Here is a 54,869-nt window from a genome sequence, read left to right as displayed (position 1 = left end):
CTGGGACCCTTCGCGCGTGCGGTGGGAAAGCAGATACATCAATGGTTTGCCTCTCAACTACAAAGGGATCGAGGTTGGCCTTGGAACCGATCCCGGAATGCAAATCAGTTTTCCTGTGGAATGGTTGTTTTTGCATCATGTCTCTGAGGGCTCTGCCAAACCCATAGCCTCGCCTCGCCAAGATCAAGAGGTATCCGTGGTGGCAGCTTTGCGCTCTGTCTTGCGCGGCAAACTGGATGAATCCGATTTGGGGCCGGAGATGGTGGCCGGGTTTCTGGGAATACAGCGGGAACGGTTCCTGAAAGCGCTTCAAAAACAAGGCACAACGTTACCGCGCGAAATCAAACGGCTGCGTATCGATGTCGCCAAGGAGCACCTCAAAGAAGACCAGATGACAATTGCGGAGATTGGTCTGATGCTAGGCTATTCTGACAAGTCCCATTTCACTCGCTTTTTCCGAAGTCAAACCGGAATGACACCGACCAAGTTCCGAAGCAAGTAAATGTGGTCGAGCCAAATGAACGCTTCGAAGATTAGGTCCTCGTGGGATCAGTTCGGAGAAGTTGTAGTGCCACGTTGAACAGGTTAGTCGACGACATGAATGGTTGGTTGCCACCGCCGATACAACCTCTGCAACTGGCCGTTTCGTTGTGTATTTCGGAGTTAGCAAAGCTTGGTTGCGAAGGTCCGCTTCGGGGCTGACTGCGGTCCTTTGGATTAAAAATGCGGAAGGCCGCAAAGTCCCGCGTCTTGTTTGCCGGTTCCAGCCGCGGCGAAAGTGCGTTTCGGAATCCGCTCAAATTTGTGCCGCTCAATGACCGCTCTCACGGCGCCTGCTGCTTCACAGAGAAAATCCCTCCGCGCCCGCGAGTGCTTTCTGCGTCAGCAAAAGCAGCATCGGCAAAAGGCGGGTTTGTCCGCGTTGCGGTCACTGATCGTTCGCATATCAACCCAATCCGCTCGCGTTGTGCGCGGCGAGTTGAAGGCCAAGACTGCGATGTTGACCGGTCTGCGTAAGCCTTTTCTTATTCGTGCCTGTCAGGATGCAGTATCACCGAGCGCCGCTTTCGGTACGCTCCGCATTCAAACAGTATGCCACACAAGCGCTTCCGTCGTAGCTATGTTGAAACCCTCTGAGATGGGGAACCTTCAACACCGCAGAACTCAATCACAACGTGGAACAGCACTGTTACTCACCCCAGAGCGCAAGATGCAACTTTACGCTGGATCAACCCGTTTACTTGATCCGTATCAATGTGAGTTCTGACGATTTCCGAACTAATCAGTTCAAGAGAAACCAAGGAGTTGCCACCATGCTGAACAAATCTCTTGCCGCGTTGATGATGATATCAGCCATGCTGCTGAGTGCCTGCGAAAACAAGGGCGAGACTTATCCTGTAACCGGCGAACAATGCGGACCGAACGATCCGGTCAAGACCCTGGATGCCGAAGATTGCTATATCCCACCCGCGGGTGTCTGACGCGGAACTGCATTTCCGTTGGTTTAGGGGGCCAACCGGCATCTAAACCTTTCTGGCAAAACATGTTACTCTGGCCTGACCCCAGCTGAATGGATGAATGAGGCGGCCATGCGTCTGATCTTGATCGCGCTGCTTTTGCCAGCCACCGCAACCGCCGACCCGGCGTTGGAATGTTCCGACGCCGGATCACAAGTCGAAATCGGATCCTGCGTCGGAGAGATGGAAGCACGGGTCTCGCGCGCGCTGCAGGTGAGTTTTGATTTGGCGGTACAATCTGCCAAGGAGCTGGACGAGGTCACCGGGCGGATAGTGGCTGAACCTGCCCTCATAGCGGCGCAACAGGCCTGGGAAACCTATCGCGATACGCATTGCACCGCCGTCGGCGCGTCGTTTGGTGGCGGATCGGGTACAGGTATCGCAATCACATCATGCCGGGTGAATTTGGGGCGGGCACGCGTTGAAGAACTGTTGAGTTTTGCAGACTGACTGAAACGATTCCTTTTGATCTTTGCACAGGTTCCTATATAGAGGCGCATCCCAAGCCAGAATCCTTGAAGATACGCCTCAGCAGGTACCACAATGTCGCCCAAAGCGCCGATCACTCAAGACGTCATGACCCTCCCTCGCAAATTGCCCGAGGGGAAGGTGAACCTTGTCGGTCTCACCCGCGACCGTTTGCGCGAGGTCCTGATCGAACATGGTACGCCCGATAAGCAGGCAAAGATGCGTACCGGTCAGATCTGGCAGTGGATCTATCAATGGGGCGTGCGCGATTTTTCCCAGATGACGAATCTCGCCAAAGCCTACCGTGCGCAACTGGCCGAAAACTTTGTGGTCGAGATACCCGAGGTCGTGACCCGACAGGTATCCGAGGACGGCACCCGCAAATATCTGTGCCGGATCGCGGGCGGGCACGAGGTCGAGGTGGTCTACATCCCCGAAGAAGATCGCGGTACGCTGTGCATATCGTCTCAGGTCGGATGTACGTTGACATGTTCGTTTTGTCATACCGGCACCCAGAAGCTTGTACGTAATTTAACATCTGCCGAAATTGTCGGGCAGATCATGATGGCGCGCGACGATCTTGACGAATGGCCGACCCCCGGTGCGCCAAAGGATGAAACGCGCCTTCTGTCGAACATCGTTCTGATGGGAATGGGTGAGCCGCTATACAATTTCGAAAACGTCCGCGATGCGATGAAGATCGCGATGGACCCCGAGGGGATTTCCCTGTCGCGCCGCCGCATTACGCTGTCAACCAGCGGGGTGGTACCCGAAATTGCGCGCACGGCTGAGGAAATCGGCTGTTTGCTGGCGATCTCGTTCCATGCAACCACGGATGAAACCCGCGACGTTCTGGTTCCGATCAATAAACGCTGGAATATCGAGGAGTTGTTGCAGGCGCTGGCCAGCTATCCCAATGTCTCGAACTCCGAGCGGATCACGTTCGAATACGTGATGCTGGACGGTGTGAATGACAGCGACGCGGATGCCCATCGTTTGATCGACCACATCAAGCGTCACAAAATTCCGGCCAAGATCAACCTGATCCCGTTTAACGAATGGCCCGGCGCGCCGTACAAGCGCAGCTCGAACAACCGCATCCGCGCTTTTGCCAACATCATCTATCAGGCAGGCTACGCCTCTCCCATTCGCAAGACACGGGGCGAGGATATCATGGCGGCGTGCGGTCAGTTGAAATCGGCAACCGAACGTGCCCGCAAATCACGCAAACAGATTGAGTCCGAAGCCGGTTTAACCCGGTAGTTTTCCTGTCCGGTTCATCATGGATCGGGTGGTCGTGCTTTGATTGTCCAAGATGACCGCCTGCACGCATGAAGTGTGCCTGTAAACTTAATGTTTCAGATGCTGATTCAATATGCATAATTTGCTATATTTTAATGATTCAATGCCGCAGGATGCAGGTTCAAATCGATGCACAAGGCGGTGAGATTCCGGGACCTGAGCTGGTAAGAGTTCTCGGAGCCGCTAGAATAAGAACACTGTCGTCACGTGGCGCTTAGGCGAACTGATTTTCAGGTGGGTCGTAATAATGGACTCGTATCTTCGAATTATTCTCCAGCACAAGGCCATTGCGTGCGCGATACTTCTGGTTTCAGCAGGGCTGGCAACGGCGGATGGCCACAACGCTCATATCGCGATCGAAAATCCGGCAGAGCTGAGCAAGGATGAAGCCGCGGCTCACTACCATTCACTGCGCCGCCGCATGGCACGGGGGTATGCTGCGGCGCAACTGGATCTGGTTCTAAACTATCAAAGCTGGCCGCTTTTCAACGACGCGCCATATATTTCCGCGACACACGGTCAGCGTTACGTAAACACGTATGCCAACCGAATGGCCCATAACTACGGGACATTGCAGCAAGGCGAAGAACTTCCCATGGGATCGGTGCTTGCCAAGGACAGCATGACGGTGACCGATGAAGGTCACATACATCCCGGCGCCATGTTCATAATGGAAAAACTGCCAGAGGGTACCAGCCCGAACACCGCTGACTGGCGTTATATCATGGTGCTGCCAGACGGGTCCTTGTATGGCGATACCATGGGCGCCCGTGCCAGCGAAGTTGCATATTGCCATGTCTGTCACGAACAAGTGGCGGATCGTGACTATACGTTCTTTGTTCCCGAAGAATATCGGGCGGGAAACTAAGCCGGTTCTCCCGGCAGCTTGAGTTCTGTCGCCTCGCGGCGGCTGAGTTGCTCGCCTTGCTTCCGTTTGGACAGTACCTCGCGGGCCAAAGCGTATTTGTCATCCTGCCAGAAGATCAGGCATCCGTTGCAGCCCTTGCCGCAGCATCCTTCCGTACCGATGCGGTTTGTCTTGAACCGGCGTTCGTTACCGTCTGCGCCGATCTTTTCAACCAGATCATCGCGACGGCGTGCATAAGCTGTTGGATTGTCTCGACCGGAGGTTTCCAATCCCTGCACGAGCTTGTCAAAGCGAATGCGGCTCCAGTGTTCGTCGGTCAGGGCGCGTTCCTTGCGCAGCACCGAGTAGACCGGAAAACGGGCGCGCAGATCGTCGATATCCTCGTGATCAAACAGGGTGAAAGGCATCCGAATGATGGTTTTTGTGCTGCCATGCACGACGTCCAGCCGTGCGCCATCATGGGCGCGTTCGAAATCATAAACCCGCAGCAGAACCGTGTCGCGCGCAACTGGCGAGACGAAATCCAGCACATCACCCGGTTCCAGCTTGTTCTTCACCTCGACCAGAAAGGCATCCTCGGTCACTTCGGTGACGATCCCGGCATATTCCCATTGCGCGATGGATGCGGTGTGTTCGTAATCATGGGCGTAATTGGTCAGCCGCCCTTCGTGGAAGGCCAGCGTATAGCCGCGATTCCCGACGGTTTCGAGCTCACGCATGTAAGGCTTGGGGTCCCAGTTTTCGGGGTCCGCGAAATAGTCATCTATCGCCATACGATAGGCCCGTGCGACGATCGCGGCGTAGTATTCCGATTTGCCGCGCCCTTCGACCTTGAGGCTGTCGACACCGATTTTCAGGTACTCATCCAGCTTCGGCATGATGCAGAGGTCGCGTGAGTTGAGGATGTACGAGCCGCGATCATCCTCTTCGATGGGCATCAGGTCACCGGGGCGGCAGCCTTCTTCCAGCAGGAATTCGAACAGGTCGGCGTTTTCCTCGGTGATACGCAGCTCCTGATGTGTGCCATCCTTGAGGCGCACTTTCAGACCATAGTTCCAGCGACAGGAATTGGCGCAGTTGCCCTGGTTGGCCCCGCGTTCGGCCATGAAATTCGACAGCAGACAACGGCCCGAATAGGTCATGCACATAGCACCGTGCACGAAGGATTCTAGCTTGATATCAGGGCACTTCTCACGGATCTCGACCAGTTCGGGATAGGAAACCTCACGCGCCAGAACCACCAGCTCGGCTCCCTGATCCTGCCAGAACTTCACCGACAGCCACGAACAGATATTGGCCTGGGTCGAGATATGCAGCGGCAGTTCGGGCGCGCGCTCGCGGACGTATTGGAACACGCCTGGATCGGCGATGATCAACCCGTCGGGCTGCACCTTGCGCACCGTGTCGATGTATTCGTCCAGCTTCGGGATGTCTTTGTTATGCGAGAACAAGTTCAGTGTCAGGTAGGCGCGCCGACCATGGCTGTGACAGAACTCGACCCCTTCAATCACCTCGTCCAGCGAAAACTCGGACTTGGTGCGCAGCGACATATCCGGCGTACCCAGATACACGGCGTCTGCCCCATAGAGGATGGCGAGCTTAAGTTTGCGCAGATTGCCCGCAGGCATCAGCAATTCGGATCTGGGCTGGGTCATGGAAGCTACCTGACAAAGGATCAAGGCGGCCTTCTACGCCAAAATCATTGCGCCCAAAACCCTGTTATCTGCGACGGAACCGCGCTGTGCCAATGACCTCGATCAGTTGTTGGCGCACCGGCTCGGGTTGCGCCTCGACTGCGTTCAGAACCTCACGCAGTTCAGCGCGCAGCCCATGCATCTGATCAATCAATGAGATCATCATCGACAGCGCATCGGCCTCCATGTCGTATTGCTCGTGCAACTCGCAAGCCAGTTCCAGCCGGGCAACGTCGATACTGTGATAGACCAGCCCCTGCTCCGATTGTTCAGGGATCACGATTTCGGCCGCAAGATACTCGGTTAGGCGGTCCGAGGTCAGGCGCGAGACGGTTTCGATCAGTTCCTTTTCGGTCAGGGTCATGACGGCATTCCTTTCCGCGGATCGTAGCGGTGCGTTTCGCGCCATGTCTCCATGAACTGCCTGAGATCATCATCGATCTTGTCGGGCATCGAGACAGTCAATTCGATCAGTTGGTCTCCGCGCAGGGACGAGCCGCGTTTCTTCACCCCCTTGCCGCGCAGGCGAAGGGTTTTGCCGCTGCTTGTGCCCGCCGGAACATTGACGTTCACACCGCCATCGATGGTGGGGGCGGCGACTTTCCCGCCCAGAATGGCCTCATCGATGCTGATCGGCAGCGTGATATGGATGTCGTCGCCCTGACGGTCAAACACCGGATGTTTGGCGACCGTGACGGTCACCAACGCATCCCCCGGAGGGCCTTCGCCATAACCCGGAGCACCCTTGCCGCGCAGACGGATGGTCTGACCTTCTGTTATGCCGGCGGGGATCTTGACCTCGATCCGGTTGCCGTCTGGTAGCGTCAGTTTCTGGCTGGCGCCAAACACGGCATCCAGAAAGCTGATCTGAAGGGAATAGTTCAGGTTATGCCCCGGCGCATGAAACTCATGCCTTTGCTGGCCGCCAAATCCACCGCGGCCGCGCATGAATTCAGCAAAGATGTCCGACATGTCGTCCGGGTCCGCCTGACGCCCGCGATAGGGGTTTCCAGCGGCCTCGGCATAGTCCCGGTAATAGTGTTGTTGCGGGCGTTCCTGACCCGATGCGTCGATTTCGCCATTGTCGTAACGGGCGCGGGTTTCAGGATCTTTCAGCATGTCATACGCTGCAGCTGCGGCCTTGAATTTGGCCTCGGCCTTGGCATCGCCGGGTTTCAGGTCCGGGTGGCACTCCTTGGCAATACGCCTGTAGGCTTTCTTGATTTCGTCGGCACTGGCGTCTTTCGATACGCCAAGGACGGAATAGGGATCGTCGCTCATCTCACACTCACGGGTCAGGGACAGGTCTGATCTTGATGAATGTGTTCTACCACGTGTTTTCAACGGGTCAAAAGGAAGAGGCGATTGAATTGTCTCGAAAAAACTCAGAAGCCTGCTAATATCTTCATATTTCTGATTGTAGATTGACGGAGGCCATCCCATGTCGCGCAGAATCAAATCCGCTTTGGCCCTGCTGGCCGGCAATGCCATCGGGCTGTTGCTGGCTTCGCTGATACTGTCCGGTTTCGCGATCAAACCGATCTCATTTATCGTGGTTGTGATCGTTTTCACCGTCGTTCAGGTGATCGCCGAGCCCTTGATACTGAAGCTTGGCGAAAAGAAAGCGCCCGCATTGAAAGGCGGGATTGCCCTGGTCGTGACATTTGTGGGCCTGCTGGTGACCGACCTCATCGCGTCGGGGCTGACCGTTGGTGGTATCTCGAACCTGCTGGCGGCGACGCTGCTTGTCTGGCTGGGGGCGCTGATCGCCAGCGTGGTGCTGCCGATCTACGTTTTCAAGGACCTGCGTGCCGCGAAGAAGTAATCACAGCGCGTTCAGGCTGGCCTCGATCGCCTGCCACAGTTCGTCCACCGGTTCGCATCCAACGGACAGGCGGATGAAGGCCGGGTCGACCATATCACCCCATCGCGCGCGGCGTTCGGCCGAGCTGTGAACACCTCCGAAGGATGTGGCGGGGCGCAAAAGCGGGCAGGTGTTGATGAAGGCTTCGGCCTTGTCTTCGCTCTCCAAAGTCAAGGATAGCAGAAATCCGAACCGTGCCGTTTGTGCCTGCGCCAGTGCGTGCGATGGATCATTGGCCAGCCCGGGATAGCGGACCTGTTTGACCGCTGGGTGAACTGCCAACCGTTCTGCTATTACCTGAGCCGAATTGCACATCCGGTCGAACCGGACATCCAGCGTTTCCAACCCGCGATGCAGCAACCATGCCTCATGCGGTCCGGGGATCGAGCCGGAGACCTTCCGCCATTCCTCGACCCGTTCCATGATGTCACTGTTGCGGCTGGCCACATGGCCCATCAGCATGTCGGAATGCCCGCCCATCGCTTTGGTGTCGGACGACACGACCACGTCGATGTCCAAATCCAACGGACGCTGACCCAACGGCGTCATCGTCGTATTGTCGGCAATCGTCACCCCGCCAGCAGACCGCACCTGTTCGGCTGTGGCTTTCAGGTCAATCATGTCCAGACCGGGGTTCGAAGGGCTTTCGACGAACACAACGTCAAACCCGTCAAAACCACCTGCGGCAAACGCAGTGGTCGGGCGTTCTTCAACTGTCACGCCAAGACGCGAAAGGAACCGGTCGGCCAGCAGACGGGTGACATAGTACCCGTCCGAAGGAATCAGAAGGCGCGACCCGGCTTGCACCGTTGCAAAAAGAGCCGCAGAAATTGCGGCCATCCCTGAAGGAAAACTGAGGCAAGGCGCGTCTTCCAGATGGGACAAAACATGCTCAAGATGTACCCAGGTGGGGTTATCGACACGGCCATAGGTCGGGTGACCGTCCGGCATGCCCGGCAGATGGAACATGCTGCTTTGCGTCAGTGGAAGGGCGACGGGTTCGCCTTTTGACAACGCGTTGCCACGTAGGTGGAGCATTTCGCCTGTCTTTGGGGGTTTCATCGCTCAGCGCCCCGGAATTTCGTCGCGGGGCGGGGCGGGTTCCCAGTTCTCGATGATCTCGGCCGCCTCCTGCGCGGTATCGACAAAGCGGAACAGGTCCAAATCCTCCTCCGAGATCGTACCGGCATCCGCCAGTGCGTCCCAGTTGATAACCTTCTCCCAGAACGCGCGGCCAAACAGCAGGAATGGCACGCGATCCATTCTGCCGGTCTGGATCAGGGTCAGGGATTCGAACAGTTCATCCAGCGTCCCAAACCCACCGGGAAAGATGGTGATGGCGCGGGCGCGCATCAGGAAGTGCATTTTGCGGATCGCAAAATAGTGGAAATTAAAGCTGAGCTCTGGCGTCACGAAACTGTTTGGCGCCTGTTCGTGCGGAAGCACGATGTTCAGCCCGATCGAGCACCCGCCCGCTTCGTGTGCACCGCGATTGCCAGCTTCCATCACACCGGGGCCGCCGCCAGTGACGATCACATTCTCGCGGCAGCCGGTTTCTTTTGATTTTACGGTCATCAGCCGGGCAAACTCGCGCGCCTCATCATAATATTTCGACAGGCTGGCCAGAGTCTCTGTCCGCGCGGTGTGCTTTTGCGAGGGTTCGGGAATGCGGGCGCCGCCGAACATTACGATGGTCGACGCGATCTCACGCTCGGTCATGATCATTTCGGGTTTCAGCAACTCAAGCTGCAAGCGTACAGGGCGCAGCTCGTCCCGGCACAGAAACTCGTCATCCGCGAAAGCCAGACGGTAGGCCGGAGAGCGTGTTTGCGGTGTGTCCGGAACCTCTTTCGCGGTCGAGCGGTCGGTCTGCGCATCGCGAAACGGACTGTGACGGTCTTCTCTCATCGGTGATTGATCCCTGCTTGCGTGTTTGACAAACAGCTATAGGGTTCGCGGGCAGAGTGCCAGTCACGGAAAGACGAGAATGAATTGGAAAAGTGAAATATCGGCGGCACGGGACCGCATCGCGGGATATGCGCAAGTGACCCCGGTTATGGAAAGCAACATTCCCGGCTATCCGGTTGAGCTGAAACTCGAGCACATGCAGCATACTGGCAGTTTCAAGGCGCGGGGTGCGTTCAATACGCTGCTCAGCTCGGATGTGCCGCCCGCAGGCTTGGTCGCCGCATCCGGTGGCAATCATGGTGCGGCGGCGGCTTATGCAGCGCAGACGCTGGGTTATCCTGCAAAGATATTTGTGCCGGAACTGGCAGGCCCGTCCAAGATCGCACTGATCCGGCAAACCGGCGCCGACCTGAGCGTTGTTTCCGGTGAATACGCGAACGCGCTGACCGCAGCGCAGGAGCATGAGGCAACAAGGGGGGCAATGCAGATCCATGCTTACGACGCCCCGGCCACGGTGGCTGGGCAAGGAACCTGTTTTGCCGAATGGGACGCCCAAGGCTTGCAGGCGGATACGGTACTGGTCGCTGTTGGCGGCGGCGGGCTGATCGCCGGGGCGCTGGCCTGGTTCGGTGGCGCGCGCAAGGTTGTGGCGGTCGAGCCGGAAACGTCCTGTGCGTTGAATGCAGCATTGTGCGCTGGTGAGCCGGTTGATGTTTCCGTGTCGGGCATCGCCGCAAACGCGCTGGGCGCGCGGCGGATCGGCGAAATCTGTTTTGAACTGGCGCAGGGTATGAGTTCGGTTCTGGTGTCAGACGATGCCATCGCGGCGGCACAACAGGCGCTTTGGCGCACGCATCGCATTCTGGTAGAACCTGCCGGTGCGACCGCATTGGCCGCCTTGACCTCGGGTGCGTATCGACCCGAACAGGGTGAACGCGTGGGTGTTCTGGTGTGCGGTGCAAATATCGCGCCGGACCCGTTCGCTGGGTGAATTATCGGGTTGTGGATGTGGATGGTGGATTTTATCTATAATCCATGACTGCAATGATTTCCGACACGATTTACCAAAGCCTCAGCCAACGGATCATCACCGGAGAGCTGGCAGCCGGTGAAAAGCTGCGGCAAGACCATATTGCCCGTAACTTCGACACCAGCCATGTTCCGGTGCGCGAAGCCTTGTTGCGGCTTGAGGCGCATGGGTTGGCCCGGCATGAACCGCGCAAGGGAATGCGGGTTACGGCGCTGGACCCGGCAGAAGTTCGGGAGGTGATCGAAATGCGTGTGGCCTTGGAAACGCTGGCGTTGCAGCAATCGATGCAAAACATGTCTCCGGTCGCGTTGGAAAAGATCGAAAACGCACGCATCGCCTGTGACGAGGCGCAGTCGATGCCGCAATGGGAGGCTCTGAACAGAACGTTCCATCGCGCCATCCTGACGCCTTGCGGGCTGCCTCGGCTTTTGCATGCAATCGACGATCTGCATATCGCAAGCGCGCGCCATCTGTTCGCGCAATGGCGGTTTAAATGGGTGCAACGGGCTGACACGGATCATGCGGCCATTGTGCGGGCTTTGAAGCGCAAGGAAATGGCCGCAGCAACGGCGATCCTGACCCGCCATATTCGGCGCGCGAGCTGATGACCCTCTGCCTCAGACGCAATTGGGCCCGTCTACGTCGCATTGCGCCATGGGTCCGGCTTGCGTATAGGCCAAATCAACGTGAACAGATTCTGTAGGGAGACACCCCATGTCCAACGCGCAACTGGAAGCCGCCATCGAAGCCGCCTGGGAGGCACGCGAGACAATCACGCCCGCCACCGCAGGCGAGCAGCGCGAGGCGATCGAGGATACGCTGAATGCGCTGGACAGTGGCTCGTTACGCGTGGCGGAAAAGCTGGAAACCGGTGACTGGCACGTAAATCAATGGGCCAAAAAGGCGGTTCTGCTGGGCTTCCGTATCAAGGACATGGAAATCCAGCCGGGCGGTCCGCAGGACGGCGGCTGGTGGGACAAGGTAGACAGCAAGTTCGCCGGTTGGGGTGAAAACCAGTGGCGGTCTGCCGGGTTCCGCGCGGTTCCAAACTGCGTTGTCCGCAAGTCGGCATATATTGCACCGGGCGTGGTGCTGATGCCGTCTTTCGTGAATCTTGGGGCCTATGTTGACGAAGGCACGATGGTTGATACCTGGGCCACCGTCGGATCCTGCGCGCAGATTGGCAAGAATGTGCACCTGTCGGGCGGCGTTGGCATCGGTGGAGTGCTTGAGCCGATGCAGGCTGGCCCAACAATCATTGAAGACAATTGCTTTATCGGCGCGCGCTCGGAAGTGGTCGAGGGATGTATCGTCCGCGAAGGCTCGGTTCTGGGGATGGGCGTGTTCATTGGTAAGTCTACCAAGATCGTGGACCGAGAAACCGGAGAAGTCATGTATGGCGAGGTTCCGCCCTATTCGGTTGTGGTCGCGGGTTCCATGCCGTCAAAGAACAATGTCAGTCTCTATTGCGCGGTGATCGTGAAGCGGGTTGACGAAAAGACCCGCTCGAAAACGGGCATCAACGAATTGCTGCGGGACTGATCGTTCTGGGAATGTCATAAGGCCGGAGCAGTTACGCTCCGGCCTTATTTGTTCTTTGGGTCAGGTCGGCTAAGGCAGATACCAAGCTTGTGGCCCTAGCCTGCCTTGAAGTGCTGCTTAGCGGCTCTCACCCTGCATGGCTTCCACTTCTGTGCTTCCTGCATTGGTTTCCGCACCATCGGCCTCACCACCGCCATCGGCCTCACCACCGCCATCGGCTTCACTGCCACCTTCGGATTCACCATCGCCGCCGGATTCGCCTCCGCTTTCGGCCTCACTACCGCCATCGGAATCGCTACCGCCCTCGGTTTCACTGCCACCTTCGGCCTCACCATCGCTGCCGGATTCACCTCCGCCTTCGGTCTGCGCGCCGCCTTCGGCCTCGCCGCCACCGGTGGTTTCGCCGCCTTCACCGCCCGCTTCTTGGGCATAAGCAGCATCACTTGTTACAAAGGACAGAATTGCAACAGCCGGTATACCGGAAAGTACAATCACGCTTGCTGTTGTTGTCATCAATCTGGACAGAACACTCATCTCAACTCTCCTTTGAAAATGACTTATGCAGTACCCACAGCGTAGGGCCGGCATCGACGCTTAGTTGTGAATTGCTGGCGTCGTGTCCCGGCTAGCGGGAATTGGCCTAAAATGATGAGGAAGACTGGCGCAAAAGTGCCGGATTCAACTCAACAGCTTTTCAGGCCGGAGACCTTCAATCAATGAGGGAGGCCGAGACTCGCGTTCACTGAGTCTCTCACCCAGCTTATCCCTTGATCGGATATCGGTCCGGTTCCTCGAAAACATCTATGACCCGTGTGCCAGCCCTGATTTTGCCGCCATGTTCCACGCCTGATGGGATCGAATAACTGTCGCCCGAGCGGTAGGTCCGGGTCTGCCCGTCGATGGTCAATTCAATCTCACCCTCGACCACTGTGCCCCACTGGGCTTTGTGAGAATGTAAGGGCAATTCGAAATCCTGAAGAAACGTAAAGAACGCTACCAAGCCCGCATCCGACCGGATCACGGCCGTTTGCACCACGTCGTCAGGGAATGGTACGTCGAGGCTGGGAAAACTTGCTATGAAATCTGGGTAGGGCATGAAGGCGTCCTTTGTATCCGGGATCGGTTTATTCTGGGTACTATGGGCGCAAGGCGGGATTCCTGCAATTGTTGGCTGCTTGACCGCGAACCGGCGTGGGGCTATGGCCCGGTGCATGGAGAAGCAAAAGAAACCCTCGCGTCAGCAAGTCTATACCCTTCTGGTCCAGATTGGCCGCAAGGAGGGCGACGGGCTGCCCGATGGGGCGACCGGCGCGGCGCTGATGTGCTATGCCAGCGGCGTGGATGAGGCCGAGGCCGTGCGTGAGACGGTCGCGATCCTGAAGCAGGCCGACACCGCACCGCTGGATGTCACCGGATACGGCACATTGGCCGAGCGTGAAGCGCAAGGTCACGATATCGAGGCGGATGAACGTGCGCTGATGCAAAGAGCATTGGATGAAAACGCAGTGATCGTCGCGCAGATGACACCGTTTTTCGGAGACGAGGCGCAGGCCTAGTTCCGCGATCCGAACCACTTGCGATAGATTTCGTCATAGGTTCCGTCTTCGCGCAAGCCAAGCAATGCCTGGTTTACATCCTCGACCAGAGGTGATCCGGTCGGGAAAGCGATGCCGTAGTTTTCGCGCAGGAAAACACCACCTGTCATCGACGCAATGCGCCGCCCTTCATGGGCCGCAAAATAGGACAGGATCGGCGCGTCGAATACGACGGCATCCAGATCTTCGGCCTTGAAAGCGTCCAGCATCTCATTCAGCCCCGGATAGCTGGTAAACTCGATCTCGCGCCGGTTCAGAAAACTGGCCGCTGTCGACCCTGATATTGTCCCGACAGTCTTGCCGTACAGGTCGTTCACCGAATTCACGCTGCCGGTAATGGCGTCCACGGTCATGACCGAGGTGATACGGGCGGTGAACACCGAAACGATGAACAAGGATGACACCACCAGCACGACACCCAACATTCGACCGAACGGAGTGCGCGGCATTCGCTCTTCGAAGCCGCCATTCACAACCAAGTTCAGCGCCCACCAGAACGATGGGAACCACGCTTCGTTCAAGTCGCGGTCGAAATAGGGTTGGGCGCGGCGTTCAAAGCTCCACATCAACATGCCGCCACCGAGGAGAATGGCAAAGGCCAGCCCTATGGCGATGAACAGTTCTTTCGAGAGCAGGGCCTGCAACAGCGATGGTTTTCGTACCGCGTCCGAGGGTACCATGATCTGAAGACCCGCTTCGAAGATCGGCTGAGAGAAATCCATTTGCGTTTCACGCAGGGCGGTGATCGAGATATTGGCGATGGCAAGGTCTGCAGATCCGCTCTGCACGGCACCCAACATGTCAGAAAACGCCTCGACGCGGTTGACCGTGTAGTCCCAGTTCAGAGCCTTGGCCAAAGCCGCCAGCAAATCCATAGAGAAGCCGGTTTCGTCGCCATCCTCGACATAGGAAAATGGCGGGCGGGTCACGGTTGTGACCGAAAGGGACTGTGCCAGGCTTTGCTGTGCGATGACGGCGAAAGTCAGGCAGATCAGTGCGAAGAAGGCGCGCTTCATATTCAATTCACCTGTTTCGCGGCCCTGTAACGCGAATTTGTGGCGGGCGGCAAGGTGGTCGCAGGGTAAAGTGCCATGTTTTATTGGGGTGTCGCTTTGACATCTAAATATTCGGATGACCGTTTTTTTACGGATTGGGGTTGGAAAACCGGCCAAATCGTTGAATCTGTGCGCGAACCCGCGTCAGACACAGTTCCAGAGGCCCCCGCATGACTGATCCCGTCCAATTGACAGCCGAACTGATCCGTTGCCCTTCGGTCACACCTTCAGAAGGCGGAGCACTTGTTTTGCTTGAGGCGGTGCTGTCGGAGGCAGGTTTCGAATGCACGCGCGTTGATCGCGGCGGCATCAGCAACCTTTTCGCGCGTTGGGGGCAGAAAGGTCATGCGCGCAGTTTCGGATTCAATGGTCACACGGACGTCGTCCCTGTCGGCGACGAAGCTGCCTGGACTGCGCCGCCCTTCGGGGCCGAAGTGCGGGATGGGGTGATGCATGGGCGCGGCACTACCGATATGAAATCCGGAGTTGCGGCTTTTGCGGCTGCGGCAATGGATTTCGTGCGTGACACCCCTCCGGATGGGGCAATTGTCCTGACAATTACCGGTGATGAGGAAGGCGATGCGTTGGACGGCACCACTGCGCTTCTCGATTACATGAAAGGCGCGGGTGAGCGTATGTCGGTCTGTCTGGTAGGAGAGCCAACATGCCCGAACAAAATGGGTGAGATGATCAAGATCGGTCGTCGGGGCTCAATGACTGCGTGGTTTAAGATTACAGGTGTGCAGGGGCATTCGGCTTATCCCCATCGGGCCAAAAACCCGCTGCCCGCCATGGCGCGGCTGATGGATCGGCTTGCCAGCCATGAACTGGATCAGGGCACGGACCATTTCGACGCCTCCACGCTGGCTGTTGTCACCATCGACACTGGAAACGCCGCGACCAACGTGATCCCGGCGCAATGCAGCGGCGCGGTCAACATCCGCTTTAACGATCTGCATTCCGGAGCCAGCCTGAGTGACTGGTTGCAGTCAGAAGCGGATCTGGTGGCAGCTCAGTACGGTGTCGAAATCGGTGTCACGATCAGTATTTCGGGTGAAAGTTTTCTGACCCCGCCGGGGCCTTTGTCGGATCTGGTGGCCAAAGCGGTCGAAGCCGAAACCGGCGTTACGCCTGAGCTGTCGACAACCGGCGGCACCTCGGACGCGCGCTTTGTCAAAGACCATTGCCCGGTGGTGGAGTTCGGCTTGGTCGGGCGCACGATGCATCAGGTGGACGAGTGTGTTGAGGTTGCGCAGATCGAGCAGCTCAAATCGATCTATACCCGTATCCTGACGGATTATTTCGCCTGATCCATGCAACGCACATTGGTGATCATGGTCAAGGAACCCAGACCGGGTCGTGTCAAGACGCGGCTGGGGCGCGATATCGGCATGGTTGGTGCCGCGTGGTGGTTTCGGCATCAGACCCGCGCCTTGATCCGCAGGCTACGTGATCCCCGTTGGCAGATTGTGCTGGCCGTGTCGCCCGATGCGGAGGGCCTTGTAAGCCGCGTCTGGCCCGTTGACCTGCCACGCGCGCCGCAGGGGTCCGGCGACCTGGGTGGCCGGATGAAGCGGATGTTGCGCGGAATGCCCAAGGGGCCGGTTTGCCTGATTGGTGCGGATATTCCGGGTATTTCGCGTGCACATATTGCCCGTGCTTTTGGTGCGCTTGGGCGATCCCAGATGGTGTTCGGCCCCGCGCCGGATGGCGGCTATTGGCTGGTCGGTGCGCAGCGTTATGGCGCGCTGCCCGCAGGTCTGTTCCACGATGTGCGTTGGTCGACAGAACATGCTTTGGGCGACACACTTGCCTCAATCCCAAACTGCCGTGTGACCCTGCTGGACCAGCTGCGCGATGTGGATACGGTTGCTGATCTGAAACCCTGAGGTTTTTTGGTCATGACGCGGTCGCAAACGCGTGCTACGCCGGAAGCATGACTCGCATCCCCACCAAGCAGGAGGTCCTTGACTGGATCTCGGCGAACCCCACCCTGACCTCGAAACGCGACATCGCCAAAGCCTTTGGTATCAAGGGCGCGGATCGCATTGACCTCAAGCGCATCCTCAAAGAGCTTGAGGCCGAAGGACACCTTGAAAAACGCAAGCGCAGCTATCGCGATCCAGACCGTCTTCCACCTGTCAGTGTCTTGCAGGTGAAGGCCCCGAATGCCGATGGTGATCTGTTTGCCCGTCCACTGGAATGGCATGGCGAAGGCGTCGAGCCCATCGTTCTGATCATCGCGCGGGCCAGCGACCCGGCCCTGGGTGAGGGTGACCGCATTCTGGCCCGCCTGACCGTCGTGCACGAAGAAGATCACAATTACGAAGCCCGCCTGATCCGCCGAATCGGGACCAACCCGCGCAAGATCGTGGGCATATTCCGTAAAGGGGCCGAAGGGGGCAGAATCGTTCCTATCGACAAGGCAGGCCAGACTGAATGGCTGGTTGCCGATGGCGCGGTGCATGGTGCCAAAGACGGCGAATTGGTCGAGGCCGAACAGGCCGGGCCGAAAAATCGCATGGGCCTGCCGCGCGCGCGCATTGTAGAACGGTTGGGTGATCCGACCGCGCCCAAGGCTGTTTCGCTGATCGCGATCCACCAGCACGGTATCCCGGATGACTTTCCCGACAAGGTCATTGCAGAAGCGGACAATGCCAAACCCGTTGGCCTGAAGGGCCGCGAGGACCTGCGGGACATGCCGCTGCTGACCATCGACCCTTCGGATGCGCGCGATCGTGATGATGCCTGTTACGCGCACGCGGATGAAGACCCCAAGAACCCTGGTGGACATGTGATCTGGGTCGCTATCGCCGATGTTGCTGCTTATGTGCTGCCCGGCTCGGCCCTGGACCGCGAGGCGCGCAAGCGGGGCAATTCAAGTTATTTCCCTGACCGTGTGGTGCCGATGCTGCCTGATCGGCTGTCGGGTGATCTGTGTTCCCTGCATGAAGGCGTCCCGCGTGCCTGTGTCGCTGTGCGGATGCAGATTGACGCGAACGGTAACAAGATTGGTCATCGTTTCGTGCGGGGGTTGATGCGTTCGGTTGCGTCGCTGAACTATGCCGAAGTGCAAGAGGCCATCGACGGCAACCCGAACGACCGCACCGGGCCATTGGTGGAAACGGTCTTGAAACCGCTTTATGCCGCTTATGCCGCGCTGAAGAAAGCGCGAGCTGTGCGACAGCCCCTGGAACTGGACCTGCCCGAGCGTAAGATCGTGCTCAGCGAAACGGGTCATGTTGAAAGCGTGGCGTTCCGTGACCGGTTGGATGCGCATCGGTTGATCGAAGAGTTCATGATCCTCGCCAATGTCTCGGCTGCGGAGACACTGATCGCCAAGCGCCGTCCGCTGCTGTTCCGCGTGCACGAGGAACCCGCGCCCGAGAAACTGGAAAGCCTGCGGGAAACGGCGCAGGCTGCCGGATTGAACCTCGCCAAGGGGCAGGTGCTGCAAACCCGCCACCTGAATGCGCTGCTGAACGCCGCCGCCGGGACCGAGGATGCGGAACTGATCAACCTGACCACTCTGCGGTCAATGGCACAGGCCTATTACAACCCAGAAAACTTCGGCCATTTCGGGCTGGCGCTGCGGAACTACGCGCATTTCACCTCTCCTATCCGGCGCTATGCCGATCTGGTCGTGCATCGGTCGCTGATCTCAGCCCACGGTTGGGGCACGGACGGTTTGACAGAAGACGAGATTACCCGGCTCGAAGAAACGGCCACTCATATCTCGGATACTGAACGCCGATCCATGATGGCTGAACGGGACACGACTGACCGCTATCTGGCCGCGTATCTGAGCGAGCGGGTCGGCAATGAATTCACGGGCCGGATCAGCGGCATTGCCCGGTTTGGTGCTTTTGTCAAAATGGACGAAACCGGTGCGGATGGCTTGGTTCCGGTGCGATCACTTGGGCGCGAGTTTTTCCATTTCGACCGCGAGGCCGGGACACTTATGGGGGCGGACACGGGGCTGACTATCGCCATTGGTCAACGTGTCACCGTTCGACTGACCGAAGCGACACCAGTGACCGGCGGGTTGGAGCTGGAGCTGCTGTCCATTGACGACCAGGCCCTGCCGCGCGGACAGGGGCCAAAAGGGCGATCATCCCGGCGCAAAGCGATCAGCACCAAGCGCAAGAAAGACAAGATCAAGCGCAAGGTCGAACGCAAACGCCGTCAGAGGTGATAGGTCAACGCCCGGGCAATCAGCCATCCGTGGCGTGTTGGATCGATTTGTGTAGTGTCATCAAACAGAACGGCACGGTTCCCATCTATCTGATCCTCGCCCGGAAAGGCGGATGTGAAATCGCTTATCAACCGGGTTTGGCAGTGCACAAACAAGGCGAAACTTGCCGACTTGTGCGCGCCCAGCCGGATCGTTGACCCCTTGGGCGCAAGATAGGCGGGCTGACCCCACCGCAGCTCCTCTTGCACCGTGGGGGCGGCAGGCAGAGAGGCTGCCGTGTCAAACACAAGCGCCCGCAAGGCCAGAGCCCCCGCACGGGTTTGCGGGGGCAGGGCTTCAAAGGCCGGAGCGACCAAAGGGTTTTCAAAGGGTTTCATGCAATTGGTATCGCTTGTTCCAACCGATCAACGTAACTGTTCAGCAGGTTATCCTGTTTGATCCGGCGGGTCAGGGGGGTGTCCGCAGGTGTGGCGCGCATCGCGGCAAGCATTGGACCAACGCTCATGTCAGCCGATGTCGGACGGTCCCCAAGCAGGAAAGAGGATTGCCACAGATAGGCTGAGATCGCCTCGAGGTCACGTTCGATCCGGTCCAACCGTTCGGACAGCGAAAACCGCCCGATTCCCTGTGACGTAATCCCCTTCAGAACGGATTTCCGGATCGCATTGGATGCCGGTTTCCGGATCAACGCCGGAATTCCGGTAAAGAACGTATCACGCAAGATCGGCCAGACTTCGTCATTGCCCCAACGATCCAGAACGATGTGAAAATACAGATGCTCTTCGGCCATGCGCACCAGTGCGCGGGACTGCGCCTTTTCGACATCCGTCAACCCTTTGTCGAAATCCGCGCCCTGCTGTTCCAACCAATCGCGGATCAGGTCGCTGTCCGGGACCAGGCGTTCCGGTGTTCGCAAAACGGGCAGCTTCTGGTGAGGCATCTTGCGGGGGTCAAGCATGTCCGAGCGTTGCCAGGTCTGGCCGGACTGCTGAAGCATCAATGCTGTCTTGACGCAGAAGGGGCTGGCACTGAACAGGCCGAAGGCAGAGGGGAAGGTGAGAAGGGTCAGCATTATGAGGCTCCGTGTCATTGTGTGCTGACTGAGTATCGGGATCTAATGACAGTTTCTGTCATTAGGGATAAGTTATTATTCATCATGTCCCGCACCGCTCGATTGTTCCAACTGATGCAAGCCCTGCGTTCTGGCCCTTCGCCCAGAACGTCCGAACAATTAGCGCAGGATTTGGGTGTTTCGGCCCGAACAATTCATCGGGATATTGATGCATTGCGCGGACTGGGTGCCGTGATCGATGGCGAAGCGGGGTTTGGCTTTACCCTGATCGAGGACGCGACCCTGCCCCCATTGGGGTTCACTGATGATGAGCTTGAAGCGTTGGTTCTGGGCCTGCGCGAAGTTCAGGTGATTGGCGATCCGGCTTTGTCGAGTGCGGCGGGTACGGCCCTGCGGAAACTTCAGGGACGCTTGCCGCAACGCCAGTCCCATCGGCTCAGCCACGCGGTTCTGGCAGCTACACGGTTCAACCGCCCGCCTGAGCCCACGATTGACGTGGCCACTCTGCGGCAGGCGACGTGGGATGAGCGCGCGGTCGAGTTTTTCTATACGGACGCGAAAGGCGACGCTACGCACAGGCGCGTCAACCCTTTGAGCATCGTCTATCTGGATCACTCGAACGTGTTGTTGGGCTGGTGCCACCTGCGACAGGATTTCCGCGTTTTCCGGTTGGATCGCTTGCAGGACATGTCAGTGACCGAACAAAGCTTCAGGCCGAACCGCGTGCCTCTGCTGCGCGAGGCATTGGAACGCATTCGGGCAGAGCGTGCCGCGCAGGAGCGTGAGGCGAACGTCTGAGCACTTTGTGAATTTCCGATTTTGCGCTACCCTGTGGTCGAGCAGTAATCAGGAAAAAACGGAATGCGAAAATGCGTAGGCGGCGTCATGACCGTCGCATTGTGGGCATCCATAGTGCAGGCGGAAACAACAGAAAACTCCAGATGGGCAGACGGCGGGAAATCGCGCGATGTGCTGCAACTGGCTTCGGCGGATGTAATCGTTTCGATCCGCCCGGTCTCGCGCCCGTTGATTGAGGCCTTGCCCGTGGCTTCTGCGACAACGGCACGGTTTCAGTCCTGGCTCGGCGCCTTTCAGGGACGCGCGCGGCGGCAGGGCATTTCGCAGGGAACACTGACTCAGGTGTTTTCGGGGATGAGCTATGACGAAGATGTCCTGGAACGGGATCGCAATCAGGCCGAGTTTTCGAAACCCATCTGGGAGTATCTTGAGACCGCAGTGTCGGAAACGCGCCTGTCGAACGGGCGTGCGGCCATGCAGCGGCATCGGCAGGTGTTGAACCGGATCGAGGAGGAATACGGCGTCGAAAAAGAGGTGGTCACTGCCATCTGGGGGCTTGAAACCTCGTTCGGGTCCTATCGCGGCAGCAGTCCAACGCTTCGTTCATTGGCAACGCTTGCCTTTGATGCGCGGCGGGCACAGTTCTTTGAAACGCAGTTGGTCGCTGCCCTGCGGATCGTGCAGGCTGGCGATATCAGCGCCGGCAACATGCTTGGCAGTTGGGCGGGCGCAATGGGGCATACACAATTCATGCCCACGTCATATCTGGATCACGCGGTGGATTTTGACGGTGATGGCCGGCGGGACATCTGGTCGGATGACCCGACGGATGCGCTGGCTTCGGCGGCGTCTTATCTGGCGCGGCATGGTTGGACGACGGGTCAGCCGTGGGGCGTGGAGGTTCGTCTGCCGACCGATTTCGATTACGCCTCAGCCCGTCGCGATTTTACGCTGATGCCGTCTGAATGGGCCGCTCAGGGTGTCGTGGCGCGGGATGGTACCGTCGTGCCGGATCATGGGAAGGCCGCTATCCTGCTTCCGGCGGGAAGTCAGGGCGTTGCGCTGATGATCTTTGACAATTTCAACGTGATCGAGACGTATAACGGGGCCGACGCCTATGTGATTGGCATCGGGCATCTGTCCGACCGGCTTGCAGGGGGCGCACCGTTTCAATCCGACTGGCCGCGCGGCGACCGGGTGCTGAGCTTTGCCGAGAAAAAGGAACTTCAGACCCGTCTGACGGATGCGGGCTTTGACACAAAGGGTGTCGACGGGCGTACCGGGCCAAATACGATCAACGCGGTTCGGGCGTATCAAATGGCGCAGGGGCTGGTCCCGGACGGATACCCCACGCCAAACCTGCTGGAGAGGTTACGGTAAAGAAAAGGCGGCCCGAATGGGCCGCCTTTGAAGACGCATAAGTCGCTAAATCAAGATGCGGCTTTCATCAGCCCTTGTGCAATGATCTCGGCCTGCGCTTCGTCCAGCGACTTGTAGATCCGCACGAACATCTCGTCGATATCCGCAGGTGTCAGGATCAGCGGGGGTGAAATGATCATCCGGTCGCCAACATGGCGCATGATCAGGTTATTGGCAAAGCACCGATCACGGCAGATATAGCCGACCGTGCCGGGTTCGGATGCGAATTTGGCGCGGCTGGCTTTGTCCGGGGTCAGCGCGATGGATGCCATCATGCCAACGATCTTGGCCTCACCCACCAGCGGATGATCTGCCAGTGCCTCCCATTTCTCTTTCAGATAGGGGGCTGCAACGTCGCGCACATGCTCAACGATCTTCTCTTCTTCGAGGATGCGCAGGTTCTCCAACGCCACGGCGGCCGCGACCGGGTGGCCGGAATAGGTATAGCCGTGGTTGAATTCGGTACCGCCGATTACTTCGGCAATTTCGTCGTTTACGATGGACCCGCCGATGGGCGCATAGCCCGAGCTAAGGCCCTTGGCGATGGTCATAATATGCGGCTTGATGCCAACGGTTTGCGACCCGAACCAGTTGCCTGTCCGGCCAAATCCGCATATGACCTCGTCAGCTATCAGCAGGATATCGTACTTGTCGCAGATACGCTGAATTTCCGGCCAGTATGTATCGGGCGCCACGATTACACCGCCTGCGCCCTGAACCGGCTCGGCGATAAAGGCGGCGACCCGGTCTTCGCCCAACTCTTCGATCGCCTCTTCCAGCTCGCGCGCGCGGGCCAGACCGAATTCTTCGGGCGACATATCGCCGCCTTCGGCCCACCAATTGGGTTGGTTAATGTGGTGGATATTCGGGATCGGAATGCCGCCCTGCGCGTGCATCCCGGCCATACCACCCAGCGAGGCCGAACCCACGGATGAGCCGTGATAGGCGTTCTTGCGGCTGATGATGATGTTCTTGTCAGGCTGGCCTTTCTGGGCCCAGTAGGTGCGCACGAGGCGGATATTGGTATCGTTTGCCTCGGACCCGCCTGCTGCGAAAAAGACATGGTTCAGATCGCCCGGTGCCAGTTCGGCAATCTTGGCGGCTAAAGCAATCGCGGGGACGTGGGTCGTTTTGAAGAAGGTGTTGTAATAGGGCAGCTCGCGCATCTGGCGCGCGGCAACATCGGCCAGCTCATCACGCCCATATCCGATATTGACGCACCACAGGCCTGCCATTGCATCCAGAATTTCCTCGCCTTCGCTGTCGGTCAGATAAACACCATTGGCACGTGTGATCACGCGCGCCCCTTCCTTCCCCAGCGCACCATTGGCCGAGAAAGGGTGAATGTGATGCGCGGCATCCAACGCCTGCAATTCGGCGGTCGGCATGTGGTTGGTGATGGTAGACATCGGAGAATCTCCTACAAGAACGCAGTTGGAGAACACAATATGATCAAATTTTTTCCTGTCAATCGAATCAAGTTAGATCAGACAGACGTCAATGCCTCCGCCATCAGGTCCATACCCTGTTCGATGTCCTGAGCGGTTGCCTTTGCAGTCATTTCTGCGTCACCGGCGCGCAAAGCGGCAATAATGTCCTTGTGCCGATCCGGAAGGCTCTGTGTGCCGAAGCGCCCGCAGACAACACGCAAAGAGGGGCCAAACCGCAACCAAAGTCTTTCAGCCAGATCACTGAGGATCGGCGCGTTTGCGTAAGAATACAGCGTTTCGTGAAAAGCTTGGTTCAAACGCAGATAGCCACCGACATCACCATCGGCGATCATGCGATCCAAATGCCTGTCCAGGCGTTCCAGGTGATCAATGTCCTGCGTTTTCAGGTTGGCGGTTGCACGTCTGGAAAGCTCTGATTCTATTGAAATTCTGGCGAAGATCATCTCTTCAATATCGTTCGAGTTCAGCAGCGGTACACTGACGCGCCGATTGCCCTGGAAAACCAACCCTCCATCCGAGATCAACCGGCGAATCGCTTCGCGGACCGGAGTCATCCCAACACCCAGCGAATCAGTCAGGCCCTGGATTGTGACGGGCTGACCTGGGACCAGTTCACCGAACAGAATCTGTGATCTGAGTGTTTGGTAAACCTGCTCATGCGCGGGTTGTTTGCCCCCTTCGGTCGACGGCGCATATGCCTTATTTTTGATCAAATCCAATTGGTTCTTCCCATTTCGACTAAGCCTGACTTGTCAGGTGACTGGCCACGTGAAACCATACGCTGGATCGAGGGAAAACGCAAAACTTGATCAAATCCAAAAAAACGGGAAAATACCCGTACACTTGCAGGGAGAAGAATATGACAATCAAAACGCTGACTATGACGGCGGTCATCGCATTGGGGACTTCGGCGGCATTTGCTGAAGAGGTGCGTGTTTACAACTGGTCCGACTACATCGACGAAGAACTGCTGAGCAAATTCGAAGCAGAAACAGGTCTGACCCTGATCTATGACGTGTTTGACAGCAACGAGGTTCTGGAAACCAAGATGCTGGCTGGTGGTTCGGGCTATGATGTGGTGGTGCCGTCAGGTACATTCCTTCAGCGCCAGATCCAGGCCGGCGCGTTTCAGCAGCTGGACCAAAGCAAGCTTTCGAACGCCGGAAACCTTTGGGATGTAATCGAAGAGCGAACCGCCGGTTATGACCCGGACAACGCGTATTCGATCAACTACATGTGGGGAACAACCGGGATCGGCGTGAATGTCGGTAAGGTCAAAGAGGTTCTGGGCGACGACGTTGCTCTGAACAGCATGGATCTGGTCTTGAAGCCCGAGAACATGGAAAAGCTGGCCACTTGCGGCGTGCATTTCCTGGATGCCCCGGCCGAGATCATTCCCATGGTGCTGCAATACCTTGGTGAAAACCCCGACAGCCACGACGCGGACGTGATTGGCAAGACCGAAGCGGTTCTGACGGCGGTCCGCCCGCATATCCAGAAATTCCACAGCTCGGAATACATCAATGCACTGGCAAACGGCGATATCTGCGTTGCTGTGGGCTGGTCGGGTGACATCCTTCAGGCACGCGACCGTGCTGCAGAAGCAGATAACGGTGTAGAGATTGAATACCACCCCTTCGCCGAAGGGTCGCTGATGTGGTTCGACCAGATGGCAATTCCTGTCGATGCTCCAAATCCCGAAGGCGCACACACGTTCCTCAACTTCATTCTGGACGCCAACAACATGGCGGCGGCATCGAACTATGTGTATTACGCCAATGGCAACAAAGCGTCTCAGGAATTTCTGGAAGAGGACGTGATCGGCGATCCGGCCATCTATCCGGATGATGCCACGATGCAGAACCTGTACATCACGACACCTTATCCGGCGAAAACACAGCGGGTCGTGACGCGTCTGTGGACCAAGGTCAAATCGGGTACCTGATCCGAATTGCACCGGCAGGGCGGCGCCGCCGCCTTGCCTCTCTTTCCAGCTATTCGAACGAGGGCCGTAGTGAATTCTGACGTCTTTGCGCCATGGGATGACCCGCAGGCGAAACCCTTGATCCAGTTCCGAAACGTGACCAAGCGTTTTGGTGAATTTACTGCCATCGACAACCTGTCTCTGGATATCTTCGAGCGAGAGTTCTTTGCCCTGCTTGGTCCGTCTGGATGTGGCAAAACGACGATGATGCGGATGCTGGCCGGGTTCGAAACACCGACCGAAGGCCAAATCCTGCTTGGGGGGAAGGATATCGACCCGATCCCGCCCAACAAGCGGGCCGTGAACATGATGTTCCAGTCCTATGCCCTTTTTCCTCATCTTAGCGTCTGGGAAAACATCGCCTTTGGCTTGCGCCGGGACAGAATGCCCAAACACGATCTGGAAGACCGGGTCGAAGAGATGCTGCGCCTGACCCGGCTTGAACAGTTCGCCCGCCGCAAACCGCATCAGATATCGGGTGGGCAGAGGCAGCGTGTGGCGCTGGCGCGCTCACTTGCCAAAGCGCCCAAGCTTTTGCTGCTGGATGAACCGCTGGGCGCGCTGGACAAGAAGTTGCGCCAGGATACCCAATTCGAACTGATGGATATTCAGGAAAAAACCGGCACCACATTCGTGATCGTTACGCACGATCAGGAAGAGGCCATGACAGTCGCCAGCCGTGTGGCGGTGATGGATCAGGGTCAGCTTATGCAGGTTGCCACTCCGGACCGGATTTATGAGAACCCCGCCTCGGTCTATGTCGCTGATTTCATCGGGGACGTGAACATCATCGAAGGGCGCGCGACATCTGTCGGAGAGGATACCTATCAGGTAGACTGGGCCGAAGGGCAAGCGCCGCTGACCGCCGCATCAGCGAAGAACTTTGAAAAAAGTCAGTTTTGCCATCTGGCGATCCGCCCGGAAAAAGTGACAATCTCGGCCGAGCGTCCGGCAGATGCAGTGAATGCGGTGCAAGGCAAGGTTCATGACATCGCGTATCTGGGCAATCTGTCCACTTACCACGTTGAGTTGGCAAACGGCACAATCATCAAGGCACAGACGGCCAACACCCGCCGCATCTCGCGCCGTTCATTCACCTGGGAAGACCCGGTCTGGCTGTCCTGGACGGCCACGGCTGCGGTTCTGCTGGCCGACTGATGCGCCGCGCTGTTCTGATCGCCATACCTTATGTCTGGCTGTTGGCGCTGTTCATGGTGCCATTCTTCATCGTTCTGAAGATTTCGCTGTCGGACACCGCGCTTGCGATCCCGCCCTATACACCGACACTGGATTTTTCAGCTGGTTGGTCGGGGATCAAAGAGTTCTTCAGCCAGCTTGATCTTGAAAACTTCATCTGGCTGACCGAGGACGACCTGTACTGGAAAGCGTATCTGTCCAGCGTCAAGATCGCTTTGATCTCAACCTTCCTGACTTTGCTGGTTGGCTACCCCATCGCCTATGGCATGGCCCGTGCGCCCGAGGAATGGCGGCCAACACTGATGATGCTGGTGATCCTGCCTTTCTGGACGTCATTCCTGATCCGGGTCTATGCGTGGATGGGCATTCTGTCGAATGAAGGGTACCTTAACCAACTGCTTCTGTGGACGGGCATCATTTCGACGCCTTTGACGATCCTGAACACCTCGACTGCCGTCTATATCGGTATTGTCTACACTTATCTTCCGTTCATGATCCTGCCGATCTATTCGTCATTGGAACGCATGGATGGTTCGTTGATCGAGGCGGCCGAGGATTTGGGTTGCTCGAGGGCACAAGCCTTCTGGCTGGTCACCATTCCACTGTCCAGACCGGGCATCATCGCAGGTTGTTTTCTGGTGATGATCCCCGTGATCGGTGAGTTTGTGATCCCGTCACTACTGGGTGGGTCCGGCACGTTGATGATCGGCAAGGTTCTGTGGGAAGAGTTTTTCTCGAACCGAGACTGGCCCGTGGCAAGTGCTGTCGCGATCGTGCTGTTGCTTATTCTGGTCGTTCCCATTGTGCTGTTCCAGCGCAACCAGCAGAAACAGGCGGAGGCTGACGGATGAACAGATTAAGCTGGTTCAATACAGTTTCGCTGACGCTGGGTTTTGCGTTCCTCTATATTCCGATGATCATCCTGATCATCTTCAGCTTTAACGAAAGCAAGCTGGTCACGGTCTGGGCCGGGTTTTCGACCAAATGGTATGGCGAACTGGTTCAGAACGAGGCATTTCTGGATGCCGCGTGGGTCACGGTCCGGGTTGCGGTGTTTTCTTCGACACTGGCAACGATTCTGGGGACTGCGGCCGCTTATGTGCTGGTTCGGGGCAAGCGGTTCTTTGGCCGGACACTGTTTTCCGGCATGATCTACGCGCCACTTGTGATGCCCGAGGTGATCACCGGCCTGTCGCTGTTGTTGCTGTTTATCGGGATCGGGCTGGACCGGGGTATCCTGACAATCGTTCTGGCTCACACAACATTTTCGATGTGTTTTGTCTCGGTTGTCGTCTCGTCACGGCTTGTGACATTCGACAAATCGCTGGAAGAAGCCGCTTTGGATCTGGGTTGTTCACCCGCGCAGGCCTTTGGTCTGGTCACCCTGCCGATCATCGCGCCTGCGGTAATCTCGGGCTGGCTGCTGGCTTTCACATTGTCGCTGGATGATCTGGTTATCGCGTCGTTCACATCGGGCCCGTCGGCGACGACCCTGCCGATCAAGATCTTTTCGGCCGTGCGGCTGGGCGTCAGCCCCGAGATAAACGCGCTGTCGACGATTATGATCGCGGTCGTGACGGTTGGGGTGATCACGGCCTCACTTGTGACCAAACGCGCGATGATGCGCCAACGGCAGGACGAGCAGGCCGCTGCGCGCACCGAATGAAACGGATATTTCCCGAATACACCTATGGCGCAGGTCCTCGTGGTGGTTGCTGGTGGGACGAAACCATTGCAAACCCGAACTGGCCAGAGCTTCAGGGCGATCTGAACGTTGATGTTGCCATCGTCGGTGGCGGCTTTACAGGGGTCTCAGCGGCTTTGCATCTGGCCGAAAACGCGACCTCGGTAGCTGTGTTCGAGGCAGGCCCGCCGGGGTGGGGCGCATCAGGTCGCAATGGCGGTTTCTGCTGTCTTGGCGGATCGAAGCTTGGGCAAAAGTCTATGGTGCGCCGCTATGGCCGCGAAGCGGCGCAAGCCTATGAGACGGCTGAACAGGATGCGGTCCAGCTTGTTGCCGATCTGCTGGCGCGGCATCGGATTGACGCCGATACGCATTCCAACGGTGAGACTCAACTGGCCCATTCGCGGCATGCGATGGATGTCCTGCGCCGATACGCGGACGAGACCGGCATTCTGCACCAAGCCGCTGAATTACCAGCGCTCGGTATGGGTGGGGCATTTTTCGGTGGGTATACTCTGCCGGTTGGCTTCGGGCTCAATCCCCGGAAATACCTGTTCGGGCTGGCAAGCGCTGCGGCAGCTTCGGGAGCGAATTTCTTCCAGAACAGCCCCGTTCTGAACATTGAAAAAACGACGTCCGGCTTCAGGCTGCAAACAAGCGCGGGGCAGGTTAACGCACAGGTCGTGCTGATTTGTACCAACGGGTATTCCAGCGAAGACATCCCCGATTGGATGTCCGGACGCTATTTGCCTGCGCAATCGACGGTTATGGTAACACGCCCACTTAGCCAGGCAGAACTATTGGCGCAGGGCTGGAACTCGGACCAGATATGTTACGACACGCGCAATCTTCTGCACTATTTTCGCCTGATGCCGGATGGGCGCTTTTTGTTCGGAATGAGAGGCGGCTTGTTGTCGTCGCCCCGGTCCGAGGCCGCGATCCGGGCAAAGGTTCAACAGGATTTCAAACGCATGTTCCCGGCCTGGGCAGCGGTTGAGGCGACTCATATCTGGTCGGGGATGGTGTGCCTTTCGCGAAGCCTGATGCCTTATGTCGGTGCCGTGCCCAAGCAGCCAGGCATGTTTGCCGGATTTGCGTATCATGGCAACGGCGTCGCTATGGGGACTTACAGCGGGCGCGCATTGGCGCGGCTGGCATTGGGCAAAGAGGCCCACTTGCCAGCCCCGATGAGGCAAACTCCTGAACGGTTTCCGATGGGCCGCTGGCGTCGCGCATTGATGCCACCGGCATACGCCCTCTTTGCGCTTTCCGACCTCAGGTAAACTCAATCGGTTTCAGGATTTCGATTTCCAGTTTCAACCCTTCGGAATAGTCGGGTGCACCGTTTTCTGCGCGCCACAGGCAATAAGCGGCCATGCGCCAAGCATACCATGGCTTGAGCCGTTGATAACGGGCAACAATCTCGGGTCTGCGATAGGCGGACAGAAACTGAACTTCTTCCGCGTCCGACAATGGTGAGCCCCGGTACAACCTTTGCATTGCCGGGGACAGAAACAGCGCAAGGTCTTCGCACGGGTCGCCAAAGGCCGGGCATTGCCAGTCGATCAAGGTCAGGCCGCGGGACGCGACCAGAATATTTCCAGCGACCGGATCGCCATGGATCAGGCAAGTCTTGGTCGTGGGGGGGACGGATATCGAAGGTTGCAGTTTTGCCAGTTCGTTTCGGGTTTCTGACCTGCACCCTTGCAGAATTCTGTGCCCATGGGCCATCAGGTCCGCGCTGCCGTTACACCCGGCGGGCGCTGGAATGGTGTTGGGCAGCGAGTGCAACCTGCGCAGCAGTTCACCAACCTTGTCCGACCCATTCCGCCAAGGTGTTCCGGGTGCGTGGTCGTAAAACACCCAATGCGCGTTCCTGTGCTGTCCTGCGGCGCGAAGCCTTGGTACAAATCCGGTCGGACCAAGCGCCTTGAGGCAGAGGGCTTCCAGCTTTGCATCATTTCGAAACAGGGGGTTGCGTAAGGTCGGGCTGTAGAGCTTCAGTACTTTGTCGCCGTTGTCCCCCAGCACTTTCCACACCCTGTTGGTCCGACCACCATACAGGATTTCGAACTGCGCGTACATGTTGACCAACCCCATAGTGCTGAGGTGTTCAACCAGATCATGAGGGGGGGCAGGCAGGTCGGGCAGAGGTCTTTTCACTTCTTCTGGCGAGTCGAGTTGCCAACCTTTGGCCCGTACTGCCTGACAGATCAAGCGCCCGTTCGGACCGCAGTGACCAGATCTGCGGAAATCACTTGACCACCTTGCAGGGTCAGCAGAACAGCATCCTCTCCCACCTGCGCTTCGACAACGCGGTTATAGGCAGCGACCGGTTTCTCGGAAATCAGCCGGTCATTTTTGTAGCTTTCCAGCGTCGCGGTGTAGTTGCCAGCGGCCATCGGATCGCCTGAGGAACTCACACCTGCCCAAGCAAACTCCGTCGCTGTTGTGGGAACAGAAACCGTGTCGACGACTGCGCCTTCATGATCACGGATCACCAGTCTGGTTGCGTCCGCGTCAGAATCCGCGTTCGAGAACAGGGTCACTGGCTGGCCGTTGAAATGGAAACCCGAGGCAGATCGGACGTCCATTCCGACCCAGCTTGCAAGGTCGTTCAGATTGACACTGCCAAGCGTGCTGGTCAGGGCGGAAAGCAGGTCATTGGTTTGAACCTGTTGTTCAACCATCGAAAACTGCGCAAGTTGCGATGCGTATTCGGTTGAATCCATCGGCTCCAGCGGGTCCTGATTTTGGGCCTGCGCGGTCAGCATCAGCAGAAACGTTTCGAAATCCGAAGTGATCGCAGAACTCCGGGACGGACCGGCAGTATGCTGAGAGGTGGCAGCCTGTGTGGCGGTGATGGGTGTGATCATTTTCAATATCTCATATCGATGCCCCTGACCGGAGCAGGAGTTTGTGGAAGCGGCGTGGCTTGCGCGAGGTGTACGTTCTGAACCGGTTCGGATTCCGGTGCGGCCTGAGCGTCGAATTCATCTGCCCACTGATCCCGTGCACCTGAATCCGACGGAGTCTCCAGATTGATGTTCAGGTTTCCATAGCCCAGTTTCTGAAATTCCTCCGTAAGAACGGACAGGTGGCGGCGCAAAAGTTCCATCGTGTCCGGGCGTTCGGTGGCGATTGTCATCTGTAGCCCGTCATCCCGACCGTTCAGCACAATGGATACGCGCCCCAATTCTTCGGGGCTTAGCGAGATTTCCATAATGCCGGTTCCTGGTCGGGTCTGAATCGTTGCCGCCAATTGCCCGGCTATGGCACGGGCAATTTCAGCACGGGCGAACGGAGAGGGCATCGCCGAGTGTTGTGCCACCTCGCGGGGGGCTTGCTGAACGGGTTCGTCTAAGGCGATGGGCACAGAGTCAACCTCTTGAACCGGTGCCGCCTGTTCCGCTTCGATTGAGTTGAGGATCAGTTGAAGCTGTGCAACGGGTGTCGCGCGGTTTGGACTTGTCGGATTGGGCGTGGCAGCGACTTCCGCTGTCTCGGGCACCGTCTTTGCGCCTTCAAGGAGGGGTTCGGCTTTCAACCCGGCTGTCTGGTCCTTTGATCGGGTTGGCTGGCTCAGCACAGGCAAAGCCTCTGAGGGTTTTTGGGCTGGCGTGACCTGGGTCGAAGCGGTGTGAACCTGCTCTTCGATTGGTTGCCCAGGCACAAAGGGTTGAATGTCGGTCTGACGGGGCAAACCCGTTGACGCAACGGTTTGTTCCGGTTCTGTCGTACCCGTTGCGGGGATATCCGCTGCGGCAGGAACAAACGGCGCGGGATGCACTGTATCTGCCCCAGGCGTTTCGGATGTCCCGGCCATCTCGGTCTGCGACGAAAGGTTGTTTGCCAACTCTGGTGCCCGAGGTGAAATCGCCTCGACAGATGCCTCAGCCGTGTTTGACAGAACGGCCTCAACCTCAATCTCGGCAGTTTCGTCGGTGGTTTCGATAGAAGTGGCCAAAGCCGTGGTGCCGGGGAGAGGATGTGTTTGGTTTCCCTGTTCAAGGATGTCCTCGAAACTGTCCGACCCGGCAGTACGACCCGGATCTTTGGCGGGCGAACTGGGTTTCGCAGTTGCTGTTGGCGCTGCGGCTGCCAGCGTTAGTGGGTTGGGCATTTTGCTCTGGCTCCGTGTGATTGATCAGAACTCTGCCCGCAGGAAGTTACGTTTATTTTAACCGCTTTCACCTTTGATCGAGAAAGTTCGAAGCATTTTCGGAGAAAACCATGCACGTCTCAGCAATTCCCCAGGTGGCTCAAACGCCATTGGCCCAGACACGACTGAAAGACGCGGCCATCGAGTTGGAGGCCGCATTCCTCAGCGAAATGATGAAGTCGGCCGGATTGGGCAAAACGCGCCAGTCTTTTGGAGGAGGAGCCGGTGAAGATCAGTTTTCTTCGTTTCTTGTTCAGCATCAGGCACGCGAACTGGCCCGGGCTGGCGGGGTGGGTTTGTCAGAAATTCTGCTGAAATCACTGATGGAGAAAACCGATGACATCTGAAGTCGACATGGCACTGATCAAATCTCTGGAAGAAGTTCTGGATCTGGAGCGTGCGGCGCTTGTCCAGGGCGATCTGGATCGCCTGACGCATATGGTGCCGGAAAAAGAAAAACTGATCGGCGCGATCAACGACCTTCAGGTGATTGACAGCGATGCATTGGTTCGAGTGCAGCAGAAAGTCGAACGCAATCAGGCATTGCTGAACAGTGCCGCCGACGGGATTCGGGCCGTCGCCAGCCGCATGGCTGAACTGCGACGGGTTCGGCAGGAATTCAGCACGTACGGCGCGGATGGGCAACGAAGTGAGTTTTCCGTTCGAAATACGGCAAAGCTGGAAAAACGCGCATAGGCTTGGGTTTGATTCAAATCTGAAACACCTGGTTCGGGCGTTTTAGCACTCCGTTAGGGGATCGGGCTCAAAAGTGATGCTGCACCTGGAAACATCAGGTGGCGCGAACAGCCACGCGGCGCGTCGCACAAGTCAGAAAGACACCAATGCCCGCAGATATTGTGGGGTGAACATGGGCGAAAATCGCCCGAAGGCAAAAGGATAAAAGCTATGTCCAGCATTCTGACAAACAATGGCGCGATGGTTGCGCTGCAAACTCTCAAGTCGGTCAACAAGAACCTGGCGATGACCCAGAACGCGATTTCGACCGGTAAGGACGTCGCGACAGCCAAGGACAACTCGGCGGTTTGGGCGATCTCGAAAGTGATGGAGTCCGACGTCAAGGGCTTTAACGCGATCAAAGACAGCCTCGCGCTGGGCGAATCGACTGTTGCAGTTGCGCGAAATGCGTCTGAAACTGTCACCGACCTCTTGACCCAGATGAAAAGCAAGATTGTCGCGGCGCAGGAAGACAACGTTGATCGCGGTAAGATCAATGACGATGTGACCGCACTGAAGGATCAGATCGCATCGGTTGTCAGCGCGGCCCAGTTCAACGGTCTGAACCTTGTTGACGGCTCGACCGGCTCTGCATCGATCCTCGCATCGCTGGATCGGGACAACACCGGGGCGGTGACTGCGTCGTCAATCTCGGTCTCGGGGCAGAACCTGTCGACCGGTGGATATGTCACCAAACAGGTTTTCGACGGCTCTACCGGCGCATCGACCGGCAATGACCGCGTGGGGGCAACCATTGACAATGGTGCAACGGCCGCGACGGCGTTGGTGACCGATGAATCCAGCGGTGCTTTCGCGGCCGGAGACAAGGTTGTCGTCGCCATTAACGATCAGGTTGTGTCCTATACCGTTTCTGCGGAAGATGCTGCCGCGACAACGACCGGTGACCTTGTTGCTGTCGGATTGAAATCGAAGATCGAAGAGCTGGGAATTACCGGTCTGACTGTCGATTACGACTCCGGCACTGCGGGTACGTTGTCGGTTACAAACGGCACAGGATCTGACATCTCGTTCTCGGCTCAGTTCGTGAATGCGGGTGCCGGTGGTTTGGGCGCGCTGGCAGGTATTGATGTGTCGACAGGTGCGGGGGCAACCGCTGCGTTGGCGGCTGTCGAATCGCTTATCGATACTTCGATTGATGCCTCGGCCGCCTTTGGCTCGGCGCAGGGTCGTATCGAGACCCAGAAAGAGTTCATTTCGAATCTCTCTGACTCGTTCAAATCCGGTATCGGTGCGCTGGTCGACGCTGACATGGAAGAAACCTCGGCGCGTTTGCAGGCCCTTCAGGTGCAGCAGCAGCTGGCAACACAGTCGCTTTCGATCGCCAACCAGGCGCCGCAGTCGATCCTGTCGCTGTTCCGCTAATACGCAACGCGGTCCGGGGCGCGGTTTTCGCGCCCCGGTCGTGACTATCTGACGACGGCTTTTTGGAAGGATTTCAAGTGACCCCGCAAACCCTCGCTCAATACACCTATGCGCAAGCCGCCGCGCCGACGCGAACGCCCCGTGACACTGAATATGAGGCAATTTCCAGAATTACACGGCGTCTCAAGGCGGCCACGGCGCGCAAGGCAACGGATTTCTCGGCGTTTGTTCAGGCCGTGCACGAGAACCGCCGGTTATGGGGGGTGTTGGCGACAGGTGTCGCGGATTCGGCAAACGCTTTGCCGAACGATATTCGCGCCAGGATTTTCTACCTTGCCGAGTTTACGGAACTGCACAGCAGCCGCATTTTGGCGGACGGCGCGTCCATCGAACCATTGCTTGAAATAAACACGGCGATTTTGCGCGGATTGCGCCAGATGAGGGCAACCTGATGAGCGGGCTGGTTTTGAAACTCGCCCCGAAGGAAAGGGTGCTGATCAATGGTGTTGTGATTGAAAACGGCGACCGCCGCGGCCGGTTTTCGATCATGACGCCGCAGGCCAATGTCCTGCGGTTGCGCGATGCGATACATCCGGATGAAGTAAATACTCCGGTGCGCCGTGTCTGCTATGCCGCGCAACTTGTTCTGTCCGGAGACATGGATCCGGCTCGGGCGCGTCAACACCTGTTGCGCAGCGTAGAAGAGCTAAGCCAGGTTTTTACGGATACAGACAGCCGTCGTGTATTGTCCGAGGCGACAGACGCGCTGGTGGCCGAGCAATACTATAAATGCCTCAAGTCACTTCGCTCGCTTCTTCCGCGCGAAGAACGGTTGATGGCCTATCAGCAATGAGCTTTCAACCTGTCATTCCGATTGGCGGAATCGTCGGCTGGCGGTTTCTGCAACGTACTTATCAAGGTCAGTTTCAAAGTTTCTCGTCTTCGGCAGTGAATGAGAGGGAGACGAAGTATTTCCTGGACAACATTGGGGAAGTGAAGACCGCCGAACAGCTGGTTTCTGACCGCAGATTGTTGCAGGTCGCTTTGGGTGCCTTTGGGTTGGAAGGGGATGTGGATAACCGGTTCTTTATCCGGAAAATCCTGGAGGACGGAACACAGGCGGATGACGCTTTGTCCAATCGTTTGGCGGATAAACGGTACCGGGAATTTTCGGATGCTTTCGGGTTTGGTCCGGGAGCTGTTCGAAAAACGGTGCTGGTCACAAATATGGAAGAGATAGCTCAGGCCAGCCTGTCAGCGCGGTTTGAGATCGCGGTCGGACAGTCAGATGAGACGATGCGCATTTCGCTTTATGCCCAGCGCGAGCTGTCTGATCTGGCGAAAAGCGGAAGCAGTAGAGATACGAAATGGTTCGATCTTATGGGATTGCCACCGTTGCGCAAAATGATGGAAACGGCGCTTGGGCTACCGCCATCATTCGCCCAACTGGATATCGACAAGCAATTGGTCGAGTTCAAAAGCCGGCTATTCCGTCTGACTGGATCGGATGATCTGGCACAGTTTTCCGACCAGAAGGCGGTTGAGAAACTGACCGACACCTATCTGACCAGAAGTCAAATCGCGGGTCTTCAGAGTACGATTTCGCCAGCGCAGACCGCTTTGATCTTGCTTGGGGCTGTGTAATCAGAAGACGCGGGCAAAAGCCCGGGTCGCAATCTAGTACCCGACATCCCTCGTTTGACCTGCACAAACCAAAAGTTAACCGTTCAAAATCTCGTCGGCTGTGGTTTGCAATGCGTAGCATATAACGGGTCGAGTCACGTTGTGCAGGTTGACCGCGCCCAATGGTAAGGCGTTGGAACAAGCAGGCTCAATATCTTCGGACACGACTATGCGATGGCCTTCGGTTTTCCCATATTCGCCCAACCGCGCTGCTATGTTGGCCGCTTGTCCAATAACCGTAAAATCAAGTCGTTCACGAGAGCCCACATTGCCATAGGTGACGCGCCCATAAGCCACGCCAATAGAACAGTCGCAATGTATGCCGGTACCTGCTTTGCGCAACTCTCCCAACGTTTCGACGATTTTGATTGCCGAGCGCTGGGCGTTGGCACGGGCCGCGCTTGCGTTTTCATCGGCTGCCGGGAATACCGCCAGAACAGCGTCACCAATGAATTTCAGAACTTCGCCTTCGTTTTCGTGAACGATACCCGAGACGGTTTCAAAGAACTCGTTCAAAACACTGATATATGTGCCCCGCCCCAGTTTCTCTTCGAGGCTTGTCGAGTTGCGGAGGTCACAGAACATGATTGCAGCGTCGATTTCATCCCCGTCACCGCGCCGGATCTCACCCCCCAACACGCGTGCGCCAGAGCGTTTTCCAACATATGTTTCCAGCAAAACCTGTGCATTCTCGCGTTGCATGAACACTTCGTAAAAGCGTGCGATTACCGAAGAGCATTCGAATACAAGGCCCAGATTCTCGGTGGTGAACCCGTTGGGATGGTCACAGGTCAGGGTCAGAACGTTGGTCCGACCGTCAGAGAAGGGCAACGGCATCGCGACATAGTCGGTGGCACCCTTTGCCCGCAACTCCTCCATGATTGGGAAGCTGTAATGCGGGTTATCGTCGTTCAGTCTTTGCCGTACGCCGCCCAACCCGTTCGAGACATGGCGCAACGGGCTGTTGATGAAAGCCGGGTGATCATAGATTTCGTAGGTCGGGGCGCGGGTCAGAATCTCGTCCTGATCCTTTTCCCAGATATAGTGTTTGCCCGCGATCAGGGGGTGCAAGGACCATGCCAGAATGCTCAGCCGCTGGATGGCGATGCCGTGCTCCAGCATCTTCTCGGCCAATGCCTGGGTAAAGCTTTCGGGCGTGGTCGCGGCGGAAGCACCGCGCATCAGCCAGTCGATCAGTGGTCCGCTGATATTGCCGTCGTCAGGCTCGCGCAGGCGATTGTTGCCCAGGTCAATCCGGGTGTAGGCGCCGGACACAAACCCGATACAGCCCCGGATGTCCGCGCTTTCCGGCAGGGCTTGTTCATAAGCCCAGACGGAATTGGTCAGGGGCCCCGAGGCCAGTTGGATGTCGTGGTAAGTGGCGGTGCCTTTGAACGGGCAGAATGTTTGCAGGTCTGTTTCTTCGCTCAGATCCACACATACATCTGCGCGGGGAACGTAAATCGTTGGCGGCAAACGCGTTTCATACATCACCTTTGCGTTTGTGCTTTCAGCCAGAAGAATGTCGTTCCGGTAAATGGCAATCCTGCCTTCCAGCGGCTCAACTGAGATTCCATATCCATTCATCTGTGGCGCGGCGTGGACGTTCATAAGCGACCTCCTCTGCCTGGGGTTTGTTTAGAATGGGGCTTTCCACCTGACATTCCAAGAGGCTGCAACGGGAATTTACCGGGCGCGAGCGACGCGCCAAAACGTCAGACCATTTGAATGACGTCCTTCTCGATCGACAGCATATACCCCTTCTTGGCAATATTCTTGACCAGCAGTTCGCTGACCATCTGGTTGCCAAGCGCGTCGCGCAACCGCTTGATCCGTGTTGCGCCCGCGGCTTCGTCACAATCGGCGGCATCGCGACCGGAAATCATGGCCTCGATCTGGGCACCGGACAATACCTCGTCATCCAACCGGGATTCCGCCAGAATCGACAAGGTTTCCATCGCGGCGGGCGTCAGTTTGAAATCCATATTGTTAAGGTAGACAGTGTTTTCTTCGCGACTGATCAGCAGCGACGTTACCTGAATGCCGGTGCGTTCGATCTGTGCCATGCGCCGGTTCAACAAGACCAGCATCACCAGAAAGACCAGTGCCGAGATCATCATCGCACTGGCAAAAACCAGCAGCACATAGATTACCATCCGGTAACTGGACAGGGTGTCAGCAAAGGCGGTGCCAGACTGGGCCAGAATTTCAAGCAGGCGAATCTCGGTCTGTGACGTCAGATCGGCCTCGACAAACAGCCGCTCGACACGTGCGTTGAACGCATTTGCGTCCGGCAAGGTCCAGAACAGGAAAACGGCAGCGGTGATCAGAATGACGACAATGGCCGCGATGCCCAGCACAACCAGACGGACACCCGACCGGCGTGCATCAGAAACGGAGATAGAATTGCCCGGCATTGCCTTTCCTCTGATCCAACCCTTCCGGCCCGAAAACGGACTGCACTTCAAGCAAGGTCCAACCCGACGCGTTCAGGCGCTGGGCGATTTCTGCCCGGGCCTGCCCCTTGTCGCAACTTGTGACCTGCATGACGCCGTAATGCAAACGCAGCGGGTTGTCCTTCTTGGCTTTGTAGTCCGCATAACAATCTGCCGCTGTCGCAGCAGAACCAAGCGATAACAGGGCCGCAAAGGTCAGAGAAGAGAGGATCTGTTTCATAGGCCGCATCCTGCGCATGAGTTGCCGCGATATTCAATAACCCAAGGGGTTTGCTGCCCCTGATATCCGATAACACCGGGCCGTTATTGCTTGTCTGGGGCAGGTGCCCCCACTTTCAGGGCAATCAGCGCGCGGTCCGTCATACGGTCGCACGAACATCCGAAAGGACAGGTATCATGCATAAGAAATTCATCGCTTTGATCATTGCGACCGCGGTTGCGATTACCGGTGTGTCGGCTTCTCAGGCGAAGGCGGCCGACGCAAAGGACATTCTTGGGGGGCTGGCGGCCATCGCTATTATTGGTGCCGGCGTTCATTACTATAACAAGGAAAAGAAAAAGGATCGGGCGACGCGTCAACAGACCTATACCCATACACCACATGTGACGCAGCCGGTGCGTCCGTTGCCGCCGCATGTGGCGCGTTACGACCTGCCCCAGCGCTGCCTGCGCACCTATGATGGGTATTCGCAGGACCATCCGCTGCTTGGGCCGAAATGCCTCGAGAAACATTACAAACATGCCAATAGCCTGCCGCAAGAGTGCAAGGTCGGTTTCTGGAATGGCAAAAAGGTCAGGCGGGCCTATGAACCTGCATGCCTGCGCCAAAAGGGATACCGCGTCGTTTATCAGTAGCTCGGGTTGAGCAGGAACGGTGCCAAAGAAGTGCCGTGAGAGAGAGGGTGGTGTGGGCCGCCCTCTCTTTTCTTCTTGCGGTGCTGCGCGAAACGCGGTTTGCCAAGGGCATGACAATGCCAAACTTCGAACTTGAGCAGGCGCTACTGGACATGGGCCACATCCGTATCGCCGGTGTGGATGAGGTCGGGCGCGGCCCATTGGCCGGGCCGGTTGTGGCTGCCGCCGTGATTCTGAACCCGAAGCACTTTCCTGACGGGTTGAATGACTCAAAAAAGTTGACCGCAAAACGCCGGGCCGTGCTGGACGCTGAGATTCGGGGCGCTGCTGAGTTCGCGGTGGCCGAAGCCTCTGTCGCCGAAATTGATGAGGTCAATATCCTGAGGGCGTCGCACTTGGCGATGATGCGCGCGGTGGAGGCGTTGACCCCGGCACCTGATTTCCTGTTGATCGATGGCAACCTGATTCCGCAGGGTCTGAGATTTCCGTCACAGGCCGTTGTGAAGGGCGATGCACGATCGGTGTCGATCGCGGCTGCTTCGATCCTGGCGAAAAACTGGCGCGATCAGGTGATGGTGGATTTAGCGCAACAGCACCCGGGTTATGGGTGGGAAACCAACGCAGGCTATCCGTCAAAACAACACAAGGAAGCGCTGCGAAATCTTGGCGTGACCCCACACCATAGGCGTTCATTCAAACCGGTGCACAACATCTTGTATCAAGAGTAAATCGTAAGCTGCTGATTCAAAAAAGAATTTGACGGCGAATCGACTTTGACTCATCCTTGTCTCAACCAAATGAGCGCAAAAGCGCCGTGGACACTTGAGGCAGTGATATGACAACAACCACCAAAAAGGGCGCAAGAGCGCTCCCTTTAAACACGATTCTATCCGGGGACTGCATCGATGTGATGAACAGTCTGCCCGAGGCGTCAGTGGATCTGATTTTTGCGGACCCGCCGTATAACCTGCAATTGAAAGGTCAGTTGCATCGTCCGGATAATTCGCAGGTCGATGCGGTGGATGATCACTGGGATCAGTTCGCAAGCTTCGGGGCGTATGACCAGTTTACGCGCGAATGGCTGAAGGCGGCGCATCGTCTGCTGAAACCCAATGGCGCGATCTGGGTGATCGGGTCTTATCACAACATTTTCCGCGTGGGGTCAGCGCTGCAGGATGCCGGATACTGGATCCTGAACGACGTTGTTTGGCGTAAGTCGAACCCGATGCCGAATTTCCGCGGCAAACGGTTCACCAATGCGCATGAGACGATGATCTGGGCGTCCAAGCGCGAAGGCGCGAAATACACCTTCAACTATGAGGCGCTGAAAGCCCTGAACGAGGGTGTGCAAATGCGCAGCGACTGGGTGCTGCCGATCTGCACCGGGCATGAGCGGCTCAAGGATGAAAACGGCGACAAGGCGCATCCGACGCAAAAACCGGAATCGCTGTTGCACCGCGTGCTGGTTGGCTCGACCAACCCCGGCGATGTGGTGCTGGACCCGTTCTTTGGCACCGGCACCACCGGGGCCGTCGCCAAGATGCTGGGGCGCGAGTTCATTGGTATCGAGCGAGAGGAAAGCTATCGCAAGGTGGCTGAAAAACGCATCGCCAAGGTCCGCAAGTTTGATCGCGAAGCTCTGGAAGTCAGTGCCAGCAAACGTGCCGAGCCACGCGTGCCATTCGGCCAGCTGGTCGAACGCGGGATGTTGCGCCCGGGTGAAGAGCTTTATTCCATGAACCAGCGCCACAAGGCAAAGGTGCGTGCGGATGGAACGCTGGTGGGTGACAATGTCAAAGGGTCAATCCATCAGGTCGGCGCGCATCTGGAAAACGCCCCGTCCTGCAACGGCTGGACATACTGGTGCTTCAAGCGGGACGGCAAGACCGTACCGATTGACATCTTGCGGCAACAGATCCGCGCAGAGATGCACAACTGAATTCACGAACACCGCCGGTGCCTGTGGCCTGACACATGGCACTATGCCTTGCCCCGCCGATCAACCGGCGGGGTCTTTTGTTTTGCCTTCAACAGTGATTGCATAAGGCTGCCTAGCCTCCGCAAGAAAGACCACGGCCATGACCGAGACGACCGCACAGCCCCGCCGAAGCCTGTTTTTCACCCAGCCCGATGCGTTTGATCTGGACAACAAATATACCGAGGCCGCGTTGGAACGGCACAAACGCGAGGGTCTGGAACTGGCTGTGCGTGCGCGATGGGTGGCGATGGCGCTGACTGCGGTGCTGCTGGTTTTTCTGAACCCGCAATGGGAGGTGCTTTGGTATCACTTCATTCTGCTGCTGATCTGCGGCAACGGGTGGTTGATCCGCCGTGCAGGTCGTGTCGGGCAATCGCGGGGCGAGTTGTTTTTGATTTTCGTCGACCTGCTGATCATGACGCTTGGGATGATCGTACCAAATCCCTTCAGCGATGATGTCAGGCCATTGGCCATGCAATACCGGTTCGACAACTTTCAGTACTTCTTCATCATTCTGGCGGCAGGCACATTGGCCTATTCTTGGCGGACCGTGATCGCCATCGGGACCTGGACGGCGATGATGTGGACGATCGGGTGGATCGTTGCCTGGTGGGTCGCAACGCCCATTCCCGGGATCAGCGAAAAAGTTGCGACTGCTTTGCAAGGCTACCCGGATGTTGCCGAGCTTCTGGATCCGAACAGTTTCATGGCGCCTCAGCGCATCCAGCAGGTGATCGTTTTCATGATGGTGGCCGTGACTTTGGGCCTTTCGATGCAGCGGCTGAACCGGCTATTGATGAGCAATGCAGGGCTGGAACGGGAACGGGCCAACCTGTCACGCTATTTCTCGCCCAACGTGGTGGAGGAGCTGAGCCAGAATGACGAGCCGCTGAAACAGGTCCGAAAAGAGAATGTGGCCGTTCTGTTCATCGACATCGTCGGGTTCACGAAATATGCGGCCGGGCGAGACCCTTATGACGTGATCGAAGTGCTGCGGGGCTTTCACGCCCGCATGGAAACCGAGGTTTTTCGCCACCACGGGACCCTGGACAAGTATCTGGGGGATGGGCTGATGGCGACCTTTGGCACCCCGGTGCCCACACCGTTGGACGCAAGCAACGCGCTGGGATGTGCGCGCGCGATGGTCAGCGTGATCGACCGATGGAATCTGGACCGTCGCCGGGCGGGAGAGCCTGAAATCCGCGTCGGGATCGGGGTGCACTATGGCTCGGTCGTGCTGGGCGACATTGGCGCGAACCGGCTTGAATTTGCTGTCATCGGGAATGCGGTCAATGTCGCGGCCAAGCTCGAGGCGCTGACGCGTGATTTGCAGGCGCGTATCGTGGTCAGCGATGCCGTGCGCGCGCGGATTGCAGAGGAGAACCAGTCTGCGTCTGTCGCCATGACTGGCTTTACAGAGCTTACCGATCAATCCGTGCGCGGTGTAGATACACCGATGGATATCTGGGTGATGAAAGGCTGAAGACGGTATGTCCTACCGTAACAGCACCCAAAGCGCCGAACCTGATGGGCCGGGCGGCGCATTGGTTACGCATCAGGTACCGGGTTCAGGGCCTTGTTATAGGCGTGCCAATCGGTGATCTCGGGGTAGTACTGGCGCCGCCATTCCCGGACCCGTGGGTTCATGACCCGCCGCCACAGCGGTGGGATCATCGCAGCCACAGTCATGACGGGATAGCCATAGGGCAGTTGCGGTGCCGTTTCGGGCGTGTGGTGTTGAAGCAGCGGGAACCGGCGGTTTGGTTTGTAGTGGTGATCCGAATGGCGTTGCAGATTGATCAACAACCAGTTTGAAGCTTTCTGCGAGGCATTCCAGGAATGTCTGGGTAGGACGTGCTCATACCGCCCGTCCCCCAGATGTTTCCGGGTCAGGCCGTAATGTTCCACGTAGTTGACCAGTTCCAGCTGCCAGATCGCGACCCCGGCCTGCAACAGAAACAGGGCCAGACCGGACCATCCTCCGATCAGCGCCGCCAGTGCCAGCATCCCCCCTTGCAACGCCCAGTACCGCCAGAACGGGTTGGAGCGGTCGGTCCAGGGGCGGTCCTTGCGGGCCAGTTTTCCGCGTTCGGCGTTGAAGGCCGAGACCAGACTTTGCCGCAACACCCTAGGGTAAAAGCGGTGAAACCCTTCGTTGTATCGCGCCGTCACCGGATCGCGTGGCGTTCCCACATGACGGTGATGGACCAGCAGATGCTCGGACCGGAAATGAGAATACAGCACCATGGCAAGAAGGATATCGCCAAGCCAGCGTTCCCAACGGCTTTTCTGATGCATCAGCTCGTGGCTGTAGTTGATACCGACCGTACCCGAGATAACACCCATACCAAAGAACAGGCCGATTTTCTCAGGCGTCGAAAGCTGACTGCCGTGGCTCGCGTACCAGATCAGGCCAAACAGGGTAAGGAACTGAAGGGGTGCCCAAAGCTTGGTCAGCAGGATGTACCGTTGTAGAGCATCGTCCGGCGTCTCGGGGTCCGCATTTTCCACGTTGAGCCCGGTGATCCGGTCCAGCACGGCAAAGACCCACCAGGTCGAGATCGGGATCAGCAGAACCCACCATCCGCCCGCGAAAGCAGTGAACCAGATCAGTGGGATCAACAGCAGGGACACCCAGAAGGGTGATGCCGATTGCCAGCGTGCCAACGAGACTGTTGCGCTCATCTCTGGTGCTCCTACTAGATGGGGACAGCCTAGCCGCGAGGCCAGGGAATGCACAGCGGTCTTATTGTCCTTTCCACAGATCATAGGCTTTGCGCATCACCGTGGGCAGGTCGCTGGGTTTGAAGCTGTGCTTTCCCACTGCGATTAGATGATCGGGAGCATCTTGACCGGTGGTTTCTGCGGTCCAGATTCTTAAAATCAGATGAAAATGCGTAAAAGTGTGGCGCACCTCGCCCGACACCATCTTCCAATCTGCCGCAAGCGGGGGGTGCTCGACCGGATCGTCAGCCCACTCCGATCCGGGCCAGCCCAGCATTCCGCCCAGCAGACCCTTGTCCGGTCGGCGCTCGAGCAGCAAGGCCCCATCTGGCATGCGCGCGATGTAAACGTGACCGTGACGGGTGGGTTTGGGCTTTTTCGGTGTTTTTCGGGGAAGATCAGCCTGTGTTCCCGCAAGCCGCGCTTGGCATGGATCGCGCAGCGGGCAAATGCCACATGCCGGGGATTTCGGTGTACAAATTGTGGCCCCCAAGTCCATGACCGCCTGAGCGTAATCACCGGGCCGATTAGAAGGTGTCAGCGCCGAGGCTTTTTCCTTCAGCAAGGGTTTCGAGCCGGGCAGCGGCGCGTGGATGTCGTAAAATCGGGCCATGACGCGTTCGACATTGCCGTCCAGAACCGTTTCAGGCTGATCGAAGGCGATGGCCGAGATTGCCGCAGCTGTATAAGGGCCGATGCCGGGTAACTTCAGCAGCGCACCATAAGTTTCGGGGAACTGACCATTGTGATCCCGCGTCACATCGCGGGCGCACTTCAAGAGGTTGCGCGCACGCGCGTAATAACCAAGGCCGGCCCATTCCCCCATGACCTGATCATCCGGCGCGGCGGCCAGCGCCTGAACCGTCGGCCAACGTGTCACGAAGCGCAGAAAGTAATCCCGCACCGCTGCTACAGTCGTCTGTTGCAACATCACTTCGGATAACCAGACCCGATAAGGGTCAGGGCGCACCCCGGCGGCGCGCTCTGCCGGTCCTGTGCGCCATGGCATGGCGCGAGCGTTGTGGTCATACCACTCCAGAAGCGCAGCGCTGACGGTGAATTCAAAGGAATCACGCAAGTTTTATTCGTCTCCCTGTCAGGTTTCGCTGGCACCCGGTGTTCTGCCTATTACAATAGCGGCGCAGGAGTTGGAAACCAGATGCAACGCAGACGTTCGTCAACCCGCGGGTTCAAGCGCACCGCGTCTTTGCTGAATGACCAGATCAGGCGCGCCGGGGAAAGCCGGGGCTTTGCTGTGTCACGTCTGTTGACCCATTGGGCCGAGATCGTGGGTCAGGATACCGCCGCCATCGCGCGCCCAGTCAGTGTCGGCTATGGCAAAGGTGGTTTCGGCGCGACTCTGACCGTTCTGACCACAGGTCCGCAGGCCCCGATGCTGGAAATGCAGAAGGAACAGCTGCGTGGTAAAGTGAACGCGGTTTACGGTTACAATGCCATCAGCCGTGTCCGCATTACTCAGACCGCTCCGACCGGATTTGCCGAGGGGCAGGCCAGTTTCGACCATAAACCGAAGCAAGCAAAACCCGAGATTGCACCTGAAATTGCTGCCGAGGCAGACAAAGTGTCACGCAGTGTAAATGATGAAGATTTGCGCGCGGCCCTTGAACGTCTTGGGCGCAACGTTTTATCCAAACAGAAACGCTGAGAAAGGGCTGAGAATGAGCCGTATTGCAACCGTAATCTGTGCGGCCGTCGCCGTGGCCGCTGGCGGCTATTGGGTGTCGCTGTCAAATTCCAGTACAAGTTTTCCGCTGGTCAGTGCCGCCGAGGCGCAAGAGGCGGACCTGGATACATCCACCATCATTGACATGGTTCAGGGCGCCGAGGGCGCGCCTGTCGAAATCATCGAATACGCATCCTACACCTGCCCGCATTGCGCGAATTTCCACAAGAGCGCGTATAAACAGCTCAAGAAGGATTTCATTGATACTGGTAAGGTCAAGTTCACCTATCGTGAGGTCTATTTTGATCGCTACGGACTGTGGGCGTCGATGGTGGCCCGCTGCGCCGGTCCCGAGAAATTCTTTGGCATCACCGATCTGATCTATGAAGGTCAGGCAGAATGGACGCGCGCAGGAGGTCCGGCCGAGATCGTCGATGAACTGCGCAAGATCGGTCGTCTGGCAGGTATTGATGGCGACCAGCTTGAGGCCTGTTTGCAGGATGGCACCAAGGCGCGAACATTGGCCGCATGGTATCAGGAAAACGCTGAACGCGATGGAATTCAGGCGACCCCGTCCTTCATCGTGAATGGCAAGAAAGTCGACAATCAGTCCTACGCGGACTTCAAAAAGCTGATTGAAGCTGAGCTCGGCAGCTGACTCGACCCCAGCTGGCCCCGCCGGGGGCCAGCCTGGTTTACTTTGGTGAAGGGGCGGCTTTCAAAAGCATGTCCCTGACCCTGTCGGCGTCTGAAATCTGAAGCCGAACCGGCAAAGTGATCACCTTGCTTCGGAAAGCGGGGGGCAGGCGAACGGCGTCTTTTTCGGTGGTGACCATCTGAGCGCCCAGCAAACGCGCCTCGTTTTCCAGTCGGGTCATCAGGGCTTGTGTCAACGGCTGGTGATCGTCCAACGCCTCGGCCCGTACCAGATCCACACCCAGCCGCCGCAGGGTTTGGAAGAACTTTTCGGGATAGCCGATGCCTGCAAACGCCAACGCACGCGTTTCCGACCAATCCATACCGGTTTGCAGGGGTTCGACTGCCCCGGTGACATGAGGAACGGTCAACCGGCCTTTCCAGTTGTTGGCAAATACCTTTTGTGCCGCCTCTTCCCCCAAGGACAGTACAAGATCGGCCCGTTGCAGGCCGGTATCGACGGGCTCTCGCAATGGACCGGCTGGCAGGCATAAGCCGTTTCCAAATCCGCGCTGGGCGTCCACAACGATAATCGAGAAATCCTTGGCGACCGAAGGGTTCTGAAAGCCATCATCCAGAACGATCACTGTTGCCCCCGCTGCGGCCGCTGCACGCGCGCCCGCCGCCCGATCCTTGGCAACCCAGACCTCGGCAAACATCGCCAGCAACAGCGGCTCGTCCCCCACCTCGGCGGCGGTGTGCCTGCCCGGATCGACCTGCACCGGGCCTTCCAGTGACCCGCCATGTCCTCGCGTCACGACATGCGGTTTGTGCCAGGCATTACCCAGTTGTTCGATGGTCCAGATGACGGTGGGCGTTTTCCCGGTTCCACCTGCATTCAGATTGCCGATGCAGATCACGGGCACACCGGGATTTTCCCCTGATTTCGAGGCAATCCTGCGGGCTGTCGCTGCGGCATATAAGCGCCCCAGCGGGGTCAGCAGCCGCGCCCTCAGATCCGGCTGGTCCGGAGGAGTGTTCCAGAAATCAGGTGCCCGCATGATCTGCGCTCCGCTGGTCCAGAATATCCTGCACCATTTCGATGAGGGTGTCTGCCTGCGGCGCACCTTCGGTGATTATCTGCCATCCAGCCAAAGCCATGTCAGCGGCGCGGTCTGGTGCCAGAAGCTGTACGACGGCATCGCCCAACTCGGTTGCTGACTTGACCTCATTGGCTGCCCCTGCCTGTTGAAGGTGGGCGTAAAGCTCGTGATGGCGATGCACGAATGGTCCAGAAATTATGGCGGACCCCAGCGCGATTGCGTCGGACGGGTCCTGACCACCTGCGCCGCGTTCCAGTGAACTGGCCATGAACGTCACTGCCGACACCCGGTGCCACAACCCCAGATTTTCGGGGTCGGCAGTCAGAACGACCTGCGTGCTGTCTTCGATCAAGCCACCATCGTCCCAGTTGACACAGCGTAAATCCATCGTCTCCAGCCGCCGTTTTAGGGGGGCAGCCTCGTGAACGTCGGCGACGTGAAGTACCAGAACCAGCCGGTGCAACAGGCGCAATGCCTGACGATGTGCTGTCAGAACCGAAATGAACTCTTTGTCCTGCACCCAGGCAGCCAGCCAAACAGGTCGCCCTGCCAGCGTGTGGTTGGTTTCGATCAGCTCGTCTTCTGGCCAAGGTCTTGGATTTGGGCTGATGCGCAAAGGTGGCGATTCTTCGACTGTTGAAAACGGGATGCCAAGTCTCCGGATGTGCCGGGCGGTTTCAGAATTTGCAGTCAGTATCTTGCGAAAGCAGCTAAAGGTCACTCTGGTTATGTCTGGCAGCCAGCGCGCGTTCCGGGACAGTGCAACGGTAAATTGGGCGTCGAACAACACCAAGGGTACGGCCTGTTCATCAGCTCGGGTTATGATGTTGGGCATGAGATCACCACCGACCCAAATCCCGATACCTGGGCGCCAGTATTCGATAAAGTCACGCGCGGCCCCGCTCTGTTCCTGAGGCAGGTTGATCAGGGGAAAACTGCATTCTGGCCAGGCAGACAGATCCGCGTCCGGCGGGGCGGTCAGTAGAAAGTGCAGCTCGGATCGGGACTGAAGCAACCGGCGGCAAAAATCACTCACCGCCCGCAGGCGGTCTGGCGTGGCGACGTGCATCCACACGACCTCGCCTTCGGGGCGTGGCAGGTCGGTTTTTACACCAACGCCATTCCGCATTCTCCAGGACAGCACCCGATAAGCGGCAAGGCTTAATGAGCGCGGTTTGCTCATGCGCCGATTCCGGGCCCGATCGGGTCCAGCTGAGCCCACAGTTGCGCGTGGATCGCGGTGCTGGCGGCGATTACGCCATTCAGCCTGGGGTGGGCATTGTTGAATATCAGCGGTTGACCCAAACGGTCTGAACAGACGCCGCCTGCCTCTCGGATGATCAGATCGCCAGCGGCAATATCCCATTCCCAGCTGGGGCGAAGGGTCAGCATGGCATCGAACCGCCCCTGCGCGACCAGCGCCATGCGATAGGCAAGCGAGGGTCGATATGCGCGGTGGAAGGCTGGAACATTCTGATTGCGCCAGTGCTGTGTGTCCAGATTTGGTTTGGCGGCCAGAACCTGAGATTGCAATAGCTCAGGCGTTTTTGATGTCGTGATCATTTGCCCGTTGAGAGTGGCGCCCTGACCCTGCGCCGCAGCATAAAGCAAGTCGCGCATCGGCAGGTAGATTACAGCGGCAGTCACAATGCCATCCACGGCAACAGCCAGCGAATGCGCCCAGGTGCGCGCGCCTTCGGTAAAGCTGCGGGTGCCGTCAATCGGATCGACGATAAAGGCGTTGCTGCGGTTCAACCGCTCGGGCGAATCCTCGGATTCCTCGCTGAGCCAGCCATAGCCCGGCCGCGCAGCGCACAGCTTTTCTTCCAGCATCGCGTTGACGGCCAGATCGGCCTCGGTCACCGGACCGGCGCCACCAGGTTTGTCCCAACGCTGTGCTTGCGTTCCGGAATAGCGTGTAGCGATCTTGCCGGCCTCAATCGCGGCCTCAATCAGAAGGGGCAGATCAGTTGCCGGCAAGTGTCATTCCTTCAATCAACAGCGACGGGACCACGCGCGACAAATATGGGCGCGCGTCATTGGCGGGAATGATCCGCCGCAACATATCACGCAGATTACCTGCGATGGTGCATTCGTTGACAGGATGCGTGATCACACCGTTTTCGACCCAAAACCCTGATGCACCACGGGAATAGTCGCCTGTATTGGGGTTGATCGTCGATCCGATCATGGAAGTGACCAGCAAACCGGTGTCCATATCGCGCAGCAGATCTTCGCGACTGCGGGCCCCTTGCGTCAGGCTCAGGTTCCAGTTGCTGGGCGAGGGTGGGCCGGACACACCGCGCGCAGCGTTGCCCGTGGAGCCCATGCCCAGCTTGCGGCCACTCGACAGATCCAGCGTCCACCCCGTCAGGACACCGTTTTCCACAATCACCCGGCGCTGCGTCGGCAAGCCTTCAGCATCAAATGGGCGCGAGCCTGAGATGCGCGGGCGGTGCGGATCTTCGATCAGCGACAGATGCGCGGGCAGAACATCCTGCCCAAGACAATCCTTGAGCCAAGACGCGCCCCGCGCAATAGCGGCCCCATTGCTGGCGGCCAGCAGATGCCCGATCAGCGAAGACGAGATACGTTCATCAAACAACACCGGGAAACTGCCGGTCGCCGGTTTGCGCGCTCCAACCTGTTGCACAGCGCGTTCCCCAGCGGTGCGCCCAATCTCAGCCGCGTCGCGCAGGTCGGATTGAAACGTCCGGCTGTCACCGTCATAGTCGCGCTCCATCCCGGTGCCTTCACCCGAGATCGCAACGCATGAGATGGATCGGCTGCTGCGCTCATACCCACCGGAAAACCCGTTTGTAGCCGCCAGATGCACCCGGTGCGTTCCGTAGCTTGCAGCAGCATCCGACACCTGCGTGACGCCTTTTACCGCCAGTGCTGCGGCCTCGGCGGCCAGCGCATCCTGCATCAGGCTTTCCGCGGACGGGGCCGGGGCAGTGTCCAGCAATTCCAGTGACTGAATATCCCAGTCACTGGCCAGTTGGCTTTTGTCCGCCAGCCCGGAATAGGGGTCCTCGGGCGCCTCTTTTGCCATGGCCACGGCGCGTTCGGCCATCGCCGCAAGGGTTTCCGGGCGGCTGTCAGAGCTGGACACAATGGCTGAGTGTTTACCCAGAAACACGCGCAAACCCAGATCGGCGCCTTCAGAGCGTTCCGCATGTTCCAGTGCGCCGCCCCGCACATCGACCGAGACCGAGGACCCTTCGAGAACGATGGCATCTGCTGCCTCTGCGCCTGCCCGGCGAGCGACATCGAGCAATTGTTGGCTGATTTCTTCTGGCGTGCGGGTCATGAGGTCTCCGGGTTGATTGCCAAGGACCTAGCCTCGCACTGCCCGCCCCGCAAGACCTATGACCGGATTGGGCTGTGTGGATCGTGATTAATCCATGCCGCTACCAAGTTTTGCACAAGGTTCCCAGGAATGGAAAGGGCCGCACTGCGCGGCCCTTTCAGATAGGTATCACTTGATACGCTGGCCATTCGCCAAAATCTGGCCGTCTTCGGTGAATTCGATGGTCGAGTTCAGGGTGTCAGGCTCATCGCCGGGGACCGCCATCAGACCCATCATCATCCGCGCGCCCAGCGCATCGTCATCCGAAATGAGGCCCATGCCGATCAGCGTATCGATCAGCTGATTGGCGCCAACAAGTTTCAGGTTCGCCACGCCGCTTGGGCTGGGCATTCCCCCAAACTCTTCTGTGTTCGAATTGTCGAAGGCGAAACCGCCATCACCTGTCAGTTTGGCACCAACCAACGAAACCAGAAGCTGGCTGATTTTCAGCGAATGCAGCTCACCCGGAGCTTCGTCCGACTCGACGTCGATTTCTGGATCGAAGATGTTCATCAGAACTTTTGCCGTGCCGGTCGTGTCCAGCGCAATTGTCGCCGGATCGCGGGGCAGCGCGCCTGCCGGGTCAAAAATGCCCCACAGGACATCAGACATGGTGAAATCGGTCATGTTGAGGCCAAATGCAAAGGGCTGTATTTCGTCCGATTGCTGGATCGGGAATTCGAAATTCAACCCTGCGCTGGCCATGGACAACTCGATCGGGAATGGCAGGTCTGCTGTTGTAACCGCCAGTTTGGTGCTGTTCTGCGCGATGTCATAGGCGATACGCTCGGCGTCGATGCTGGCGGCAAAGCGTCCACCTTCCGAGGTGCTGTTCATCGAGAACGCCTGGCCTTCGCTGGTCCCGCTCAGATCGGTGCTGCCGGATGCATAGGTAAACGTGCCATCAAAGGCGAAACCCGCTTGGTAAAACGCCTGCGGATCAGACATGTCAAAATCCAGCGGGATCACGTTTTCGCCTTCAAAGGCCAGTTGGCCCAGTTGGCCATTGATCAGCCCGCTTTCACCGTTTTCCGGATCCTGAAAGTTCAGGTCATAGGTCAGTGTATCGCTGTTGAATGTCTGGGTGATGCTTCGGTGTTCGCCGATTTGCATCCGCGACCGACCGGCCAGATCACCTGCCTCGACCGCGATGCTGAAAACCTCGTTCGGCAGCGGTTCGCCATCGACTTCAATCGAATCCAGCGCAATGCCCAGTTTGTCAGCGGTGTAGTCATAAGTCATGTCTTCGGGTGTACCCGAAACGACCATGTTCAGCTGGCTGTGCGAATAAATCACTTTGGCTGCAAACTCTTCATCGTCGGCTGTTCCCGTGACATCCATGGGAAAGCTTTCGGGCAGTCCGATGGTAACGGTTCCGTCACCATTTTCGGTCAGCGTCATTTCAGGCATGACCATCTGGAACTGCCCGTCTTCTTCCGGAAAGGTCAAAGAAAGTGTCATGTTCGAAATAGTGGTGACGTCACCGGTGATGCTTTCGTCACCTGTAACGGTGTAGCCCATTGAAGTGAAATAGCTTTGCCAGTCGGACCAGACATCATTTGCAGTAAGGTCGGCGAACGCGCCCTGGGTCGCAACGGCGTAAGCCAGAACAGCACCGCAGCTGCGGTGGAAGAAAACGGACATAAGGTAACCCTTCTTGATCAATTTGCGGCGCATGGTCGGGGTTGTGGCACCTATCGTCAAGGGGGCAAGGGCTGGACCATTTCCCCGTTTCCGCGTTACGGCTGTTGCCGGGATCGATAACAATGCGTGAGGAGAGGCGAATGCAGGGGAAAACAGTTCTGATAACCGGGGCCAGCCGTGGCATCGGGGCCGAAGCGGGGCGCGTTTTTGCCGCAGCCGGGGCCAATGTCGCATTAGTGGCCCGCAGCCGAGATCAGATTGATGCCTTGGCCGCTGAACTGGGTGATCAGGCAATCGCGCTGGCCTGCGATGTCAGCGATTTCGCGCAGGTCGAGCAGGCTGTGGCCACATGTGTGGATCGGTTCGGTGGGCTGGATGTTCTGATTGGCAATGCCGGTGTGATTGATCCGATCTTTCATCTTACCAACGCCGATCCTGAGGCCTGGAGCAAAGCCATCGACATCAACCTCAAAGGTGTTTTCTACGGGATGCGTGCGGCATTGCCGGTGATGCGGGCCGCCGGGGGCGGAAGCATTCTGACCGTCTCGTCCGGCGCGGCGTCCAACCCGGTTGAGGCGTGGAGCCATTATTGCGCGTCAAAGGCCGGGGCAAAAATGCTGACGGAATGCCTGCACCTGGAAGAAGCCCAACACGGTATTCGCGCCATGGGGCTGTCGCCGGGGACGGTTGCCACGGATATGCAGCGGTCCATCAAGGCAAGCGGCATCAATCCGGTCAGTCAACTGGACTGGGACGCGCATATTCCCGCAGACTGGCCAGCGCGTGCCTTGTTGTGGATGTGTTCCAAGGACGCGGATGAGTATTTGGGAACGGAAATCTCGCTGCGTCTGGAAGACATCCGAAAAAGGGTCGGGTTGATATGATTGACCTGACGAAAGAGGATGGCCTGTGGGTCGTTACGATCAACAATCCCGAAAAGGCAAACGCCCTGACCGGAGCGATGCTGAATGAACTGGTCGGGATCGCCGAGGCCGCAACCAGCGCGCGGGCGCTGATCCTGACGGGCGCGGGCAAAGTGTTCAGCGCGGGGGCCGATCTGGACGAGGCGCGCGCCGGTCTGGCCACCTCTGACGTCTGGGAAAGACTGTCCGGTGCCATCGCCGCATTGCCCTGTCTGACCATTGCCGCGTTGAACGGAACTTTGGCTGGCGGGGCCAATGGCATGGCTTTGGCCTGCGACCTTCGCATTGCGGTGCCAACAGCCAAGTTTTTCTATCCGGTGATGAAGCTGGGGTTCTTGCCGCAGCCGTCCGATCCGAAACGGCTGGCGGCATTGGTGGGTCCGGCCAGAACCAAGTTGATCCTGATGGCAGGTCAGAAGATTACCGCGCAAGAGGCGTATGACTTCGGTCTGGTTGATCGGATTGTCGAACCCGATCACCTGATGCAAACCGCGCGTGAGCTTGTGACAGATAGCGTGAACGCTGACCCCGTTGTCGCCAGGGATATCGCAAGGATGTGTTCATGAGGATTTCGGCCGTTCGGTTGCGGGTCGCTGACCCGGAAGGACTGGCCCTATTCTATCGCGACGTTCTGGGTATGCGGGTTGACCGGCAGGGGTCAGGTTACCGCGTCGGCTACAACTCGGAAGATGCGGACCTTCTGCTGTTGCCGGGTGGTGGCGGATACACCCATGACCGGGGCCAAAGATATTGGAAGATCGGAATAACCGTCCCTGATGTCGATCTTGCGGCAGCGCATCTGCGCGCGCTGGGTACTGCGGTAAGCACGCCGAGCCAGTTTCTGGATATCGGGTATATGTGCCATCTGGCTGATCCCGAAGGGTTTGTCATCGAATTGCTGCAGCATG

General features: G+C 57.8%; 60 protein-coding genes (2 of these 60 running past the window's edge). 35 read left to right on the top strand and 25 right to left on the bottom strand.

Going from position 1 to position 54,869, the window contains the following annotated elements:
- The 5 genes from ACR0AD_RS17330 to ACR0AD_RS17310 all read left to right on the top strand — a co-directional run.
- Positions 1-502, top strand: the end of a protein-coding gene (locus tag ACR0AD_RS17330; RefSeq protein ID WP_480488540.1) for an AraC family transcriptional regulator. Its footprint begins 506 nt before the window's first position; 502 of the gene's 1,008 nt are visible here — the last part of the coding sequence; the start codon falls outside the window, past its left edge; its stop codon occupies positions 500-502.
- 811 nt (positions 503-1,313) lie between these two features.
- A complete protein-coding gene (locus tag ACR0AD_RS17325; RefSeq protein WP_480488542.1) occupies positions 1,314-1,481 on the top strand; it encodes a hypothetical protein in 168 nt (55 codons plus the stop codon).
- Positions 1,482-1,589: 108 nt separating this feature from the next.
- On the top strand, positions 1,590-1,967 hold the full coding sequence (locus ACR0AD_RS17320; RefSeq protein WP_480484164.1) for a lysozyme inhibitor LprI family protein: 378 nt from the start codon (positions 1,590-1,592) through the stop codon (positions 1,965-1,967).
- Between the two features lie 93 nt (positions 1,968-2,060).
- Positions 2,061-3,248: a dual-specificity RNA methyltransferase RlmN gene (gene rlmN, locus ACR0AD_RS17315; protein ID WP_480488544.1), complete on the top strand. Its 1,188-nt coding sequence runs from the start codon at positions 2,061-2,063 to the stop codon at positions 3,246-3,248.
- A gap of 286 nt (positions 3,249-3,534) precedes the next feature.
- Positions 3,535-4,155 (top strand): cytochrome P460 family protein, encoded by a 621-nt coding sequence (locus ACR0AD_RS17310; RefSeq protein ID WP_209598388.1) that lies wholly within the window; start codon positions 3,535-3,537, stop codon positions 4,153-4,155.
- On the opposite strand, the gene ACR0AD_RS17305 is transcribed toward ACR0AD_RS17310, so the two are convergent.
- The 3 genes from ACR0AD_RS17305 to ACR0AD_RS17295 form a co-directional block, all read right to left on the bottom strand.
- The gene (locus ACR0AD_RS17305) at positions 4,152-5,810 is read right to left on the bottom strand and encodes a U32 family peptidase (protein WP_480488546.1); all 1,659 of its coding nucleotides are present in this window, start codon (positions 5,808-5,810) and stop codon (positions 4,152-4,154) included. The genes ACR0AD_RS17310 and ACR0AD_RS17305 overlap by 4 nt on opposite strands.
- A 64-nt stretch (positions 5,811-5,874) precedes the next feature.
- Complete coding sequence (locus ACR0AD_RS17300) at positions 5,875-6,213, bottom strand: hypothetical protein (protein WP_480484160.1); 339 nt, start codon at positions 6,211-6,213, stop codon at positions 5,875-5,877.
- Positions 6,210-7,130, bottom strand: coding sequence for a DnaJ C-terminal domain-containing protein (locus tag ACR0AD_RS17295; RefSeq protein ID WP_480488548.1), 921 nt, complete (start codon positions 7,128-7,130; stop codon positions 6,210-6,212). Before ACR0AD_RS17295 ends, ACR0AD_RS17300 begins: the two co-directional genes overlap by 4 nt.
- A 160-nt stretch (positions 7,131-7,290) precedes the next feature.
- On the opposite strand from ACR0AD_RS17295, the gene ACR0AD_RS17290 reads away from it, so the two are divergent.
- Positions 7,291-7,674 (top strand): hypothetical protein, encoded by a 384-nt coding sequence (locus tag ACR0AD_RS17290; RefSeq protein WP_267363718.1) that lies wholly within the window; start codon positions 7,291-7,293, stop codon positions 7,672-7,674.
- On the opposite strand, the gene ACR0AD_RS17285 is transcribed toward ACR0AD_RS17290, so the two are convergent.
- Both ACR0AD_RS17285 and ACR0AD_RS17280 read right to left on the bottom strand, forming a co-directional pair.
- Complete coding sequence (locus ACR0AD_RS17285) at positions 7,675-8,775, bottom strand: cystathionine gamma-lyase (protein WP_480484158.1); 1,101 nt, start codon at positions 8,773-8,775, stop codon at positions 7,675-7,677. It abuts the gene before it with no gap.
- 3 nt (positions 8,776-8,778) lie between these two features.
- Entirely contained in the window at positions 8,779-9,621 is an 843-nt protein-coding gene (locus ACR0AD_RS17280) for an LOG family protein (RefSeq protein ID WP_480484157.1), read from the bottom strand.
- A 79-nt stretch (positions 9,622-9,700) separates the two neighbouring features.
- Between ACR0AD_RS17280 and ACR0AD_RS17275 the strand changes: the two genes are divergently transcribed.
- From ACR0AD_RS17275 to dapD, 3 genes are all read left to right on the top strand, one after another.
- Positions 9,701-10,612, top strand: coding sequence for a threonine/serine dehydratase (locus ACR0AD_RS17275; protein ID WP_480488549.1), 912 nt, complete (start codon positions 9,701-9,703; stop codon positions 10,610-10,612).
- Positions 10,613-10,656: 44 nt separating this feature from the next.
- A complete protein-coding gene (locus ACR0AD_RS17270; RefSeq protein WP_480488551.1) occupies positions 10,657-11,256 on the top strand; it encodes a GntR family transcriptional regulator in 600 nt (199 codons plus the stop codon).
- 109 nt (positions 11,257-11,365) lie between these two features.
- The gene (gene dapD, locus ACR0AD_RS17265) at positions 11,366-12,193 is read left to right on the top strand and encodes a 2,3,4,5-tetrahydropyridine-2,6-dicarboxylate N-succinyltransferase (protein WP_480484154.1); all 828 of its coding nucleotides are present in this window, start codon (positions 11,366-11,368) and stop codon (positions 12,191-12,193) included.
- Between the two features lie 117 nt (positions 12,194-12,310).
- On the opposite strand, the gene ACR0AD_RS17260 is transcribed toward dapD, so the two are convergent.
- Complete coding sequence (locus ACR0AD_RS17260) at positions 12,311-12,727, bottom strand: hypothetical protein (RefSeq protein ID WP_480484153.1); 417 nt, start codon at positions 12,725-12,727, stop codon at positions 12,311-12,313.
- A 226-nt stretch (positions 12,728-12,953) separates the two neighbouring features.
- Complete coding sequence (locus tag ACR0AD_RS17255) at positions 12,954-13,289, bottom strand: cupin domain-containing protein (protein WP_209505030.1); 336 nt, start codon at positions 13,287-13,289, stop codon at positions 12,954-12,956.
- A 115-nt stretch (positions 13,290-13,404) separates the two neighbouring features.
- Between ACR0AD_RS17255 and ACR0AD_RS17250 the strand changes: the two genes are divergently transcribed.
- Positions 13,405-13,749, top strand: a complete 345-nt coding sequence (locus ACR0AD_RS17250) for a hypothetical protein (RefSeq protein ID WP_209598381.1) — start codon at positions 13,405-13,407, stop codon at positions 13,747-13,749.
- On the opposite strand, the gene ACR0AD_RS17245 is transcribed toward ACR0AD_RS17250, so the two are convergent.
- Positions 13,746-14,804 carry a transporter substrate-binding domain-containing protein gene (locus tag ACR0AD_RS17245; RefSeq protein ID WP_480488553.1) on the bottom strand — a complete coding sequence of 353 codons (1,059 nt, stop codon included), beginning with the start codon at positions 14,802-14,804 and terminating at the stop codon, positions 13,746-13,748. The genes ACR0AD_RS17250 and ACR0AD_RS17245 overlap by 4 nt on opposite strands.
- A gap of 209 nt (positions 14,805-15,013) precedes the next feature.
- Between ACR0AD_RS17245 and dapE the strand changes: the two genes are divergently transcribed.
- The 3 genes from dapE to rnr are packed head-to-tail and all read left to right on the top strand — an operon-like array spanning position 15,014 to position 19,038.
- The gene (gene dapE, locus ACR0AD_RS17240) at positions 15,014-16,153 is read left to right on the top strand and encodes a succinyl-diaminopimelate desuccinylase (RefSeq protein ID WP_480488554.1); all 1,140 of its coding nucleotides are present in this window, start codon (positions 15,014-15,016) and stop codon (positions 16,151-16,153) included.
- Between the two features lie 3 nt (positions 16,154-16,156).
- Positions 16,157-16,732: a TIGR04282 family arsenosugar biosynthesis glycosyltransferase gene (locus ACR0AD_RS17235; protein WP_480484150.1), complete on the top strand. Its 576-nt coding sequence runs from the start codon at positions 16,157-16,159 to the stop codon at positions 16,730-16,732.
- A 47-nt stretch (positions 16,733-16,779) separates the two neighbouring features.
- Entirely contained in the window at positions 16,780-19,038 is a 2,259-nt protein-coding gene (rnr, locus tag ACR0AD_RS17230) for a ribonuclease R (RefSeq protein ID WP_480488556.1), read from the top strand.
- Here the strand turns inward: rnr and ACR0AD_RS17225 are convergent.
- Both ACR0AD_RS17225 and ACR0AD_RS17220 read right to left on the bottom strand, forming a co-directional pair.
- Positions 19,029-19,415 (bottom strand): DUF1801 domain-containing protein, encoded by a 387-nt coding sequence (locus tag ACR0AD_RS17225; protein ID WP_480488558.1) that lies wholly within the window; start codon positions 19,413-19,415, stop codon positions 19,029-19,031. The genes rnr and ACR0AD_RS17225 overlap by 10 nt on opposite strands.
- Positions 19,412-20,110, bottom strand: a complete 699-nt coding sequence (locus ACR0AD_RS17220) for a glutathione S-transferase family protein (RefSeq protein WP_480488559.1) — start codon at positions 20,108-20,110, stop codon at positions 19,412-19,414. The genes ACR0AD_RS17225 and ACR0AD_RS17220 overlap by 4 nt, the downstream gene beginning before the upstream one ends.
- Positions 20,111-20,194: 84 nt before the next feature.
- Here ACR0AD_RS17220 and ACR0AD_RS17215 point away from each other — a divergent pair, with 84 nt between their 5' ends.
- Together ACR0AD_RS17215 and ACR0AD_RS17210 are read left to right on the top strand one after the other, a co-directional pair.
- Positions 20,195-20,908 carry a helix-turn-helix transcriptional regulator gene (locus ACR0AD_RS17215; RefSeq protein ID WP_480488561.1) on the top strand — a complete coding sequence of 238 codons (714 nt, stop codon included), beginning with the start codon at positions 20,195-20,197 and terminating at the stop codon, positions 20,906-20,908.
- A gap of 87 nt (positions 20,909-20,995) precedes the next feature.
- Positions 20,996-22,288, top strand: a complete 1,293-nt coding sequence (locus ACR0AD_RS17210; protein WP_480488563.1) for a lytic murein transglycosylase — start codon at positions 20,996-20,998, stop codon at positions 22,286-22,288.
- Positions 22,289-22,338: 50 nt separating this feature from the next.
- Here ACR0AD_RS17210 and ACR0AD_RS17205 read toward each other — a convergent pair whose 3' ends face one another.
- Both ACR0AD_RS17205 and ACR0AD_RS17200 read right to left on the bottom strand, forming a co-directional pair.
- Complete coding sequence (locus ACR0AD_RS17205; protein ID WP_480488565.1) at positions 22,339-23,736, bottom strand: aspartate aminotransferase family protein; 1,398 nt, start codon at positions 23,734-23,736, stop codon at positions 22,339-22,341.
- Between the two features lie 77 nt (positions 23,737-23,813).
- Positions 23,814-24,497 carry a GntR family transcriptional regulator gene (locus ACR0AD_RS17200; RefSeq protein ID WP_480484143.1) on the bottom strand — a complete coding sequence of 228 codons (684 nt, stop codon included), beginning with the start codon at positions 24,495-24,497 and terminating at the stop codon, positions 23,814-23,816.
- Positions 24,498-24,637: 140 nt separating this feature from the next.
- On the opposite strand from ACR0AD_RS17200, the gene ACR0AD_RS17195 reads away from it, so the two are divergent.
- The 5 genes from ACR0AD_RS17195 (at position 24,638) to ACR0AD_RS17175 (ending at position 29,926) form a co-directional block, all read left to right on the top strand.
- Positions 24,638-25,723 (top strand): polyamine ABC transporter substrate-binding protein, encoded by a 1,086-nt coding sequence (locus tag ACR0AD_RS17195; RefSeq protein ID WP_267363696.1) that lies wholly within the window; start codon positions 24,638-24,640, stop codon positions 25,721-25,723.
- 69 nt (positions 25,724-25,792) lie between these two features.
- Positions 25,793-26,920, top strand: a complete 1,128-nt coding sequence (locus tag ACR0AD_RS17190; protein ID WP_480484142.1) for an ABC transporter ATP-binding protein — start codon at positions 25,793-25,795, stop codon at positions 26,918-26,920.
- A complete protein-coding gene (locus ACR0AD_RS17185; protein WP_480484141.1) occupies positions 26,920-27,810 on the top strand; it encodes an ABC transporter permease subunit in 891 nt (296 codons plus the stop codon). Before ACR0AD_RS17190 ends, ACR0AD_RS17185 begins: the two co-directional genes overlap by 1 nt.
- Positions 27,807-28,625, top strand: a complete 819-nt coding sequence (locus ACR0AD_RS17180) for an ABC transporter permease (protein WP_480474178.1) — start codon at positions 27,807-27,809, stop codon at positions 28,623-28,625. Before ACR0AD_RS17185 ends, ACR0AD_RS17180 begins: the two co-directional genes overlap by 4 nt.
- The gene (locus ACR0AD_RS17175; protein WP_480484140.1) at positions 28,622-29,926 is read left to right on the top strand and encodes an NAD(P)/FAD-dependent oxidoreductase; all 1,305 of its coding nucleotides are present in this window, start codon (positions 28,622-28,624) and stop codon (positions 29,924-29,926) included. Before ACR0AD_RS17180 ends, ACR0AD_RS17175 begins: the two co-directional genes overlap by 4 nt.
- Here ACR0AD_RS17175 and ACR0AD_RS17170 read toward each other — a convergent pair.
- The 3 genes from ACR0AD_RS17170 to ACR0AD_RS17160 are packed head-to-tail and all read right to left on the bottom strand — an operon-like array spanning position 29,919 to position 32,766.
- The gene (locus ACR0AD_RS17170; protein WP_480484139.1) at positions 29,919-30,806 is read right to left on the bottom strand and encodes a phosphotransferase; all 888 of its coding nucleotides are present in this window, start codon (positions 30,804-30,806) and stop codon (positions 29,919-29,921) included. The genes ACR0AD_RS17175 and ACR0AD_RS17170 overlap by 8 nt on opposite strands.
- A 50-nt stretch (positions 30,807-30,856) precedes the next feature.
- Entirely contained in the window at positions 30,857-31,519 is a 663-nt protein-coding gene (locus ACR0AD_RS17165; protein WP_480484138.1) for a flagellar hook capping FlgD N-terminal domain-containing protein, read from the bottom strand.
- A gap of 2 nt (positions 31,520-31,521) precedes the next feature.
- Entirely contained in the window at positions 31,522-32,766 is a 1,245-nt protein-coding gene (locus ACR0AD_RS17160; RefSeq protein ID WP_480488567.1) for a flagellar hook-length control protein FliK, read from the bottom strand.
- 110 nt (positions 32,767-32,876) lie between these two features.
- On the opposite strand from ACR0AD_RS17160, the gene ACR0AD_RS17155 reads away from it, so the two are divergent.
- The 6 genes from ACR0AD_RS17155 to ACR0AD_RS17130 all read left to right on the top strand — a co-directional run bounded on the left by ACR0AD_RS17155 (position 32,877) and on the right by ACR0AD_RS17130 (position 36,567).
- Positions 32,877-33,152, top strand: a complete 276-nt coding sequence (locus ACR0AD_RS17155) for a rod-binding protein (protein ID WP_267366596.1) — start codon at positions 32,877-32,879, stop codon at positions 33,150-33,152.
- Positions 33,142-33,501 carry a flagellar biosynthesis protein FlgN gene (locus ACR0AD_RS17150; protein ID WP_480484135.1) on the top strand — a complete coding sequence of 120 codons (360 nt, stop codon included), beginning with the start codon at positions 33,142-33,144 and terminating at the stop codon, positions 33,499-33,501. The genes ACR0AD_RS17155 and ACR0AD_RS17150 overlap by 11 nt, the downstream gene beginning before the upstream one ends.
- 210 nt (positions 33,502-33,711) lie before the next feature.
- The gene (locus ACR0AD_RS17145) at positions 33,712-34,923 is read left to right on the top strand and encodes a flagellin N-terminal helical domain-containing protein (RefSeq protein WP_209505009.1); all 1,212 of its coding nucleotides are present in this window, start codon (positions 33,712-33,714) and stop codon (positions 34,921-34,923) included.
- A 77-nt stretch (positions 34,924-35,000) separates the two neighbouring features.
- A complete protein-coding gene (gene flaF, locus ACR0AD_RS17140; protein WP_267366590.1) occupies positions 35,001-35,375 on the top strand; it encodes a flagellar biosynthesis regulator FlaF in 375 nt (124 codons plus the stop codon).
- The gene (gene flbT, locus ACR0AD_RS17135) at positions 35,375-35,776 is read left to right on the top strand and encodes a flagellar biosynthesis repressor FlbT (RefSeq protein ID WP_267366588.1); all 402 of its coding nucleotides are present in this window, start codon (positions 35,375-35,377) and stop codon (positions 35,774-35,776) included. Before flaF ends, flbT begins: the two co-directional genes overlap by 1 nt.
- Entirely contained in the window at positions 35,773-36,567 is a 795-nt protein-coding gene (locus ACR0AD_RS17130) for a DUF1217 domain-containing protein (protein WP_480488569.1), read from the top strand. The genes flbT and ACR0AD_RS17130 overlap by 4 nt, the downstream gene beginning before the upstream one ends.
- Positions 36,568-36,642: 75 nt before the next feature.
- Here ACR0AD_RS17130 and ACR0AD_RS17125 read toward each other — a convergent pair whose 3' ends face one another.
- From ACR0AD_RS17125 to ACR0AD_RS17115, 3 genes are all read right to left on the bottom strand, one after another.
- Positions 36,643-38,217 (bottom strand): DUF427 domain-containing protein, encoded by a 1,575-nt coding sequence (locus ACR0AD_RS17125; RefSeq protein WP_480488571.1) that lies wholly within the window; start codon positions 38,215-38,217, stop codon positions 36,643-36,645.
- Positions 38,218-38,321: 104 nt separating this feature from the next.
- A complete protein-coding gene (locus ACR0AD_RS17120; RefSeq protein WP_480488573.1) occupies positions 38,322-39,023 on the bottom strand; it encodes a winged helix-turn-helix domain-containing protein in 702 nt (233 codons plus the stop codon).
- Positions 38,995-39,282 (bottom strand): hypothetical protein, encoded by a 288-nt coding sequence (locus tag ACR0AD_RS17115; RefSeq protein ID WP_480484131.1) that lies wholly within the window; start codon positions 39,280-39,282, stop codon positions 38,995-38,997. Before ACR0AD_RS17115 ends, ACR0AD_RS17120 begins: the two co-directional genes overlap by 29 nt.
- 176 nt (positions 39,283-39,458) lie before the next feature.
- Between ACR0AD_RS17115 and ACR0AD_RS17110 the strand changes: the two genes are divergently transcribed.
- The 4 genes from ACR0AD_RS17110 (at position 39,459) to ACR0AD_RS17095 (ending at position 43,378) form a co-directional block, all read left to right on the top strand.
- Positions 39,459-39,917, top strand: coding sequence for a hypothetical protein (locus ACR0AD_RS17110; RefSeq protein WP_480488575.1), 459 nt, complete (start codon positions 39,459-39,461; stop codon positions 39,915-39,917).
- 110 nt (positions 39,918-40,027) lie between these two features.
- Positions 40,028-40,645 (top strand): ribonuclease HII, encoded by a 618-nt coding sequence (locus ACR0AD_RS17105; RefSeq protein WP_480488658.1) that lies wholly within the window; start codon positions 40,028-40,030, stop codon positions 40,643-40,645.
- A gap of 107 nt (positions 40,646-40,752) precedes the next feature.
- Entirely contained in the window at positions 40,753-41,856 is a 1,104-nt protein-coding gene (locus ACR0AD_RS17100) for a DNA methyltransferase (protein ID WP_480484129.1), read from the top strand.
- A gap of 139 nt (positions 41,857-41,995) precedes the next feature.
- Positions 41,996-43,378, top strand: coding sequence for an adenylate/guanylate cyclase domain-containing protein (locus ACR0AD_RS17095; RefSeq protein WP_480488576.1), 1,383 nt, complete (start codon positions 41,996-41,998; stop codon positions 43,376-43,378).
- A 65-nt stretch (positions 43,379-43,443) separates the two neighbouring features.
- Here ACR0AD_RS17095 and ACR0AD_RS17090 read toward each other — a convergent pair whose 3' ends face one another.
- Positions 43,444-44,580, bottom strand: coding sequence for an alkane 1-monooxygenase (locus ACR0AD_RS17090; protein ID WP_480484127.1), 1,137 nt, complete (start codon positions 44,578-44,580; stop codon positions 43,444-43,446).
- Positions 44,581-44,641: 61 nt separating this feature from the next.
- The gene (mutY, locus tag ACR0AD_RS17085; RefSeq protein WP_480488578.1) at positions 44,642-45,697 is read right to left on the bottom strand and encodes an A/G-specific adenine glycosylase; all 1,056 of its coding nucleotides are present in this window, start codon (positions 45,695-45,697) and stop codon (positions 44,642-44,644) included.
- Positions 45,698-45,778: 81 nt separating this feature from the next.
- On the opposite strand from mutY, the gene ACR0AD_RS17080 reads away from it, so the two are divergent.
- The gene (locus ACR0AD_RS17080) at positions 45,779-46,285 is read left to right on the top strand and encodes a DUF721 domain-containing protein (RefSeq protein WP_480484125.1); all 507 of its coding nucleotides are present in this window, start codon (positions 45,779-45,781) and stop codon (positions 46,283-46,285) included.
- A gap of 13 nt (positions 46,286-46,298) precedes the next feature.
- Entirely contained in the window at positions 46,299-46,961 is a 663-nt protein-coding gene (locus tag ACR0AD_RS17075; RefSeq protein ID WP_480488580.1) for a DsbA family protein, read from the top strand.
- A 37-nt stretch (positions 46,962-46,998) separates the two neighbouring features.
- On the opposite strand, the gene lpxK is transcribed toward ACR0AD_RS17075, so the two are convergent.
- From lpxK to ACR0AD_RS17050, 5 genes are all read right to left on the bottom strand, one after another.
- Complete coding sequence (gene lpxK, locus ACR0AD_RS17070) at positions 46,999-48,000, bottom strand: tetraacyldisaccharide 4'-kinase (protein ID WP_480488582.1); 1,002 nt, start codon at positions 47,998-48,000, stop codon at positions 46,999-47,001.
- Positions 47,987-49,225: a 3-deoxy-D-manno-octulosonic acid transferase gene (locus ACR0AD_RS17065; protein WP_480488584.1), complete on the bottom strand. Its 1,239-nt coding sequence runs from the start codon at positions 49,223-49,225 to the stop codon at positions 47,987-47,989. The genes lpxK and ACR0AD_RS17065 overlap by 14 nt, the downstream gene beginning before the upstream one ends.
- Positions 49,222-50,022, bottom strand: coding sequence for an inositol monophosphatase family protein (locus ACR0AD_RS17060; RefSeq protein ID WP_480488586.1), 801 nt, complete (start codon positions 50,020-50,022; stop codon positions 49,222-49,224). Before ACR0AD_RS17060 ends, ACR0AD_RS17065 begins: the two co-directional genes overlap by 4 nt.
- Entirely contained in the window at positions 50,009-51,355 is a 1,347-nt protein-coding gene (locus ACR0AD_RS17055) for a TldD/PmbA family protein (RefSeq protein ID WP_480484121.1), read from the bottom strand. Before ACR0AD_RS17055 ends, ACR0AD_RS17060 begins: the two co-directional genes overlap by 14 nt.
- Positions 51,356-51,523: 168 nt before the next feature.
- Positions 51,524-53,038 (bottom strand): DUF2125 domain-containing protein, encoded by a 1,515-nt coding sequence (locus ACR0AD_RS17050; protein ID WP_480488588.1) that lies wholly within the window; start codon positions 53,036-53,038, stop codon positions 51,524-51,526.
- A 140-nt stretch (positions 53,039-53,178) separates the two neighbouring features.
- On the opposite strand from ACR0AD_RS17050, the gene ACR0AD_RS17045 reads away from it, so the two are divergent.
- The 3 genes in view from ACR0AD_RS17045 to ACR0AD_RS17035 are tightly spaced (each overlapping or abutting the next) and all read left to right on the top strand, a layout consistent with a single transcriptional unit that may run on beyond the window.
- A complete protein-coding gene (locus ACR0AD_RS17045) occupies positions 53,179-53,922 on the top strand; it encodes an SDR family oxidoreductase (protein ID WP_480488590.1) in 744 nt (247 codons plus the stop codon).
- The gene (locus ACR0AD_RS17040) at positions 53,919-54,527 is read left to right on the top strand and encodes an enoyl-CoA hydratase/isomerase family protein (protein WP_480488592.1); all 609 of its coding nucleotides are present in this window, start codon (positions 53,919-53,921) and stop codon (positions 54,525-54,527) included. The genes ACR0AD_RS17045 and ACR0AD_RS17040 overlap by 4 nt, the downstream gene beginning before the upstream one ends.
- Positions 54,524-54,869, top strand: the 5' portion of a protein-coding gene (locus ACR0AD_RS17035; protein WP_480488594.1) for a VOC family protein. The gene runs 392 nt beyond the window's last position; the window shows 346 of its 738 coding nt (coding positions 1-346); it begins with the start codon at positions 54,524-54,526; its stop codon lies off the right edge, out of view. The genes ACR0AD_RS17040 and ACR0AD_RS17035 overlap by 4 nt, the downstream gene beginning before the upstream one ends.

This window comes from Ruegeria sp. BH8 (assembly GCF_056538065.1).
This window is presented reverse-complemented; position numbering and strand designations above follow the sequence as displayed.

Coding starts and splice junctions, on each gene's coding strand:
- ACR0AD_RS17260 (WP_480484153.1), bottom strand. CDS start 12,727: ATGAGTGTTCTGTCCAGATTGATGACAACAACAGCAAGCGTGATTGTA.
- ACR0AD_RS17175 (WP_480484140.1), top strand. CDS start 28,622: ATGAAACGGATATTTCCCGAATACACCTATGGCGCAGGTCCTCGTGGT.
- dapD (WP_480484154.1), top strand. CDS start 11,366: ATGTCCAACGCGCAACTGGAAGCCGCCATCGAAGCCGCCTGGGAGGCA.
- ACR0AD_RS17220 (WP_480488559.1), bottom strand. CDS start 20,110: ATGCTGACCCTTCTCACCTTCCCCTCTGCCTTCGGCCTGTTCAGTGCC.
- ACR0AD_RS17105 (WP_480488658.1), top strand. CDS start 40,028: ATGACAATGCCAAACTTCGAACTTGAGCAGGCGCTACTGGACATGGGC.
- ACR0AD_RS17290 (WP_267363718.1), top strand. CDS start 7,291: ATGTCGCGCAGAATCAAATCCGCTTTGGCCCTGCTGGCCGGCAATGCC.
- ACR0AD_RS17305 (WP_480488546.1), bottom strand. CDS start 5,810: ATGACCCAGCCCAGATCCGAATTGCTGATGCCTGCGGGCAATCTGCGC.
- rlmN (WP_480488544.1), top strand. CDS start 2,061: ATGTCGCCCAAAGCGCCGATCACTCAAGACGTCATGACCCTCCCTCGC.
- ACR0AD_RS17155 (WP_267366596.1), top strand. CDS start 32,877: ATGCACGTCTCAGCAATTCCCCAGGTGGCTCAAACGCCATTGGCCCAG.
- flbT (WP_267366588.1), top strand. CDS start 35,375: ATGAGCGGGCTGGTTTTGAAACTCGCCCCGAAGGAAAGGGTGCTGATC.
- ACR0AD_RS17255 (WP_209505030.1), bottom strand. CDS start 13,289: ATGCCCTACCCAGATTTCATAGCAAGTTTTCCCAGCCTCGACGTACCA.
- lpxK (WP_480488582.1), bottom strand. CDS start 48,000: ATGCGGGCACCTGATTTCTGGAACACTCCTCCGGACCAGCCGGATCTG.
- ACR0AD_RS17110 (WP_480488575.1), top strand. CDS start 39,459: ATGCATAAGAAATTCATCGCTTTGATCATTGCGACCGCGGTTGCGATT.
- ACR0AD_RS17040 (WP_480488592.1), top strand. CDS start 53,919: ATGATTGACCTGACGAAAGAGGATGGCCTGTGGGTCGTTACGATCAAC.
- ACR0AD_RS17195 (WP_267363696.1), top strand. CDS start 24,638: ATGACAATCAAAACGCTGACTATGACGGCGGTCATCGCATTGGGGACT.
- ACR0AD_RS17120 (WP_480488573.1), bottom strand. CDS start 39,023: ATGCCGGGCAATTCTATCTCCGTTTCTGATGCACGCCGGTCGGGTGTC.
- ACR0AD_RS17225 (WP_480488558.1), bottom strand. CDS start 19,415: ATGAAACCCTTTGAAAACCCTTTGGTCGCTCCGGCCTTTGAAGCCCTG.
- ACR0AD_RS17300 (WP_480484160.1), bottom strand. CDS start 6,213: ATGACCCTGACCGAAAAGGAACTGATCGAAACCGTCTCGCGCCTGACC.
- ACR0AD_RS17180 (WP_480474178.1), top strand. CDS start 27,807: ATGAACAGATTAAGCTGGTTCAATACAGTTTCGCTGACGCTGGGTTTT.
- ACR0AD_RS17100 (WP_480484129.1), top strand. CDS start 40,753: ATGACAACAACCACCAAAAAGGGCGCAAGAGCGCTCCCTTTAAACACG.
- ACR0AD_RS17295 (WP_480488548.1), bottom strand. CDS start 7,130: ATGAGCGACGATCCCTATTCCGTCCTTGGCGTATCGAAAGACGCCAGT.
- ACR0AD_RS17205 (WP_480488565.1), bottom strand. CDS start 23,736: ATGTCTACCATCACCAACCACATGCCGACCGCCGAATTGCAGGCGTTG.
- ACR0AD_RS17325 (WP_480488542.1), top strand. CDS start 1,314: ATGCTGAACAAATCTCTTGCCGCGTTGATGATGATATCAGCCATGCTG.
- ACR0AD_RS17310 (WP_209598388.1), top strand. CDS start 3,535: ATGGACTCGTATCTTCGAATTATTCTCCAGCACAAGGCCATTGCGTGC.
- ACR0AD_RS17185 (WP_480484141.1), top strand. CDS start 26,920: ATGCGCCGCGCTGTTCTGATCGCCATACCTTATGTCTGGCTGTTGGCG.
- ACR0AD_RS17125 (WP_480488571.1), bottom strand. CDS start 38,217: ATGAACGTCCACGCCGCGCCACAGATGAATGGATATGGAATCTCAGTT.
- ACR0AD_RS17275 (WP_480488549.1), top strand. CDS start 9,701: ATGAATTGGAAAAGTGAAATATCGGCGGCACGGGACCGCATCGCGGGA.
- ACR0AD_RS17115 (WP_480484131.1), bottom strand. CDS start 39,282: ATGAAACAGATCCTCTCTTCTCTGACCTTTGCGGCCCTGTTATCGCTT.
- ACR0AD_RS17130 (WP_480488569.1), top strand. CDS start 35,773: ATGAGCTTTCAACCTGTCATTCCGATTGGCGGAATCGTCGGCTGGCGG.
- ACR0AD_RS17145 (WP_209505009.1), top strand. CDS start 33,712: ATGTCCAGCATTCTGACAAACAATGGCGCGATGGTTGCGCTGCAAACT.
- ACR0AD_RS17245 (WP_480488553.1), bottom strand. CDS start 14,804: ATGAAGCGCGCCTTCTTCGCACTGATCTGCCTGACTTTCGCCGTCATC.
- ACR0AD_RS17160 (WP_480488567.1), bottom strand. CDS start 32,766: ATGCCCAACCCACTAACGCTGGCAGCCGCAGCGCCAACAGCAACTGCG.
- ACR0AD_RS17320 (WP_480484164.1), top strand. CDS start 1,590: ATGCGTCTGATCTTGATCGCGCTGCTTTTGCCAGCCACCGCAACCGCC.
- ACR0AD_RS17065 (WP_480488584.1), bottom strand. CDS start 49,225: ATGAGCAAACCGCGCTCATTAAGCCTTGCCGCTTATCGGGTGCTGTCC.
- ACR0AD_RS17285 (WP_480484158.1), bottom strand. CDS start 8,775: ATGAAACCCCCAAAGACAGGCGAAATGCTCCACCTACGTGGCAACGCG.
- ACR0AD_RS17165 (WP_480484138.1), bottom strand. CDS start 31,519: ATGATCACACCCATCACCGCCACACAGGCTGCCACCTCTCAGCATACT.
- ACR0AD_RS17280 (WP_480484157.1), bottom strand. CDS start 9,621: ATGAGAGAAGACCGTCACAGTCCGTTTCGCGATGCGCAGACCGACCGC.
- ACR0AD_RS17150 (WP_480484135.1), top strand. CDS start 33,142: ATGACATCTGAAGTCGACATGGCACTGATCAAATCTCTGGAAGAAGTT.
- ACR0AD_RS17095 (WP_480488576.1), top strand. CDS start 41,996: ATGACCGAGACGACCGCACAGCCCCGCCGAAGCCTGTTTTTCACCCAG.
- ACR0AD_RS17075 (WP_480488580.1), top strand. CDS start 46,299: ATGAGCCGTATTGCAACCGTAATCTGTGCGGCCGTCGCCGTGGCCGCT.
- ACR0AD_RS17045 (WP_480488590.1), top strand. CDS start 53,179: ATGCAGGGGAAAACAGTTCTGATAACCGGGGCCAGCCGTGGCATCGGG.
- ACR0AD_RS17215 (WP_480488561.1), top strand. CDS start 20,195: ATGTCCCGCACCGCTCGATTGTTCCAACTGATGCAAGCCCTGCGTTCT.
- ACR0AD_RS17055 (WP_480484121.1), bottom strand. CDS start 51,355: ATGACCCGCACGCCAGAAGAAATCAGCCAACAATTGCTCGATGTCGCT.
- rnr (WP_480488556.1), top strand. CDS start 16,780: ATGACTCGCATCCCCACCAAGCAGGAGGTCCTTGACTGGATCTCGGCG.
- ACR0AD_RS17270 (WP_480488551.1), top strand. CDS start 10,657: ATGACTGCAATGATTTCCGACACGATTTACCAAAGCCTCAGCCAACGG.
- ACR0AD_RS17210 (WP_480488563.1), top strand. CDS start 20,996: ATGACCGTCGCATTGTGGGCATCCATAGTGCAGGCGGAAACAACAGAA.
- ACR0AD_RS17250 (WP_209598381.1), top strand. CDS start 13,405: ATGGAGAAGCAAAAGAAACCCTCGCGTCAGCAAGTCTATACCCTTCTG.
- ACR0AD_RS17050 (WP_480488588.1), bottom strand. CDS start 53,038: ATGTCCGTTTTCTTCCACCGCAGCTGCGGTGCTGTTCTGGCTTACGCC.
- ACR0AD_RS17235 (WP_480484150.1), top strand. CDS start 16,157: ATGCAACGCACATTGGTGATCATGGTCAAGGAACCCAGACCGGGTCGT.
- dapE (WP_480488554.1), top strand. CDS start 15,014: ATGACTGATCCCGTCCAATTGACAGCCGAACTGATCCGTTGCCCTTCG.
- ACR0AD_RS17090 (WP_480484127.1), bottom strand. CDS start 44,580: ATGAGCGCAACAGTCTCGTTGGCACGCTGGCAATCGGCATCACCCTTC.
- ACR0AD_RS17080 (WP_480484125.1), top strand. CDS start 45,779: ATGCAACGCAGACGTTCGTCAACCCGCGGGTTCAAGCGCACCGCGTCT.